The 53,420-nt window shown below is 73.7% G+C and carries 58 protein-coding genes and 1 pseudogene; 30 read left to right on the forward strand and 29 right to left on the reverse strand.

The genetic code is table 11. From position 1 onward, the window contains the following. Positions 1 to 438: 438 nt before the first annotated feature. From ADL34_RS24255 to ADL34_RS24285, 7 genes are all read left to right on the forward strand, one after another. The gene (locus ADL34_RS24255; RefSeq protein ID WP_062671758.1) at positions 439 to 1,422 is read left to right on the forward strand and encodes an SCO0930 family lipoprotein; all 984 of its coding nucleotides are present in this window, start codon (positions 439 to 441) and stop codon (positions 1,420 to 1,422) included. Between the two features lie 299 nt (positions 1,423 to 1,721). Next, positions 1,722 to 2,534: an SAM-dependent methyltransferase gene (locus ADL34_RS24260; protein ID WP_062671756.1), complete on the forward strand. Its 813-nt coding sequence runs from the start codon at positions 1,722 to 1,724 to the stop codon at positions 2,532 to 2,534. Continuing rightward, on the forward strand, positions 2,492 to 4,666 hold the full coding sequence (locus ADL34_RS24265) for a putative bifunctional diguanylate cyclase/phosphodiesterase (protein ID WP_062671754.1): 2,175 nt from the start codon (positions 2,492 to 2,494) through the stop codon (positions 4,664 to 4,666). The genes ADL34_RS24260 and ADL34_RS24265 overlap by 43 nt, the downstream gene beginning before the upstream one ends. Positions 4,667 to 4,792: 126 nt before the next feature. Further along, positions 4,793 to 5,695, forward strand: coding sequence for a LysR family transcriptional regulator (locus ADL34_RS24270; RefSeq protein WP_062671751.1), 903 nt, complete (start codon positions 4,793 to 4,795; stop codon positions 5,693 to 5,695). A 148-nt stretch (positions 5,696 to 5,843) separates the two neighbouring features. Further along, the gene (locus ADL34_RS24275) at positions 5,844 to 6,851 is read left to right on the forward strand and encodes an alcohol dehydrogenase catalytic domain-containing protein (RefSeq protein WP_062671749.1); all 1,008 of its coding nucleotides are present in this window, start codon (positions 5,844 to 5,846) and stop codon (positions 6,849 to 6,851) included. A 42-nt stretch (positions 6,852 to 6,893) separates the two neighbouring features. Then, a complete protein-coding gene (locus ADL34_RS24280) occupies positions 6,894 to 7,772 on the forward strand; it encodes an SDR family oxidoreductase (RefSeq protein WP_062671747.1) in 879 nt (292 codons plus the stop codon). 116 nt (positions 7,773 to 7,888) lie between these two features. Further along, positions 7,889 to 8,668, forward strand: a complete 780-nt coding sequence (locus ADL34_RS24285) for an SDR family NAD(P)-dependent oxidoreductase (protein ID WP_062671764.1) — start codon at positions 7,889 to 7,891, stop codon at positions 8,666 to 8,668. 22 nt (positions 8,669 to 8,690) lie between these two features. Here the strand turns inward: ADL34_RS24285 and ADL34_RS24290 are convergent, their stop codons facing one another. Continuing rightward, positions 8,691 to 9,575, reverse strand: a complete 885-nt coding sequence (locus tag ADL34_RS24290; protein WP_062671745.1) for a LysR family transcriptional regulator — start codon at positions 9,573 to 9,575, stop codon at positions 8,691 to 8,693. 83 nt (positions 9,576 to 9,658) lie between these two features. Between ADL34_RS24290 and ADL34_RS24295 the strand changes: the two genes are divergently transcribed. From ADL34_RS24295 to ADL34_RS24305, 3 genes are read left to right on the forward strand one after another with little or no spacing between them, the layout of a single operon-like run. Continuing rightward, entirely contained in the window at positions 9,659 to 10,366 is a 708-nt protein-coding gene (locus ADL34_RS24295; protein WP_062671743.1) for a succinate dehydrogenase, read from the forward strand. A gap of 2 nt (positions 10,367 to 10,368) precedes the next feature. Beyond that, the gene (locus ADL34_RS24300) at positions 10,369 to 12,324 is read left to right on the forward strand and encodes a fumarate reductase/succinate dehydrogenase flavoprotein subunit (RefSeq protein ID WP_062671741.1); all 1,956 of its coding nucleotides are present in this window, start codon (positions 10,369 to 10,371) and stop codon (positions 12,322 to 12,324) included. Further along, a complete protein-coding gene (locus tag ADL34_RS24305) occupies positions 12,321 to 13,067 on the forward strand; it encodes a succinate dehydrogenase/fumarate reductase iron-sulfur subunit (protein ID WP_062671739.1) in 747 nt (248 codons plus the stop codon). Before ADL34_RS24300 ends, ADL34_RS24305 begins: the two co-directional genes overlap by 4 nt. A 101-nt stretch (positions 13,068 to 13,168) precedes the next feature. Here the strand turns inward: ADL34_RS24305 and ADL34_RS24310 are convergent, their stop codons facing one another. The 8 genes from ADL34_RS24310 to ADL34_RS24345 are packed head-to-tail and all read right to left on the reverse strand — an operon-like array spanning position 13,169 to position 16,783. Further along, a complete protein-coding gene (locus tag ADL34_RS24310; RefSeq protein ID WP_062671737.1) occupies positions 13,169 to 13,462 on the reverse strand; it encodes a gas vesicle protein K in 294 nt (97 codons plus the stop codon). Further along, complete coding sequence (locus tag ADL34_RS24315; RefSeq protein WP_199835628.1) at positions 13,459 to 13,710, reverse strand: gas vesicle protein; 252 nt, start codon at positions 13,708 to 13,710, stop codon at positions 13,459 to 13,461. Before ADL34_RS24315 ends, ADL34_RS24310 begins: the two co-directional genes overlap by 4 nt. Beyond that, positions 13,707 to 14,537 carry a GvpL/GvpF family gas vesicle protein gene (locus tag ADL34_RS24320; protein ID WP_062671735.1) on the reverse strand — a complete coding sequence of 277 codons (831 nt, stop codon included), beginning with the start codon at positions 14,535 to 14,537 and terminating at the stop codon, positions 13,707 to 13,709. Before ADL34_RS24320 ends, ADL34_RS24315 begins: the two co-directional genes overlap by 4 nt. Further along, positions 14,534 to 14,932: a gas vesicle protein gene (locus ADL34_RS24325; RefSeq protein WP_062671733.1), complete on the reverse strand. Its 399-nt coding sequence runs from the start codon at positions 14,930 to 14,932 to the stop codon at positions 14,534 to 14,536. Before ADL34_RS24325 ends, ADL34_RS24320 begins: the two co-directional genes overlap by 4 nt. Continuing rightward, a complete protein-coding gene (locus ADL34_RS24330; protein WP_062671731.1) occupies positions 14,929 to 15,192 on the reverse strand; it encodes a gas vesicle protein GvpG in 264 nt (87 codons plus the stop codon). Before ADL34_RS24330 ends, ADL34_RS24325 begins: the two co-directional genes overlap by 4 nt. A gap of 4 nt (positions 15,193 to 15,196) precedes the next feature. Continuing rightward, on the reverse strand, positions 15,197 to 15,958 hold the full coding sequence (locus ADL34_RS24335) for a GvpL/GvpF family gas vesicle protein (RefSeq protein WP_062671729.1): 762 nt from the start codon (positions 15,956 to 15,958) through the stop codon (positions 15,197 to 15,199). Beyond that, a complete protein-coding gene (locus ADL34_RS24340) occupies positions 15,955 to 16,422 on the reverse strand; it encodes a gas vesicle structural protein GvpA (protein ID WP_062671727.1) in 468 nt (155 codons plus the stop codon). The genes ADL34_RS24335 and ADL34_RS24340 overlap by 4 nt, the downstream gene beginning before the upstream one ends. A 37-nt stretch (positions 16,423 to 16,459) precedes the next feature. Beyond that, complete coding sequence (locus ADL34_RS24345; protein ID WP_062671725.1) at positions 16,460 to 16,783, reverse strand: gas vesicle protein; 324 nt, start codon at positions 16,781 to 16,783, stop codon at positions 16,460 to 16,462. Positions 16,784 to 17,000: 217 nt separating this feature from the next. Here ADL34_RS24345 and ADL34_RS24350 point away from each other — a divergent pair, with 217 nt between their 5' ends. Together ADL34_RS24350 and ADL34_RS24355 are read left to right on the forward strand one after the other, a co-directional pair. Then, on the forward strand, positions 17,001 to 17,771 hold the full coding sequence (locus tag ADL34_RS24350) for a GNAT family N-acetyltransferase (RefSeq protein ID WP_062671723.1): 771 nt from the start codon (positions 17,001 to 17,003) through the stop codon (positions 17,769 to 17,771). After that, entirely contained in the window at positions 17,768 to 18,679 is a 912-nt protein-coding gene (locus ADL34_RS24355) for a lysophospholipid acyltransferase family protein (RefSeq protein WP_063892360.1), read from the forward strand. Before ADL34_RS24350 ends, ADL34_RS24355 begins: the two co-directional genes overlap by 4 nt. Here the strand turns inward: ADL34_RS24355 and ADL34_RS24360 are convergent. Continuing rightward, entirely contained in the window at positions 18,669 to 21,002 is a 2,334-nt protein-coding gene (locus tag ADL34_RS24360) for an ATP-binding cassette domain-containing protein (protein ID WP_062671721.1), read from the reverse strand. The two genes, ADL34_RS24355 and ADL34_RS24360, sit on opposite strands and share 11 nt — an antisense overlap. 145 nt (positions 21,003 to 21,147) lie before the next feature. Continuing rightward, positions 21,148 to 22,146, reverse strand: a complete 999-nt coding sequence (locus ADL34_RS24365) for an LLM class flavin-dependent oxidoreductase (RefSeq protein ID WP_062671719.1) — start codon at positions 22,144 to 22,146, stop codon at positions 21,148 to 21,150. A gap of 78 nt (positions 22,147 to 22,224) precedes the next feature. Between ADL34_RS24365 and ADL34_RS24370 the strand changes: the two genes are divergently transcribed. After that, positions 22,225 to 22,716, forward strand: a complete 492-nt coding sequence (locus ADL34_RS24370) for a hypothetical protein (RefSeq protein WP_062671717.1) — start codon at positions 22,225 to 22,227, stop codon at positions 22,714 to 22,716. Positions 22,717 to 22,727: 11 nt separating this feature from the next. Here ADL34_RS24370 and ADL34_RS24375 read toward each other — a convergent pair whose 3' ends face one another. The 5 genes from ADL34_RS24375 to egtA all read right to left on the reverse strand — a co-directional run bounded on the left by ADL34_RS24375 (position 22,728) and on the right by egtA (position 27,407). Continuing rightward, a complete protein-coding gene (locus ADL34_RS24375; RefSeq protein ID WP_062671715.1) occupies positions 22,728 to 22,943 on the reverse strand; it encodes a dodecin in 216 nt (71 codons plus the stop codon). A gap of 66 nt (positions 22,944 to 23,009) precedes the next feature. Beyond that, a complete protein-coding gene (gene egtD, locus ADL34_RS24380) occupies positions 23,010 to 23,972 on the reverse strand; it encodes an L-histidine N(alpha)-methyltransferase (protein WP_062671713.1) in 963 nt (320 codons plus the stop codon). Beyond that, positions 23,969 to 24,760 carry an ergothioneine biosynthesis protein EgtC gene (gene egtC / locus ADL34_RS24385; RefSeq protein ID WP_062671710.1) on the reverse strand — a complete coding sequence of 264 codons (792 nt, stop codon included), beginning with the start codon at positions 24,758 to 24,760 and terminating at the stop codon, positions 23,969 to 23,971. The genes egtD and egtC overlap by 4 nt, the downstream gene beginning before the upstream one ends. Further along, positions 24,760 to 26,079 carry an ergothioneine biosynthesis protein EgtB gene (egtB, locus tag ADL34_RS24390; RefSeq protein ID WP_062671708.1) on the reverse strand — a complete coding sequence of 440 codons (1,320 nt, stop codon included), beginning with the start codon at positions 26,077 to 26,079 and terminating at the stop codon, positions 24,760 to 24,762. Before egtB ends, egtC begins: the two co-directional genes overlap by 1 nt. Next, the gene (gene egtA, locus ADL34_RS24395) at positions 26,076 to 27,407 is read right to left on the reverse strand and encodes an ergothioneine biosynthesis glutamate--cysteine ligase EgtA (protein WP_062671706.1); all 1,332 of its coding nucleotides are present in this window, start codon (positions 27,405 to 27,407) and stop codon (positions 26,076 to 26,078) included. The genes egtB and egtA overlap by 4 nt, the downstream gene beginning before the upstream one ends. Positions 27,408 to 27,720: 313 nt before the next feature. Between egtA and ADL34_RS24400 the strand changes: the two genes are divergently transcribed. After that, positions 27,721 to 28,545, forward strand: a complete 825-nt coding sequence (locus ADL34_RS24400) for a TIGR02452 family protein (protein ID WP_062671704.1) — start codon at positions 27,721 to 27,723, stop codon at positions 28,543 to 28,545. Here ADL34_RS24400 and ADL34_RS24405 read toward each other — a convergent pair. The 4 genes from ADL34_RS24405 to ADL34_RS24420 all read right to left on the reverse strand — a co-directional run bounded on the left by ADL34_RS24405 (position 28,530) and on the right by ADL34_RS24420 (position 32,110). Then, positions 28,530 to 28,976: a type II toxin-antitoxin system PemK/MazF family toxin gene (locus ADL34_RS24405; RefSeq protein WP_062671702.1), complete on the reverse strand. Its 447-nt coding sequence runs from the start codon at positions 28,974 to 28,976 to the stop codon at positions 28,530 to 28,532. The genes ADL34_RS24400 and ADL34_RS24405 overlap by 16 nt on opposite strands. Positions 28,977 to 29,032: 56 nt before the next feature. Beyond that, positions 29,033 to 30,457, reverse strand: coding sequence for an amidase (locus ADL34_RS24410; RefSeq protein WP_062671700.1), 1,425 nt, complete (start codon positions 30,455 to 30,457; stop codon positions 29,033 to 29,035). A 128-nt stretch (positions 30,458 to 30,585) separates the two neighbouring features. Next, a complete protein-coding gene (locus tag ADL34_RS24415; protein ID WP_402549589.1) occupies positions 30,586 to 31,443 on the reverse strand; it encodes an RNA polymerase sigma-70 factor in 858 nt (285 codons plus the stop codon). A gap of 193 nt (positions 31,444 to 31,636) precedes the next feature. After that, a complete protein-coding gene (locus ADL34_RS24420) occupies positions 31,637 to 32,110 on the reverse strand; it encodes a carboxymuconolactone decarboxylase family protein (protein ID WP_062671760.1) in 474 nt (157 codons plus the stop codon). 298 nt (positions 32,111 to 32,408) lie between these two features. Here ADL34_RS24420 and ADL34_RS35795 point away from each other — a divergent pair, with 298 nt between their 5' ends. Genes ADL34_RS35795 through ADL34_RS24440 form a run of 5 tightly spaced genes read left to right on the forward strand, consistent with a single transcriptional unit; the run spans position 32,409 to position 36,285 of the window. Further along, entirely contained in the window at positions 32,409 to 32,594 is a 186-nt protein-coding gene (locus tag ADL34_RS35795; protein WP_086872279.1) for a hypothetical protein, read from the forward strand. Positions 32,595 to 32,625: 31 nt separating this feature from the next. Then, positions 32,626 to 33,333, forward strand: coding sequence for a hypothetical protein (locus tag ADL34_RS24425; protein WP_062671696.1), 708 nt, complete (start codon positions 32,626 to 32,628; stop codon positions 33,331 to 33,333). Then, positions 33,330 to 34,295 carry a DUF6895 family protein gene (locus ADL34_RS24430; protein WP_062671694.1) on the forward strand — a complete coding sequence of 322 codons (966 nt, stop codon included), beginning with the start codon at positions 33,330 to 33,332 and terminating at the stop codon, positions 34,293 to 34,295. The genes ADL34_RS24425 and ADL34_RS24430 overlap by 4 nt, the downstream gene beginning before the upstream one ends. Further along, positions 34,292 to 35,212, forward strand: a complete 921-nt coding sequence (locus tag ADL34_RS24435) for a DUF6895 family protein (protein WP_062671692.1) — start codon at positions 34,292 to 34,294, stop codon at positions 35,210 to 35,212. The genes ADL34_RS24430 and ADL34_RS24435 overlap by 4 nt, the downstream gene beginning before the upstream one ends. Next, positions 35,209 to 36,285 (forward strand): serine hydrolase domain-containing protein, encoded by a 1,077-nt coding sequence (locus ADL34_RS24440; protein ID WP_062671690.1) that lies wholly within the window; start codon positions 35,209 to 35,211, stop codon positions 36,283 to 36,285. The genes ADL34_RS24435 and ADL34_RS24440 overlap by 4 nt, the downstream gene beginning before the upstream one ends. A 70-nt stretch (positions 36,286 to 36,355) precedes the next feature. On the opposite strand, the gene ADL34_RS24445 is transcribed toward ADL34_RS24440, so the two are convergent. Next, the gene (locus ADL34_RS24445; protein ID WP_062671688.1) at positions 36,356 to 37,729 is read right to left on the reverse strand and encodes an alpha-lytic protease prodomain-containing protein; all 1,374 of its coding nucleotides are present in this window, start codon (positions 37,727 to 37,729) and stop codon (positions 36,356 to 36,358) included. A 222-nt stretch (positions 37,730 to 37,951) separates the two neighbouring features. On the opposite strand from ADL34_RS24445, the gene ADL34_RS24450 reads away from it, so the two are divergent. The 3 genes from ADL34_RS24450 to ADL34_RS24460 all read left to right on the forward strand — a co-directional run bounded on the left by ADL34_RS24450 (position 37,952) and on the right by ADL34_RS24460 (position 41,354). Beyond that, positions 37,952 to 38,401: a Fur family transcriptional regulator gene (locus ADL34_RS24450; RefSeq protein WP_062671686.1), complete on the forward strand. Its 450-nt coding sequence runs from the start codon at positions 37,952 to 37,954 to the stop codon at positions 38,399 to 38,401. Positions 38,402 to 38,425: 24 nt separating this feature from the next. Then, positions 38,426 to 40,642 carry a catalase/peroxidase HPI gene (katG, locus tag ADL34_RS24455; protein ID WP_062671684.1) on the forward strand — a complete coding sequence of 739 codons (2,217 nt, stop codon included), beginning with the start codon at positions 38,426 to 38,428 and terminating at the stop codon, positions 40,640 to 40,642. Positions 40,643 to 40,829: 187 nt separating this feature from the next. Next, on the forward strand, positions 40,830 to 41,354 hold the full coding sequence (locus tag ADL34_RS24460) for a hypothetical protein (RefSeq protein WP_062671682.1): 525 nt from the start codon (positions 40,830 to 40,832) through the stop codon (positions 41,352 to 41,354). A gap of 13 nt (positions 41,355 to 41,367) precedes the next feature. Here the strand turns inward: ADL34_RS24460 and ADL34_RS24465 are convergent, their stop codons facing one another. Continuing rightward, positions 41,368 to 41,931, reverse strand: coding sequence for a hemerythrin domain-containing protein (locus tag ADL34_RS24465; protein ID WP_062671680.1), 564 nt, complete (start codon positions 41,929 to 41,931; stop codon positions 41,368 to 41,370). A gap of 100 nt (positions 41,932 to 42,031) precedes the next feature. Here ADL34_RS24465 and ADL34_RS24470 point away from each other — a divergent pair, with 100 nt between their 5' ends. Continuing rightward, entirely contained in the window at positions 42,032 to 42,811 is a 780-nt protein-coding gene (locus ADL34_RS24470; RefSeq protein WP_062671678.1) for an SDR family NAD(P)-dependent oxidoreductase, read from the forward strand. A 22-nt stretch (positions 42,812 to 42,833) separates the two neighbouring features. Here the strand turns inward: ADL34_RS24470 and ADL34_RS24475 are convergent, their stop codons facing one another. Both ADL34_RS24475 and ADL34_RS24480 read right to left on the reverse strand, forming a co-directional pair. Further along, a complete protein-coding gene (locus tag ADL34_RS24475; RefSeq protein ID WP_062671676.1) occupies positions 42,834 to 43,415 on the reverse strand; it encodes a GNAT family N-acetyltransferase in 582 nt (193 codons plus the stop codon). Positions 43,416 to 43,462: 47 nt separating this feature from the next. Beyond that, entirely contained in the window at positions 43,463 to 44,116 is a 654-nt protein-coding gene (locus ADL34_RS24480; RefSeq protein WP_062671674.1) for a phosphoribosyltransferase, read from the reverse strand. A gap of 191 nt (positions 44,117 to 44,307) precedes the next feature. On the opposite strand from ADL34_RS24480, the gene ADL34_RS24485 reads away from it, so the two are divergent. The 5 genes from ADL34_RS24485 (at position 44,308) to ADL34_RS24505 (ending at position 48,144) form a co-directional block, all read left to right on the forward strand. Next, the gene (locus ADL34_RS24485; RefSeq protein WP_062671673.1) at positions 44,308 to 44,709 is read left to right on the forward strand and encodes an SseB family protein; all 402 of its coding nucleotides are present in this window, start codon (positions 44,308 to 44,310) and stop codon (positions 44,707 to 44,709) included. 131 nt (positions 44,710 to 44,840) lie between these two features. Then, on the forward strand, positions 44,841 to 45,731 hold the full coding sequence (locus ADL34_RS24490; RefSeq protein ID WP_062671668.1) for an SDR family oxidoreductase: 891 nt from the start codon (positions 44,841 to 44,843) through the stop codon (positions 45,729 to 45,731). Positions 45,732 to 45,925: 194 nt separating this feature from the next. Further along, a complete protein-coding gene (locus ADL34_RS24495; protein WP_062671666.1) occupies positions 45,926 to 46,189 on the forward strand; it encodes a hypothetical protein in 264 nt (87 codons plus the stop codon). Positions 46,190 to 46,266: 77 nt separating this feature from the next. Further along, positions 46,267 to 46,716 (forward strand): TIGR03668 family PPOX class F420-dependent oxidoreductase, encoded by a 450-nt coding sequence (locus ADL34_RS24500; protein WP_062671664.1) that lies wholly within the window; start codon positions 46,267 to 46,269, stop codon positions 46,714 to 46,716. Between the two features lie 99 nt (positions 46,717 to 46,815). Then, the gene (locus tag ADL34_RS24505) at positions 46,816 to 48,144 is read left to right on the forward strand and encodes an enolase C-terminal domain-like protein (protein WP_062671662.1); all 1,329 of its coding nucleotides are present in this window, start codon (positions 46,816 to 46,818) and stop codon (positions 48,142 to 48,144) included. Positions 48,145 to 48,159: 15 nt separating this feature from the next. Here ADL34_RS24505 and ADL34_RS24510 read toward each other — a convergent pair whose 3' ends face one another. Both ADL34_RS24510 and ADL34_RS24515 read right to left on the reverse strand, forming a co-directional pair. Continuing rightward, entirely contained in the window at positions 48,160 to 48,552 is a 393-nt protein-coding gene (locus ADL34_RS24510) for a luciferase family protein (RefSeq protein ID WP_062671660.1), read from the reverse strand. Between the two features lie 137 nt (positions 48,553 to 48,689). Then, the gene (locus ADL34_RS24515; protein WP_234375101.1) at positions 48,690 to 49,274 is read right to left on the reverse strand and encodes an AMIN-like domain-containing (lipo)protein; all 585 of its coding nucleotides are present in this window, start codon (positions 49,272 to 49,274) and stop codon (positions 48,690 to 48,692) included. Between the two features lie 153 nt (positions 49,275 to 49,427). On the opposite strand from ADL34_RS24515, the gene ADL34_RS24520 reads away from it, so the two are divergent. Further along, positions 49,428 to 50,303, forward strand: a complete 876-nt coding sequence (locus ADL34_RS24520; RefSeq protein ID WP_062671656.1) for a fructosamine kinase family protein — start codon at positions 49,428 to 49,430, stop codon at positions 50,301 to 50,303. Positions 50,304 to 50,372: 69 nt separating this feature from the next. Here ADL34_RS24520 and ADL34_RS24525 read toward each other — a convergent pair whose 3' ends face one another. Beyond that, on the reverse strand, positions 50,373 to 51,206 hold the full coding sequence (locus tag ADL34_RS24525) for a helix-turn-helix domain-containing protein (protein ID WP_062671654.1): 834 nt from the start codon (positions 51,204 to 51,206) through the stop codon (positions 50,373 to 50,375). Between the two features lie 101 nt (positions 51,207 to 51,307). Here ADL34_RS24525 and ADL34_RS24530 point away from each other — a divergent pair, with 101 nt between their 5' ends. After that, positions 51,308 to 52,015 (forward strand): SDR family NAD(P)-dependent oxidoreductase, encoded by a 708-nt coding sequence (locus ADL34_RS24530; protein WP_062671651.1) that lies wholly within the window; start codon positions 51,308 to 51,310, stop codon positions 52,013 to 52,015. 21 nt (positions 52,016 to 52,036) lie between these two features. Here the strand turns inward: ADL34_RS24530 and ADL34_RS24535 are convergent, their stop codons facing one another. Both ADL34_RS24535 and ADL34_RS24540 read right to left on the reverse strand, forming a co-directional pair. Next, positions 52,037 to 53,230, reverse strand: coding sequence for a CaiB/BaiF CoA transferase family protein (locus tag ADL34_RS24535; protein ID WP_062671649.1), 1,194 nt, complete (start codon positions 53,228 to 53,230; stop codon positions 52,037 to 52,039). 60 nt (positions 53,231 to 53,290) lie between these two features. Further along, positions 53,291 to 53,420 (reverse strand): annotated as a pseudogene (locus ADL34_RS24540) (MarR family transcriptional regulator); the annotation flags it as partial.

The following is a 53,420-nucleotide window of genomic DNA, read 5'->3' on the forward strand; positions in this document are numbered from 1 at the left end:
AGGCACTGCGGCGGGGTGGGCCAGGTGAGGCTCCCGGCGACCGCCACGGCCTGGACCCCGCCGGGTCCCGTGTCGGCGTACGCGCAGGCGTCGGCCACCGCCGCCCCGGCCGGTGCCGTCACCAGCAGCCAGGTCATGACCGCCACGGCCAACAGCCGCGAGGCGGGGGGGGATTGTGTGGGTTCGGGTCCGTGCACGACGAAGATCTTGATTCCATACCGATCGCCACACGCCGAGGAACCGGTGGATTGCCCCGAACGGGGGACGGGCGGCGGCACGGGCGTGACCAGGTGGACGGGTGGGACGGGAGGGGTCTCACAAGTTCCCGGAAGAATTTCGGCCGCCCGTTGAACACGCACGGGGTTCCCCTGCGTACTCCTCGTCGTGCGGCGGCGCAGCAGGGCGCTGCGACACCCTTGTGATTCTGGGGAGTTGACGATGAAGACCTCGTGGCGGAGCGCCTCGCTCGCGGTGAGCGCCGTGGCGCTGCTGGCGCTGACGACGGCATGCGGGCAGGAGACGACCCCGCCGGCGAGCAGCCAGAACGTGGGAGCCACGGCCGCCACGGGCGGCGGCTACGGCTCCGCGGGCACCGGTCTCGGCGGTGCCGACGCCGGCGCGCCGGGCCAGGAGGGCATCGGCGCGCAGACCTCCGCCGCCGGTGAGCTGTCCGTATCCACCAACGCGGAGCTCGGCAAGGTGCTGACCGACAGCGGCGGTCTGACGCTCTACCGCTTCGACAAGGACACCGCCGAGCCGGCCAAGTCCAACTGCGACGGCGAGTGCGCCAAGAAGTGGCCGCCGGTCCCCGCCGACGACGCCGAGGCCGGCGCCGGCATCGACAAGGCCCTGCTCGGCTCGGTCACCCGGTCCGACGGCACCAAGCAGCTCACCGTCGGCGGCTGGCCGGCGTACCGCTTCGCCAAGGACATCAACGCCGGTGACGTCAACGGCCAGGGCGTCGGCGGCACCTGGTACGCGCTCGCCCCCGACGGCAAGAAGGCGCAGGACGGCACCGGCGCGCAGACCAGCGACCTGCCCGGCCTGTCCACCCGCAAGGACCCCAAGCTCGGCGAGATCGTCATCGACGGCAACGGGCACACGGTCTACCGCTTCATGAAGGACTCGCCCTGGCCGATGAAGACGGCCTGCACCGGTGAGTGCCTGAAGAAGTGGCCGGTCATCAAGCCCGTGGACGCCAAGGACACCAAGGGCATCGACCTGAAGGGGTCCGGCCCCCGCGGTCAGGGCTACGTGGTCTTCGACCGGCCCGACGGGATCAGGCAGCAGACGATCGACTGCGTGCCGATCTACACCTTCGCCGGGGACAAGAAGCCCGGCGACACCAACGGTCAGGGCGTCGGCGGCACCTGGTACGCCATCCGTCCCGACGGCAAGCCGGTCGGCGCGTCGGAGAAGTGAGGATCAGACCTCCCCAGGGTTGATCCACGCGCACGGCCCGGTCCGCCCCCTGAACCCACCGCTCAGGGGGCGGACCCCTGTGCCGTCACGGGCCGGGCCGGTTCGACCGGATTCCCCTGCTTCACGGCTCTGTGGAATGCTTCGGTGGTTTTCACGGGAAGTGCGGGGCGTGCCGACGCGGCACGTGCCAGCGGCAGTGACCGGGAACGGATGGTCAATTTCCGTTTCCGCTCGCTCCATTGGCGGGCGATCAGTAGCCTCAGCTCGAACACCGGATCGCCTACGCGTTGGAGAGTCAGATGGAGCGTCCCGCCTGGGCCCCACGGAACATCGACATCTCGGTCCCCAGCGTCTCGCGCATCTACGACTACTACCTGGGCGGTTCGTACAACTTCGAGGTCGACCGGGAAGCGGCCCGCAAGGCCATGGAGTTCATGCCGGGTCTGCCCAAGATCATGCAGGCCAACCGGGCGTTCATGCGGCGTGCGGTGCGCTTCGCCGTCGGCGAGGGCGTCACCCAGTTCCTCGACATCGGCTCCGGCATCCCGACGTTCGGCAACGTCCACGAGGTGGCCCGCGCGGCCGACCCCGGAGCGCGCGTGGTGTACGTCGACCACGACCCGGTCGCCGTCGCCCACAGCGAGGCCGTCCTCGCCGGTGACGAGGGCACGGGCGTCGTCGCCGCGGACCTGCGCAAGCCCCAGGAGATCCTGGCCAGTTCCGAGGTCGAGCGCCTCATCGACCTGAACCGGCCGGTCGCCCTGCTCCTCGTTGCCATACTGCACTTCGTGGAGGACGAGGACGACCCGTACGGAGCGGTGGCCGAACTGCGCGACGCGCTCCCGCCCGGCAGCATGCTGGTGCTCACGCACGCCTCGTACGAGGGCATCCCGCTGTCCGAGGAGAGGGCCAAGGGCACGGTCGACGTGTACGAGGGCATCCGCAACCCGCTGATCATGCGTTCGCGCGACGGGATCGCGCGGTTCTTCGAGGGGTACGACATGGTGGAACCCGGACTGGTGCCGATGCCGCTCTGGCGTCCGGACACCGCACCGGAGGACGACGACCGATGGGCCTTCTCCGGGTTCGCCGGCGTGGGGCGTACGGCGTGAGCGGGGGGCTCGACGAGCCGGAGGACAGACTGCGCCGGTTCGCGACGATCTGGAGCCGGGCCGTCTTCCCGGTGACCGCGACGTCGTCGACCCGGCCGGAGTTCGAGGCACAACTGCTGCCGCTCGCCCGGCGGTTGAGCGACGCCCTCAAGGCGCGGGCCTTCGACGCCGACGAGGGCAAGGCGGTCGGCGCGGCTCTGGTCGGCGTCCACTGCACCGACCCGGAGGCGCTCAGCCGCTCGCTGGACTGCGTCGAGGCCTACCTCGTGCTCTACTGCGGCGGCGACGGCGACCAGGAGGACCTGCGGGCCCGCTCGGCCCGGCTCCAGCACGCCATGGCCGCCGGGTACGCCCAGGCGCTGCGCGCGCGCACCCTCGCCGAGCAGGAGGCGATCTCAGCGGCCGCGCTCAAGGCCCAGGGTGTGGTCGCCCAGGCCCTGCACGCCACCGAGGCGCGGTTCCGCGCGGTCTTCGAGGGCGCGGCCATAGGGATCGGCATCGCCGACCTGGACGGCAACATCCTCCAGGTGAACGGCGCCCTGCTGCGGATGTTCGGCATCTCCGGGCAGACCATGCAGACCCGCAACGTCCTGGACTGGACCCATCCCGAGGACGCCCCGCAGACCTGGAAGCTCTACGAGGAGCTGGTCCGCGGCGAGCGCGAGCACTACCACCTGGAGAAGGCGTTCTACCGTCCCGACGGGACCGTCCTGTGGACCAACCTCACGGTGTCGCTGCTGCGGGACGCCGACGGAACCCCGCAGTACCAGCTGGCCCTGATGGAGGACACCACCGAGCGCCGCCTGCTCAATCTGCGGCTGCGCTACGAGGCCACCCACGACGCCCTGACCGGGCTGCCCAACCGCACCTTCTTCTTCGAGCGTCTGGAGAAGGCCCTGGCCGCCGGCGAGGGGCAGCGCTTCGGCCTGTGCTACCTCGACCTGGACGGCTTCAAGACCGTCAACGACAGCCTCGGCCACGCGGCCGGCGACAGGCTGCTCGTCGAGGTCGCCGACCGGCTCCAGTCCTGTGCCACCCGGCCCGGCGAGATGGTCGCGCGGCTCGGCGGCGACGAGTTCGTCGCCCTGACCACCGGCCCCGACACCGAGCGCCAGGTCGACGAGCTCGCCTCCCGGATCATGAACGCGCTGCTCGCGCCGATCAGCGTCGACGGCCGGGAGCTGACCGTGCGCGGCAGCATCGGCGTCGTGGAGGGGCCGGCCGGGGAGCGCAGCGCGGCGGAGGTGCTGCGCAGCGCCGACATCACCATGTACCGGGCCAAGTCGGCGGGCGGCAACCGCTTCGAGCTGGCCGACCCGGAGGCCGACGCCCGCGCCATCACCCGGCACGGGCTGACCACGGCACTGCCGACCGCCCTGGACCGGGGCGAGTTCTTCATCGAGTACCAGCCGCTGGTCCACCTCGGCGACGGCAGCGTGCGCGGCGCGGAGGCCCTGGTGCGCTGGCTGCACCCGCAGCACGGCATCCTCGGCCCGGACCGGTTCATCCCGCTCGCCGAGCACACGGGCCTCATCGTGCCGCTCGGCCGGTGGGTGCTGGAGCAGTCGGTGCGCCAGGCGCGCGCCTGGCGGGAGCGGTACCACGACGGCGGCCCGCTCCGTATCAACGTCAACCTGTCGCCCTGCCAGCTCACCCACCCCGGTCTGGTCCAGGACACCGTCGACATCCTGGAACGCGCGGGCGTGCAACCCGACGCGCTCTGCCTGGAGGTCACCGAGTCGGCGCTCATCGGCGCCGACGACGCCCTGCTCAAGCCGCTGCGCCGGCTGGCCGAGATGGGCGTCGACATCGCCCTGGACGACTTCGGCACCGGCTACTCCAACCTCGCCAACCTGCGCCGGCTGCCGGTGAGCGTCCTCAAGCTGGACCGGTCGTTCACCCAGAGCATGCAGCGGTTCCCCGCCGACCCCGTCGACCTCAAGATCGTCGAGGGGATCGTCTCCCTGGCGCACAGCCTGGACCTCGCGGTGACCGTGGAGGGCGTCGAGACCGGCGCCCAGGCCGAGCAGCTGCGGATACTGGGCTGCGACACCGCGCAGGGCTGGTACTACGCCCGCCCCGGCCCGCCGGACCGGCTGCACGAACTGGCACTGGTCGACGCGACGGGGTGAGCCGCGCCGGGTGCGCCGGGCAGGACGGCAGGGTGCCCGGCGGCCCGGCCCCGCGTGGTCGGATAGCGTGACGAGCGAGACGGCGGCGCCGCGTCCGGGCAGCCGCCGGGAAGGCGGGGTCCGGTCATGCGTGACAGGCCGATCGATCTGGACCTGCGCAAGGTGCGCTACTTCGTGGCGGTCGCCGAGCGCCGGCACTTCGGCCAGGCGGCCGTCGCCCTGCACGTCACCCAGCCCGCCCTGTCCCGCCAGGTACGCCAGCTGGAACACGAGTTGCGCGTCGAGCTGTTCACGCGCAGCACCCGCGAGGTCGCCCTGACCCCGGCCGGCGAGCAGTTCCTGCGCGACGCCAAGGCCCTCCTCGCCGCGTCCGAGTCCGCGCAGGAACGGGCCCGCCGTATCGGCGCCGGCAACGACGCGCTGGTCGTCGGGTTCATGCTCGGCACGGACGTCGGGCCGGCGCTCAACGCGTTCTCCGCGCGCTTCCCCCACGTCTCCGTCGAACTGGTGCGTCTGCGCTGGTGGAGCCAGGCGCGGGCCCTGCTGGACGGGAGCGTCGACGTGGGGTTCGTCCGGCCACCGCTGGAGACCGACGGCGTGGACCTCCTGCCGCTCTACACCGAGCGCCTGAGCGCCGTCCTGCCCGCCGGCCACCCACGGGCGCGGGACGGCGAGGTCGCCGTCGCGGACCTCGCCGGCGAGCCCGTCCTGGAGTACGCCGAGGCGAGCGAGGCGTGGTCCGCCGTGTGGAACGCCGACCCCCGGCCCGACGGCACCCGCCCCGACCACGGTCCGGCCTTCCACGACATGGAGGAACTGCTGGGCTACGTCCGGGGCGGGCGCGGGATCGCCTTCGTACCGGGGGCCGCGGCGGCCGCGTTCCCCCGGTCCGACATCGCCTACGTGCCCGTCACCGGCGTACCGCCCGGGCAGGTCTCCCTGGCCTGGCCCGCCCGGCGTCCCTCGCCGGTCGTGACCGGCTTCGTCGAGACGGCCCGCGCCGCCGTCGCGGGCCGGGCCGGCGCGTAGAGCTGCGGCGCCTGGACCTGCGGCGATGCCGGCTGGGCATCAATGGCGCCGGGACCGGCATTGGACGGGCCGGTGACGAGCTCCAAGACTCGGAAGGGCCAGGACGAACCACCGGCGTCCTTCCCCCCGACCTTCCTTGGAGCCCGCGATGCGTGCTGCCGTAGCCACCGGCGCCAACCTCCCGCTCACCCTCGACGACCACGACGTCCCGCACCCCGCCGCCGGCGAGGTCCTCGTCAAGGTCACCGCCTGCGGTGTCTGTTTCTCCGACCTGAGCCTGCTGCGCGGCCACTACCCCTTCGCCCGGTTCCCCGTGATCCCCGGGCACGAGATCACCGGCGTCGTCACCGCCGTCGGGGAGGGCGTCACCTTCCCCGAGGTCGGCACGGCCGTCGGCGGCCAGTTCCTGTACGACTCCTGCGGCCACTGCGACTACTGCGTGCGCGGCGACCAGATCCTGTGCCCGCGCAAGCGGATCACCGGGGTGGTGACCGACGGCGGTTATGCCGAGTACGTGCTGCTCAAGGCCGGGTTCGCGACCCCGCTGCCGGACGGCCTCGACCCGGTCGCCGCGGCCCCGCTGATGTGCGCGGGCCTGACCGCCTTCAACGGGCTGCGGCAGGCAGGCGCGACGGCGGGCTCCCGTGTCGCGGTCGTCGGGCTGGGCGGCGTGGGTGCCCTCGCCGTGCGCTACGCCGTCGCGATGGGCGCGCGGGTGGCCGTGATCGGCCGCTCCCGGCGCGGCGAGGACCAGGCGAAGGCGCTGGGCGCCGACCTGTTCGTCGCCACCGGCGAGTCCGACCCGGCCGAGGCGCTGAAGGCGTGGGGCGGCGCCGACGTCGTCCTGAACGCCGCCCCCTCCACCGAGGCGGCCGCCGCCACCCTCGGCGGTATCGCGCCCGACGGCACCCTGCTGCTGCTCGGCTACGGTCCCGAGCCGCTGACCCTGCCCACCCAGCCCATGATCCTCAACCGGCTGCACGTGGTCGCCTCGCCGTCCGGCTCCCCGCACGACCTGCGCGACACCCTCGCCTTCTCGGCGGCCCACGACATCCTCCCCGAGGTCACGCCGATCACCCTCGACCAGGCGCCGGGCGTCCTCGACGCGATGGCCGACGGCTCGGCCCACGGCCGCAGCGTGATCACCTTCGGCTGACCGGCCACCTCTCGTCCCACCCCGCCCCGCAAGGAGACCGCCATGCCCTCCACCGTCCTCGTCACGGGTGCCTCCAGTGGCTTCGGCGCCCTGACCGCCCGCGCCCTCGCCGACGCCGGGCACACCGTCCACGCCGGCATCCGCCAGACCACCGGCCGCAACGCCCCGGCCGTCGCCGACGCCCGCGCCTACGCCGAACGGCACGGCGTCGACCTGCGCCCCCTCGAACTCGACGTGTCCAGCCAGGACTCCGTGGACGCGGCCGTCGCCGAGGCCGGCCGGATCGACGTCGTCGTCCACAACGCCGGGCACATGGTGCTCGGCCCGACGGAGTCCTTCACCCCGGAGCAGATCGCCGAGATCTACGACACGAACGTCGTGTCCACCCAGCGCCTCAACCGGGCCGTGCTCCCGCAGATGCGGGAACGGAGGGACGGCCTCCTGGTGTGGGTCGGCTCGACCAGCACCTACGGCGGCACCCCGCCGTATCTCGGCCCCTACTTCGGCGCCAAGGCCGCCATGGACCACCTGGCCAAGAGCTACGCGGTCGAACTGAGCCGCTTCGGCATCGACACGGCCCTCGTCGTCCCCGGCTCGTTCACCTCCGGCACCAACCACTTCGCCCACGCGATGCACCCCGAGGACACGGCCACCGCCGAGGCGTACGACGCCCTGTACGGCGGGCTCATGGACGACGTGGGCAAGGCGCTCGCGGCCCTGGCCCCGGCCGACGCCGACGTCCGGGAGGTCGCCCGCGCCATCGTCCGTGTCGTCGGCGCCCCGAAGGGCGAACGGCCGTTCCGGACGACGATCGACCCGGCCGACGACGGCTCCGAGCGGGTCAGCGACGTCGCCGACGCCGTCCGCGCCGAGTTCTACCGGCGTATCGGCATGCCGGACCTCCTGACCGTCCGCGGCTGACGCGGCGTACGGCGGCACGTCGGGCGGGTGCGTGACCGCGGTCCGGGCGGCGGGCCGGCCCCGGAGGCGGCAGCATGACCGTGGGGGCCCCGGGTCCGATCGGAGTGTGGAACAGCATGAACACGGAACTGCAGGGCAGGACCGCCGTCGTCACCGGAGCGAGCAAGGGCATCGGACTGGCGGTCGTGGAGGCGCTCGCCCAGGCCGGCGCCCGGGTCGTGGCCGGCTCGCGCACCGCCTCCGAACGGCTGGAGAGCCTCGTGGAGGAAGGCTCGGTGACCTGGGTGCCGGTCGACCTCGCCGAGCCCCGGGCGGCCGAGGAACTCGTCGCCGCGGCGGGCGGGCGCATCGACGTCCTGGTCAACAACGTCGGCACGGCGCCCGCCCGCACCGGCGGCTTCCTGTCGGTCACCGACGAGGACTGGCGGCGCACGATCGACCTCAACCTGCTCGCCGCCGTACGGGTCACCCGGGCCGCGCTGCCCGTGATGCTGGACGCCGGCGACGGCTCGGTGATCACGGTCGGCTCCGTCAACGCCACCCTCCCGGACCCGCTGGTCATCGACTACAGCGCGGGCAAGGCCGCCCTGGTGGCGTTCTCCAAGGCGCTGTCGAAGGAGGTCGGCCCGAGGGGCATCCGGGTCAACACCGTCAGCCCGGGCCCGGTCGAGACGGAGCTGTGGCTGGGCGGCGGGGGAGTGGCGCGGACGGTCTCCTCGTCCGCTGGCATCACCGCGGAGGAGGTGGTCGCCCAGGCGTCCAAGGCCACCGTCACCGGCCGCTTCTCCCGGCCCGCCGAGATCGCCGACCTCGTGCTCTTCCTCGCCGGCGACCACGCCCGCAACATCACCGGCAGCGATCTGATCATCGACGGAGGCTTCATCCCCACCTGGTGAGCGCCGGACGGGCCCGGGGCGCTCACCGCTCCAGCAGCATCCGCTGCAGCTCCCGCGCGGCCCGCGGCGGTGCCACGTCGCTGCGGTGGGCCAGCGCGATCGTCCGGTGCAGCCCGGGCCGGGCCAGCGGGGTGACCCGCAGCCCTCCGCCCGACCGCGCCGCCACCATGCGCGGGACGACGGCCAGGCCGAGCCCCGCCCTGACGAAGCCCAGCACCGCGTCCATCTCGCCGCCCTCGACCGCGAAGTCCGGTTCGAAGCCCTCGGCGCGGCAGGCCGCCACCGTCAGCTCCCGCAGGTCGTAGCCGTGCCGGAACATCACGAGGCGCTCGCCCTCCAGGTCGGCGATGCGCACCGCGCGCCGCCCGCCGCCCGGCCGCGGGGCCTCCGGTGAGGAGACGACGACCAGGTCCTCGCGCAGCAGTTCCACCGTCGTCAGCGCGGGGGACGGCGTCGGCAGGGGCAGGACGACGAGGGCGAGGTCGAGGGCGCCGCGTGCCAGCTCACGCACCAGGTCGTGCGAACCGCCCTCCTCGATGAGCAGCTGGATGCCCGGGTAGCGGTCGTGGAAGGCGCGCAGCACGTCCGGGAGCAGACCCGTGCACAGGCTCGGGGTGGCGCCGAGCCGGACCCGGCCCCGGCGCAGCTGCACCAGTTCCTGCACCTCGTGCCGGGCCGTGTCGGCGTCGGCCAGGATGCGCCGGGCCAGCGGCAGCAGGGCCTCCCCGGCGTCCGTCAGCGTGATGTTGCCCCGGGCCCGCAGGAACAGGTCCGCGCCCAGCTCCCGCTCCAGGGCCTTGATCTGTTGCGACAGCGAGGGCTGCGCCACGTGCACCAGATCGGCGGCGCGGGTGAAGTGCCGGGTCTCGGCGACCGCCACGAAGTACTGGAGCTGCTGGAACTGCATACGTCCATCATAGGGTGCAGCTATCGAAACGAGGCGCACCATGTCTTGGACCGATCGGGCCGTTCGGCCCTAGCGTCCTTCTCATGGCTCTGGCAACGCGGACGGACCGACGGCCGTCCTTCGCGCGCACGGTGTGGGACTCGACCGTCGGCAAGAAGACCGTGATGGCGGTCAGCGGACTGATCATGCTGCTGTACCTGGTCGTCCACATGATCGGCAACCTGAAGATCTTCTTCGGCGCCGGCGACTTCAACCACTACGCGCACTGGCTGCGCACCGTCGGCGAACCGTTCATGCACTACGAGTGGACGCTCTGGATCATCCGCGTGGTCCTGGTCGTCGCCGTCGTCGCCCACGCGGTCTCGGCGTACCAGCTCAGCCGCCGCGACATCAAGGCCCGCCCCAGCAAGTACGTCCACAAGAAGCCGCGCGCCTCCTACGCCACGCGTACCATGCGCTGGGGCGGCGTCATCCTCGGCCTCTTCATCGTCTGGCACCTCCTGGACCTGACGACCGGCACCGTGCACGCGGGCGGATTCCAGGAGGGACGCCCGTACCAGAACGTCGTGGACACCTTCTCCACCTGGTACGGCAACGTCATCTACATCGTGGCGATGCTCGCCGTCGGCCTGCACATCCGGCACGGCTTCTGGAGCGCCGCCCAGACCCTCGGCGCCGGCAGCCGCACCCGCGACCGCGCCCTGAAGGCCACGGCCAACGTCCTCGCGCTGCTGCTCACGGCCGGCTTCATCGCCGTACCCGTGGGCGTCATGACCGGAGTGGTGAGCTGAACATGACCTACCCCGACTACACGGCCTACACGACCGGCGAGCCCGTCGCCGACGCCAAGGCCCCCTCCGGCCCCGTCGCCGAGCGCTGGGACACCCGCCGCTTCGAGGCCAAGCTGGTCAACCCCGCCAACCGGCGCAAGCACACCGTCATCGTCGTCGGCACCGGCCTCGCGGGCGGCTCCGCCGGGGCGACGCTCGCCGAACAGGGCTACCACGTCGTCCAGTTCTGCTACCAGGACTCCCCGCGCCGCGCCCACTCCATCGCCGCGCAGGGCGGCATCAACGCCGCGAAGAACTACCGCAACGACGGCGACTCGATCCACCGCCTCTTCTACGACACCGTCAAGGGCGGCGACTTCCGCGCCCGCGAGTCCAACGTGCACCGCCTCGCGCAGATCTCCGTCGAGATCATCGACCAGTGCGTCGCGCAGGGTGTGCCGTTCGCCCGCGAGTACGGCGGCCTGCTCGACACCCGCTCCTTCGGCGGCGTCCAGGTCTCCCGCACCTTCTACGCCCGCGGCCAGACGGGCCAGCAGCTCCTGCTGGGCGCCTACCAGGCGCTGAGCCGGCAGATCGCCGCGGGCAACGTCGAGATGCACCCCCGTACCGAGATGCTCGACCTGATCGTCGTCGACGGACGGGCACGCGGGATCGTCGCCCGGGATCTGATCACCGGGAGGATCTCCACCTACTTCGCGGACGCCGTCGTCCTCGCCTCCGGCGGCTACGGCAACGTCTTCTACCTGTCGACGAACGCCATGAACTCCAACGCGACCGCCGTCTGGCGGGCGCACCGGCGCGGCGCGTACTTCGCCAACCCCTGCTTCACCCAGATCCACCCCACCTGCATCCCGCGCACCGGCGACCACCAGTCCAAGCTGACCCTGATGAGCGAGTCGCTGCGCAACGACGGACGCATCTGGGTGCCCAAGGCCAAGGGCGACACCCGCCCGCCGCACCAGATCCCCGAGGACGAGCGCGACTACTACCTGGAGCGCATCTACCCGTCCTTCGGCAACCTGGTCCCGCGGGACATCGCCTCCCGCGCCGCGAAGAACGTCTGCGACGAGGGCAGGGGAGTGGGCCCCGGCGGCCAGGGCGTCTACCTCGACTTCGCCGACGCGATCCGGCGCATGGGCCGCGAGGCCGTCGAGGCCAAGTACGGCAACCTCTTCGACATGTACCAGCGGATCACCGACGAGGACCCGTACCAGGTGCCCATGCGGATCTACCCCGCCGTGCACTACACGATGGGCGGCCTGTGGGTCGACTACGACCTCCAGACCACGATTCCCGGCCTGTTCGCGATCGGCGAGGCCAACTTCTCCGACCACGGGGCCAACCGCCTCGGCGCCTCCGCCCTGATGCAGGGCCTCGCCGACGGCTACTTCGTCCTGCCCGCCACCATCAACGACTACCTCGCCCGCAACCCCCACCACGAGCCCGTCACCGACGACCACCCCGCCGTCCAGGAGGTGCTGGCCGAGACCGAGGACCGGCTGAACCTGCTGCTCGCGGTGGACGGCGACCGCACCCCGGACTCCTTCCACCGCGAACTCGGCGAACTGATGTGGGAGTTCTGCGGCATGGCCCGCACCGACGCCGGACTGCGCAAGGCCTTGGAGCGCATCCCCCAGATCCGCGACGAGTTCTGGCGCCGCATCAAGGTCCCCGGCACCGGCGAGGAGTTCAACCAGTCGCTGGAGAAGGCCAACCGCGTCGTCGACTACCTGGAGCTCGCCGAGCTCATGTGCCTCGACGCGCTGCACCGCACCGAGTCCTGCGGCGGCCACTTCCGCGAGGAGTCCCAGACCCCGGACGGCGAAGCCGCCCGCAAGGACGACGAGTTCGCCTACGCGGCCGCGTGGGAGTTCACCGGCACCGGCGAGGCTCCGACCCTGCACAAGGAAGACCTGGTCTTCGAGTACGTCCACCCCACCCAGCGGAGCTACGCATGAAGCTCACCCTGCGCGTCTGGCGGCAGAAGAACGCCGAAGCCGAAGGCGCCATGTCCACGTACGAGGTGGACGGCATCTCCACCGACATGTCCTTCCTGGAGATGCTCGACACCCTCAACGAGGAGCTCATCCTCAAGGGCGAGGACCCCGTCGCCTTCGACCACGACTGCCGCGAGGGCATCTGCGGCGCCTGTTCGCTCGTCATCAACGGCGACGCCCACGGGCCCGAGCGGACCACGACCTGCCAGCTGCACATGCGGTCCTTCGAGGACGGCGACACGATCGACATCGAGCCGTGGCGGGCCTCGGCCTTCCCGGTGATCAAGGACCTCGTCGTCGACCGTTCGGCGTTCGACCGGATCATCCAGGCCGGCGGCTACATCACCGCGCCGACCGGCGCGGCCCCCGAGGCGCACGCCACCCCCGTGCCCAAGCCCGACGCCGACCTCGCCTTCGAGCACGCCGAGTGCATCGGCTGCGGGGCGTGCGTGGCGGCCTGCCCCAACGGCGCGGCGATGCTGTTCACCTCCGCCAAGGTCAACCACCTGAACGTGCTGCCGCAGGGCGCCCCCGAGCGCGAGACCCGCGTGCTCGACATGGTGGCCCAGATGGACGAGGAGGGCTTCGGTGGCTGCACCCTCACCGGCGAGTGCGCCACCGCCTGCCCCAAGGGCATCCCGCTGATGTCCATCACCAGCATGAACAAGGAGTGGCTGCGGGCCACCCGGAAGGCCAAGCGGTAACACCCCCGGGGCACGGCCCCGTCACGAGACGTTCGCCGGCAGGTGCGGACGGGCGGGACCGGGAGAGGTGCTCCTCCCGGTCCCGTCTGGTGTTCCCGGGGTCACCGGCCGGGATCGGCGAGGAGCGGGCCCAGCGGGCCGAGGTCCAGGTTCAGGTCGGCGCGCCGCAGCCCGTGCTGCGCGCACAGCTCGTCCATGCGTTCGTCCAGCAGCATCAACGCGGTGCCGAGCCTGTCCTCCTGCTCGGCGCTGAGCGTGCCCTCGTCGAAGCGGCGCACCGCCTGCCGTTCCATCAGCTGCCGCAGCAGCTCCACCACGGTCAGGACCAGCGCCGCCAGATCGTTCGTGACCCGCTCCGGATCGAGGTCCACGGCATGGGCGCGGGGCGCGGTCACAGCGGCCCGCTGTCCGGCCAGGGCGCGGGCACCCGCTCGCTCACCGACGCCAGCAGGGCGTGCAGCGAGATCCGCACCAACGGCACGTCGGCGATGGCCAGCACCAGGTCGCCGCTGACCACGACCCCGGTCGCCAGCACCCGGTCCAGCAGGTCGACCAGGGGCACCCCGACGGGCGCGTACGGGTCCGGGCCGTCCCACGGCACCGGGGTCCGCGCGTCGCCCGTCGCCACCACCGGCGCCGTCATGCGACCACCTCCACCGTGCCGGTGCCCGCGGTCGTGTCCAGCCGGGCGAAGGAGTACGGGATCCAGGGCCCCGACACGATGACCTCCAGGCCGGTGGCCCCGGCCTCGCGGGCCAGTCTTCCGACGGCCCGCACGAACTCCTCGCGCCGCGCGTCGTCGACCAGATAGGCGGCGTTGAGCAGTTGCGGGACGCTCGTGCCGGTCAGCCGCTCGCTCTGCGGCCGGTGCCGGGTCGCGGCGACGGCGTGAGCCCGCAGCTCCCGGTCGACGGCGTGGGCCCGGGCCAGGGACTGCTCGCGCGTCTCCCGTTCGGTGCGCCGGCGGGCGCTGGCCCGGCGCAGGTACGACCGCCCGTCGGCCGCGCCCTCCCCGTCGGCGGCACCCCCGGCCGTCGGGCCGTGCACCTTCACCGCCCACTCCGTACGGTCGCGCAGCCGCTCCAGCAGCGCCCGCAGGGACGCCTCCCGGGCGGTCACGGCCCGCACCGCGTTGCCGTCGTCGAGGTACAGCGTCGCCATCGGGAGCGGGACGACGGGGCCCGCGCCCGCCGCCTCCACGCCCCGGTGGTGGGCGCGGGCGCAGCGCTCCAGCGCGTCCGGCCGGTTCAGCCGTTCAGCCAGCGCCTCCTCGCCGTACTCCGTCGCCGGCACGTCCTGCACGACCAGGTGGAACTCACCCGCGGCCAGGGTGCGCAGGGGGCCGCCGCCGTCGTGGCCCGGCGTCCGCGCGAGCACGTCCGGGGGCACCGGGGAGTCCGTCACGGCGAAGACGCAGAGGAGGGTGCGGGGTTCCGCCGCCGTCGCCCGGCCGGCCGGGAGCGTGCTCATCGGGCCACCTCCGCGGAGTCGGTGTCGGTATCGGGGTCGGAGTCGGTATCGCGGTCGGAGTCGGTATCGGGGTCGGTGCCGGGGCCCCCCAGGGCCTCCAGGCGGGCGCGCAGCCGGGCGTTCTCCTCGGTGAGCGCGTCCCGCGCGACGCGTGAGGACAGCGCCGGGTCCGTCTCCCACCAGTCGATGCCCGCCTTCTTCGCGGTCTCCACCGAGGCGATGAACAGGCGCAGCCGGATGGTCAGCAGCTCGATGTCGAGCAGGTCGATCTTGATGTCGCCGGCGATGACGATGCCCTTGTCCAGCACACGCTCCAGCAGATCCGCCAGGCTTCCGCCGGCGGGCCCGGCCGGCTGCGGATCCAGGCCGGACGGCCACGTGGAGAGGTCGGTCACCGGGCGCCTCCGTGCGGCGGGAGCCCGCCGTGGCGGACGGGATCGCCGAGGCGCGCGAGCAGCCGTTCCTCCTCCGCCTCGAAGGCCGCCTCGTCGATGAGGCCCTCGTCCAGGTCCCGGTTCAGCGCCGCCAGCCGGGCCTGCACCCAGCGCGGGTCGCACGCCTGGCGCTCGGCCTCCCGGCGCAGCTGCTCGGCGACCCACAGCGTGCCGCGCACCGGAGCCACGGGCAGCAGCAGGATCTCGGTCAGGAGTCCCATCGGGTCACCGCCCGGCCGGAGCGGACGGCGGGTCCACGAAGCTGTAGCAGGGCAGTGGCCCGGTGAGGCTGAGCGTCAGCCGGTCGCCCACGGCGCCGGCCCGCTCGGTCACGGCGTCGCGGAACCGCTGTTCGTCGGCGGAGCGAACCAGGAACGACGTGCTCAGCACCCGCTCGTCGTCGACCGGGCCCTGCGCGGTGCGCACCGCGAGCGGGACCAGCCGGGCCAGCACCTCCCGTGCCGCGCCGCGGGCCTCACGCGCGACCCCCTTCGCCAGGGCCTCGCCGAGGCGTACGTTTGCCTCGTAGCCGGGACGCTGCCGGGTCCGCCGGGCGAGCGCCCGCAGAGAGCCGTCCCGGCGTACGAGGTCCGCGAAGTGCCCGGGCACGACGACGCCCTTCACGTTCATCTCGACGCAGCCGCGCACGGCGTCCAACTGGTCCGCGAGATGCGCCCGGTGCGTGCGCAGCCGGTCGAGCAGTTCCTCCGGGCCGGAACTGAGCGCGGCGAACCGCATCGGCAGCACCGGGCCCTGCGCGGCGAGCTCGGTCAGCACCGCCTGGTGGGCGGTCAGGTCCCGGCGCCGGGCCATGAGGGAAGCCGGCGCGTCCGAGACGGCCGCGCACAGCCCGGACCCGGTCAGCAGCCGCACCGGCGCCCCGGCCACCCCTGGGGTGCGCGGGGGGCGGGCTCCCTCGGGTGCGATGCCGTAGACGTACAGCGTGCCGGCGGCGGTGGTGGGGGCGGCGGTGGCCGTCACGGTCACTCCTCCTCGGCCGCGCGGCGCCTCGGCCGCGGGCGGTCGTCGTCACTGCGGCGCTTGCGGGCGGGCCGGCGGGCGGGTTCGGCGGCCTCCTCCGCCGCCTCCTCCTCGGGTGTCTCGTCGTCCGGGCTGAGGACGTCGCGCACCTTGTCGGTCAGGGAGCGGGCGGTGCGCTTGGCGCCGGCCTTGCCGATCGTCTTGGCGACCGGCCCGCCGAACAGTTCCGGCACGGTCTTGGAACGCGGGTCGCGCTCCAGGTCGAGGCGGTTGCACGCCTCGGCGAAACGCAGATAGGTGTCGACGCTGGCGACCACGATGCGGGCGTCGATCTTGAGGATCTCGATGCCGACCAGTGAGACGCGCACGAAGACGTCGATCACCATGCCGCGGTCGAGGATCAGCTCCAGTACGTCGTAGACGTTGCCGGCGCGAGGTGCGCAGACGATCTCGTCGCTGTTGACGGTCATGCGGGAGGTCCTTCCCGTCGGGCGGTCGCGCGCGCGGTCATTGGTCCTGGGCGCCGCGCCGGTACCGTGCGATCCGCCGGTACTGCTGCAGTTCGCCCCCCTGGTCCAGCTCCACCTGGTAGGTCGCGAGCAGACTGGTGGTGTCGGGGATGCGCGCCAGTTCGAGCACGTCGACGTCGACGACCCAGCCGCCGTCCTCGCCGCGGCACACCGCGGACACCCCTTCGAGGGGATGCCCGATCAGCTCCGTCAGCGCCTCGGCGGCACTGCGGGCGGCCCCTCCGGCCCCGCGCACGGTGCGCCGGCGGGTGGCGGACGAGGCGGAGCCCTTGCGGCGCTCGCCGGTTCCCGATTCGGTCATGGACCCCACTCTCGCCAACGCGGGCCCGACCCGCGCCCGCAGCTAGGCCGTCCGGGCCCACCCGCCCGGCGCGAGCCGTTCAGCCACCCCACACCCCCGCTCCCCGCGCCCGACACGCACACGTCAGCCGCGATCGGGAGAACAGGGTCGGCGCACCGCGCGACACCGCACAGGCGTCCCCACCCCGCCGCACCGGCCCCGTGACCAGGAGAGAGCCATGACCGGCGCTTCCACGCTCGCCCGTCCCCCGCAGCCCACGGCACCCACCCGCTACACCGTCCGGCTCGCCCGCGACGAGGAGGACGTCCGCGCCGCCCAGCGGCTCCGGCACGACGTCTTCGCCGGAGAACTGGGGGCCGCGTTGTCCACCCCGGTGCCCGGGCACGACATCGACGCCTTCGACGCGTACTGCGACCATCTGCTCGTCCACGAGGAGTCGTCCGGTCAGGTCGTCGGCACCTACCGGCTGCTGCCGCCCGAGCGGGCCGCCGTCGCCGGACGGCTGTACTCCGAAACCGAGTTCGACCTCACCGCGATCGACGCGATCCGCCCGGACCTGGTCGAGGTCGGCCGGTCCTGCGTCCACCCCGGCCACCGCGACGGCGCCGTGATCGGCCTGATCTGGGCGGGCATCGCCCGCTACATGGTGGACCGCGGCCACGAGTGGCTGGCGGGCTGCTGCTCGATCCCGCTCGCCGACGGCGGCACGCTCGCCGCCGCCACCTGGGACCGGGTCCGCACCCGGAACCTCGCCCCCGAGGAGCACCGCGTACGGCCGCTGCGTCCCTGGCGGCCTGCCGGCCCGGCGCCCGTCCGCCGCGTCGAACTCCCCGCCCTGCTGCGCGGATACCTGCGCCTGGGCGCCCAGGTGTGCGGCGAGCCCGCCCACGACCCCGAGTTCGGGGTGGCCGACCTGTACGTGCTGCTGTCGATGCGCCGGATCGACCCGCGCTATCTGCGGCACTTCCTCTCCCTCGTCCCGGCGTGACGGCCCCGGCGGGAGGAGAGGCGGCCGCCGCGCACGCGGCCGAGGCCGGGACCTTCTGGCGGCCCGGCGCCCCCTGCACCCCGCGGACCTGCGTCGAGCGCGCCGCACGGACACGGGCCCTTCCGTGGGCCGTCCTGCGCCTGACCGCCCTGCTGGTCCTGCTGGCCGCCGGAGTGACCGTGCGTCTGGTCACCGCGTCCCTCGGCATCCGCCTGCCGCCGGGCCCGGTCCGCCGCTGGTGCCGCTGGGTGGTCCGGGCCGCGGGCGTGCGGGTCCGGATCGGCGGCGAGGCCGTACCGGCCGCCGGTGTGCTGATCGTCGCCCGGCACGTCTCCTGGCTGGACGTCCCCCTGCTGGCCGCCGTCCGCCCGGCACGGATGCTCGCCAAATCGGAGATCCGCTCCTGGCCGGTCGCCGGCCGACTGGCCGCTCGCGGCGGCGCCCTGTTCATCGACCGGGACCGGATCCGCGCGCTGCCCGGCACGGTCGCCCGTGTCGCCGGACACCTGCGCTCCGGCCATGCGGTCGCCGTCTTCCCCGAGGGCAGCACCTGGTGCGGCCGGGCCGGGGGCCCCTTCCGCCCGGCCGCCTTCCAGGCCGCCCTGGACGCGGACGTCCCCGTCGTGCCCGTGCGCCTGCGCTACCGGGTCCCCGGCGGCCCGCCGGCCACGATCCCGGCCTTCGTCGGCGACGACACGCTGGCCCGCTCGGTCTGGCGGGTGGTCCGGGCACGGGGCCTGAGCGCGGAGGCGGAGGTACGGGCGCCCCTCGTGCCGGGCCCGAGGACCGACCGCCGCACGCTGGCCAGGGCGGCCGAGACGGAGACGGGGGCACCGGGGGACGCCGTCCTCGCCGGCACGGCGGTCCCGGCAGGAGACGGCGTCCCCCGCGGGGGAGTCACAGCATGACGCGCGCCAGATACGGTGCCGTGGCGCTGTCCGCCGTCGCCGCCACCTCGGCCGGGGTGCCGGCGGCCACGACGCGGCCGCCCGCGTCGCCGCCGCCCGGGCCCAGGTCGATCACCCAGTCGGCGCCCGCGACGACCGACATGTCGTGCTCGACCACGACCACGGTGTTCCCGGCGTCGACCAGGCCGTGCAGCTGACGCATCAGCACCTCCACGTCGGCCGGGTGCAGTCCGGTCGTCGGCTCGTCCAGGAGGTACAGCGTGTGCCCGCGCCTGCCGCGCTGCAGCTCGCTCGCCAGCTTGATGCGCTGGGCCTCGCCGCCGGACAGCTCGGTCGCGGGCTGGCCGAGCCGGAGATAGCCGAGACCGACGTCGAGGAGCGTGGCGAGACTGCGGGCCACGGCCGGGGTGTCCGCGAAGAAGTCCGCGGCGGCCTCGACCGTCAGGTCCAGCACCTCGGCGACAGTGCGCCCCCGGTACCGGACCTGAAGGGTCTCCGCGTTGTAGCGGGCGCCGCCGCACTCCGGGCACGGGGCGTAGGTGCTCGGCAGGAACAGCAGCTCCACGCTGACGAACCCCTCGCCCTGGCAGGTCTCGCAGCGTCCGCCCGCCACGTTGAAGGAGAACCGCCCGGCGCCGTACCCCCGCGCACGGGCCTCGTCGGTCGCCGCGAACACCCTGCGCACCACGTCGAACAGCCCGGTGTAGGTGGCGAGGTTGGAGCGCGGGGTACGGCCGATGGGCCGCTGGTCGACCGAGACGAGCCGGCCCACACCCGGCAGCTTCTCGGTGATCTCCCCGATCAGCGTGGACTTGCCCGACCCCGACACCCCGGTGACGGCCGTGAACACGCCGAGCGGGAACGTGGCGGTCACCCCGCGCAGGTTGTGCCGGGTGACCGGGCCGACCGTCAGCCGGTCCCGTGCCGTGCGCACCGGGCGCGGGGCGGCCGGGGCGTCCTCGAACAGGAAGCGGGCCGTCGCCGAGTCGGCGACCGACGCCAGCTCCGCCACCGGCCCGCTGTGCAGCACCCGCCCGCCGTGCTCCCCGGCCCGCGGCCCGACGTCCACCAGCCAGTCGGCGCCGCGCATCACGTCGAGGTGGTGCTCCACCACGAACACCGAGTTCCCGGCCTCCTTCAGCCGGGCCAGCACCCGCAGCAACGCCTCCGTGTCCGCCGGGTGCAGACCCGCCGACGGCTCGTCCAGGACGTACACCACACCGAACAGCCCGGACCGCAACTGCGTGGCGAGCCGCAGCCGTTGCAGCTCGCCCGCCGACAGTGTGGGCGTGGCCCGGTCCAGGCTCAGATAGCCGAGGCCCAGCTCGACCACGGGCGCGATCCGTGCCCTCAGGTCCCCGGTCAGCACCCGCGCGGTCTCCGACGCGCCGCCGTCCAGCGTCTCCGCCAGCTCCACGAGCGGCAGCGCGGCCAGCTCGGCGATCGTCCGGCCCGCGAAGGTCACCGCCAGCGCCTCCGGCCGTAGCCTGCTGCCCCCGCACACCGGGCAGGGCGCGGCGGTCAGGAACCGCTCCGCCCGGGCCCGCAGCGTCGCGCTGCGCGAGTCGGCGAACGTCTTCATGACGTACCGGCGGGCACTCATGTACGTGCCCTGGTACGGGCGTTGGATACGGTCGGCGTCGCGCACCGGGTGGACCGTGACGACGGGCTGCTCGTCGGTGAACAGGATCCACCGCCGCTGCTCGGCCGGCAGCTCCCGCCACGGCCGGTCGACGTCGTAGCCCAGCGCGTCGAGGATGTCGCGCAGGTTCTTGCCCTGCCAGGCGCCCGGCCACGCTGCGATCGCGCCGTCCCGGATGGACAGCGACGGGTCGGGGACCAGCGACTCCTCGGTCGTGCGGTGCACCCGGCCCAGCCCGTGGCACTCCGGGCACGCCCCGGCGGCGGTGTTCGGCGAGAAGGAGTCCGAGTCGAGGCGCTCCGCCCCCGGCGGGTAGTCGCCGGCCCGGGAGAACAGCATCCGCAGCGAGTTGGACAGATTGGTGACCGTGCCCACCGAGGACCGCGACGTCGGCGCGGAGCGGCGCTGCTGGAGCGAGACGGCGGGCGGCAGCCCGGTGATCTCCCCGACCTTCGGCGCGCCGACCTGATGGATCAGCCGGCGGGCGTACGGCGCGACCGACTCGAAGTAGCGGCGCTGCGCCTCGGCGTAGATCGTGCCGAAGGCCAGCGACGACTTCCCGGAGCCGGACACTCCGGTGAAGACGGCCAGCACGTCGCGCGGGACGTCGACGTCCACCCCCCGGAGGTTGTGCTCGCGGGCCCCGCGGACGCGGACGAAGGGGTCGTGCGGGGAGTGCATGGCGCGGTGCTCCGGGAGGACGGCGAGGACAGGGCTCCTCAGCCTAGGTCGTGTCGCAAAGTCCCGTCGTTCGCCCGTAGGGCGTGCCGGGCGCCGGGCTTTGCGGACACGACCTGGGCAACCAGCTCCCGGGCCGCCCGCCGCGTCAGGCGTGGACGATCCGGGCCAGCCGCCGGTAGGAGTCCACGAGGGCGTCCCGGTCGTGGGTGCTGGTCGTCACCAGCACCTCCTGGGCGCCCGTCTCCTTCAGCAGTGTCTCCAGCTCGTGCGCCACCTGCTCCTCGGTGCCCACGACATGCCCGGTCAGCCCCCGCTCGTAGAACTCGCGCTCCCGGCCGGTGAGGGACAGCGTCTCCACCCGCTCGGCGGGCGGCAGCGGCGGGAAGGTGCCGTGCGTACGGGAGTACGCCATCGACCACGCCTCGGGCACCAGCAGCCGGCGCGCCTCGTCGGGCGTGGCGGCCACCGCGACGGTGCCGGAGATCACGACGTACGGCTCGGCCGCCCACTCCGAGGGCCGGAACCGCTCCCGGTACCGGTCGACGCCGCGCCGCATCCGCTCCCGGTCCCGCAGGTCCCCGATCACCATGGGCAGCCCGGCGCGGGCCGCGATGTCCGCGCCCTCGCCCATGGCCAGCACGAACGGCGGCACCGTCAGACCCTCCGGGGGCCGGGCGTGCACCCCCGTGGGCGAGGTGCCGCGGAACCAGCCCAGCAGCTCCTGAAGCTGGCCCGCGAAGTCCTCCGCGTCCTCCTTGTCCCGGCCGAGCGCCCGGCGCACCCCGCCGGTGAACCCGACCGAGCGGCCCAGCCCCATGTCGATGCGGCCCGGGAACAGCGACTCCAGCACGCCGAACTGCTCGGCCACCACCAGCGGCCGGTGGTTGGGCAGCATGACCCCGCCCGTGCCGACCCGGATCGTGCGGGTCGCACCGGCCACGGCGGCGGCCAGCACGGTCGGCGCCGAGCCGGCGACACCGGGCACCCCGTGGTGCTCCGACACCCAGAAGCGGTGGTAGCCGAGCTCCTCGGCCACCCGCGCCAGCCGCACGGTGTCCCGCAGCGCCTCCGGCGCGGTGTGCCCCTCGCGGGTGCGGGAGCGGTCGAGGACGGAGAAGCGGGTGGCGGCGATCACGGAGCTCATACAGGGTTCAACACCGGACGGCACGGGAGATTCCTGCCCGCCGGGTCCGGCGCCACGGCGGGCCGTACCCTGGCGGACGTGACCGACAGCAGCCGACGTCCGCTCGCCGTGTTCGACCTGGACAACACCCTCGCCGACACCGGGCATCGCCAGCACTTCCTGGAGCGCAGGCCACGCGACTGGGACGGCTTCTTCGCGGCCGCGCCCCAGGACCCGCCGCTGGAGGAGGGGATCGCGCTGGCCCGGGAGCACGCGCGGGAGTGCGACATCGTCTACCTGACCGGCCGGCCCGCGCGCTGCCGGCGGGACACGCTCGCCTGGCTCGCCGCGCACGGCCTGCCCGACGGGGACCTGCGCATGCGGCGCGACGACGACCGCAGGCCCGCCCGGCGCACCAAGCTGGAGACGCTGCGCCGCCTCGCCCGCACCCGCGAGATCCGGGTCGTGGTCGACGACGACGAGCTGGTGTGCGAGGACGCCGAACGGGCCGGCTTCCCGGTCGTCCGCGCGCGCTGGACCGCCCCCTCCGCGGCGCTGGAGGAGGCGCAGGAGCGCGACGGACGGACCTGAGGCGAGGACCCCTACTCGGAGTCCTCCAGCCGGAACCCGACCTTCATGGTCACCTGCCAGTGCGCGATGTCACCGCCGTCGAGCTGGCCGCGTACATCGGTCACCTCGAACCAGTCCAGGTTCCGCAGGGTCTGCGAGGCCCGCGCGATGCCGTTGCGGATGGCCTGGTCCACGCCGTCGGGCGAGGTGCCGACGATGTCCGTGACCCGGTAGGTGTGGTTCGACATGTAGGTGCTCCTCTCACACGCGTCACTCCACCGTGCCCCACCGCGGGGCATCGCGCGAGCCGTCCGTCAGCGCGCCGTGCTCAGCGAGAGCGCGAACCGGCCCTCGGCGTCCGTCCACCAGTGCGTCAGCTCCAGGCCGGCCGCCGTGAGTTCCACGCGCACCCCGTCCCGGCGGAACTTCGCCGACACCTCGGTGCGCATCTCCTCGCCCGCCGCGAAGTCCACGGCGAGGCCCAGCGCGGGCACCTTCACGGTCTGCGCGGTCCGGGAGCGCAGCCGCATCTCGATCCACTCCTCCCGGGGGTCCCACACCGCCACATGGTCGAAGGCGCCCGGGTCGAAGTCGGCGCCCAGCTCCCGGTCGATCACGGCGAGGACGTTCTTGTTGAAGGCGGCCGTCACCCCGGCCGCGTCGTCGTAGGCGGCGACCAGGACCCGTTCGTCCTTGACCAGGTCCGTGCCGAGCAGCAGCGCGTCACCGGGGGAGAGCAGCGCCCGCACCGAGGCGAGGAACGCCGCGCGCTCCGGCGGCAGCAGATTGCCGATGGTGCCGCCGAGGAACGCCACCAGCCGCGGTCCCGGCGTGTCCGGCAGGTCCAGGCCGGCGGTGAAGTCGGCGATCAGGGCGTGCACCTCGAGCCCCGGCCGCTCCTCGACGAGCGCCTGCCCGGCCTGGGTGAGGGCGCTCTCGCTGACGTCGACGGGGACGTACGTGTGCAGCCCGGTGAGGGCGTCGATCAGGTAGCGGGTCTTCTCCGAGGAGCCGGAGCCCAGCTCGACGAGGGTGCGGGCGCCGGTGGCGGTGGCGATCTCGCCGGCCCGGCCGGTGAGGATCTCCCGCTCCGCGCGCGTCGGGTAGTACTCGGGCAACTCGGTGATCTTCTCGAAGAGTTCGCTGCCCTGGGCGTCGTAGAACCACTTCGGCGGAAGTGTCTTGGGGGTGCCGGTCAGGCCCGCGAGGACGTCGGCGCGCAGCGCGGCCGAGGTGGCGTCCTCGGGGAGGGTGCGGGTGATGCGGAACGGACTCACGTGCTGGGCTCCTTGCGTGGTGCGTAGGCCAGGGCGCCGCTCGGTTCCTTGAGCGGGGTGAGCAGGACGTCGGTGCGGCTCGCGGCGAGCAGGGTGCGGTCGGGGACCTCCTGCCAGTGCGGGTCGTCGTCGTAGGGCTCGGAGGCCACGACGGTGCCGCCGCCGGTCCGGCGCAGATACCAGAGCGTGTCGCCCCAGGTGGTCGCGGTGATCGTCGCGCCGTCGGTGAGGAGCAGGTTGAGCCGGGAGCCGGGGGCCGCCTCGGCGACCTCCAGGACCGGGTCGGCCAGCGCCTGCCCCTGTTCGTCGCCGTCGCGCAGCCGTGCGAGCACCAGCGCCCACACGAACGCGGAGTCGTTGCGGGCCTCCATGGACAGCAGGTCCACGGCGGGCAGAGCCGGCGTCAGTGGTGCGAGCGAGCCCGGCCAGCCCTTCACGGCCCCGTTGTGGCTGAACAGCCAGGCCCCGGCGGCGAACGGTGCCGCCGCGGCCTCCTGGTCGGCGCCCGGCACGGTCGCGTCCCGTACGGCGGCGAGCAGCGCGGTGCTGCGCACGACCCGGGCGAGGTCCGCGAACGACGGGTCCGCCCACATCGGCCCCGCGCGCCGGTACCGGGCCGGCACCGGGTCCTCCTCGGCGTACCAGCCGACGCCGAAACCGTCGGCGTTGACGGTGCCGTACCGCTGGTGCCGCGGCGCCCACGCCTGCCGGTACAGGCCGTGCGCGGGGTCCACGAGGAGCCGGCCGAGCGGCTCCTGCGGGCCCACATAAGCGAGGTGACGGCACATCAGGCGCCCTCGGCGGAGCGCGCGGTGCGGAACCCGGAGAAGATCTGCCGGCGGATCGGGTAGTCCCAGTTGCGGAACGTGCCCCGGCAGGCCACCGCGTCCACCGCGAAGGACCCGCCGCGCAGCACCTTGTGCTCCGGCCCGAAGAACACCTCCGAGTACTCCTTGTACGGGAACGCCTGGAAGCCCGGGTACGGCAGGAAGTCGCTCGCCGTCCACTCCCACACGTCGCCGATCAACTGCCGTACGCCCAGCGGCGACTCGCCCTCCGGGTAGCTGCCCGCCGGGGCCGGCCGCAGATGGCGCTGGCCCAGGTTGGCGTGCCGGGGGGCCGGGTCGGCGTCGCCCCACGGGTAGCGCGTCGAGCGGCCGGACACCGGGTCGTGCCGGGCGGCCTTCTCCCACTCGGCCTCGGTGGGCAGCCGCCGTCCGGCCCAGCGGGCGTAGGCGTCGGCCTCGTACCAGCACACGTGCAGCACCGGCTCCTCGGGCGGTACGGCCTCGGTGACGCCGAAGCGCCGCCGCAGCCACTGCCGGCCCTCCCGGTGCCAGAACAGCGGCGCGTGGATGCCGTGCCGCCGGATGTGCGCCCAGCCGTCCTTCGTCCACCAGCGCTCGTCGTCGTAGCCGCCGTCCTCGATGAACGCCTGGTAGGCGCCGTTCGTCACGGGCGCCGTGTCGATGTGGAAGGCCGCCACCTCGCGCCGGTGCGCGGGACGTTCGTTGTCCAGCGCCCACGGCTCGGTGGACGTGCCCATGGTGAACGGACCGCCGGGGACCAGGACCTCGGACGGCCCGGTGAACGGGGGTGCCGGCTCCGGGTCGGGGGCGGTCAGGGCCTGCGGACCCCTGCGGAGCTGATGCGTGATCAGCATCGTCTCGTCGTGCTGCTGCTCGTGCTGCGCGATCATCCCGAACGCGAAGCCGGCCTCGGTCAGCCGCGTCCCGTGGAACGCGGTGCCCTCCAGGAGGTCCAGGACCCGGCCGCGCACCTCGGACGCGTACGCCCGGGCCTCGGCCGGAGGCAGCAGCGGCAGAGAGGGGCGCTCGGAGCGCGGGTGCTCGAAGGCGTCGTAGAGGCCGTCGATCTCGGGGCGCATCGCGTCCCGCCCGGCGACCGCCCGGAGCAGCCACTGCTCCTCCTGGTTGCCGATGTGGGCGAGGTCCCACACCAGCGGGGACATCAGCGGCGAGTGCTGGGCGGTCAGGTCCGGGTCGTCGACGCAGCTGGTCAGCAGGGTCGTGCGGGCACGGGCCGTGGTCAGGGTGGTGAGGGCCCGCTCGCGGAGCGTCTCGGCGTCGAGGGCGGGGTCGTTCATGGGGTGTCCTTCCCGTGCGGGGTCCCCGCCTGTGAGCGGAGCCGGGGGTGCGGGCGGTCCGTGCCGTGGTGCCCGTCGAGGAGGTCGTCGGCGGGGCAGCGGCCCCGGGCGACGTAGCGGTCGTGGTAGGCGGCCACCGCGTCCGTGACCGCGGTGTCCGCGCCGAGGCGCGGCAGGGCCTCCTGGGCCGCCGTGAAGCAGATGACCGCGACCTCGTGGAGCTCGGGGTCGGCCAGGCCCGAGCGGGCCGCTCCGGCCCACAGCGGGTTGTGCGGCGCGGGCCACGACAGGGACCGCTCGGCGAGCGGCTTCACGGCCCGGTAGGCGGTCTCGGCCGCCTGCGGGTCGTCGAAGAGCGCGGTGGTCACGGCGAGCGGCACGATCCAGCCGTCGTCGCCGGGCTGCGCGTCGATCATCCGCAGCTCCAGATGGCCACGCGGCCTGACCGGCGGGAACAGTGTCGTCAGGTGGTAGTCGAGGTCCGCCCGGGTGGGCGGCCGGGGCGCGCCCGACCGGGTCCACTCACGGAATGACAGCCCTTCGGGCACCTCCCAAGGGCCGTTCTCGCTGCGGACGCACATCACGGGGGCGTCCAGCACGTGCCGCGCCCAGCCCGCCCTGGGGTCGCCGTTCAGCGGGGGCGCGCCCGCACGGCCGGGACCGATGTCCATCCAGAACCGCTGCCGGGTGGAGACCCAGCCGGTCGGCTCCCGCCCGGCCAGCGGGGAGTTGGCGAAAGCGGCGACGAGGACCGCGCCCAGCTGGTGGGCGAGCCACCAGCGCCGGCCGTGGCCCAGCGGTCCGGGTTCCTCGTACCCGGCGTCCAGGCAGACCTGCACGGAGGCCGAGGTGCACATCATGGCGCGGCCCGCCGGACCCCTGCGGTCCAGCACCGTCTCCATGGCGTCGTAGCGCGGCTCGCGCAGGAACCGGCGCGGCGGATGCCAGGGGTCGGTGCCGAGCCCGGCGAGGGCGAGTCCCTGGCCGGCCAGGACCGCGCGGACGGCGGCGAGGTCGGCGGAGACGATGCCGACGCACTCGGTGAGCGAGCCGGCGGGGGGCGAGCTCAGCTCCAGCTGCCCGCCGGGCTCCACGGTGAGAGCCGACCTCAGGGGCAGGGAGCGCACTGCGGCGTAGGCCGCTTCGAGTCGTTCGGGTGTCACGGGGAGCCGCGGGTCGCGCAGCTCCTGCACTATCCATTCCACTTCCACCCCGAGCGTGCGGGGCGGGCCGGTCTTGAAGCAGATGCCCCGGACCAGGGCCTCCACTTCGGCTTCGGTGACCACGGTGCGGGAACGCTCCGTACAGTCACTGACCGAGTCGGACATATCGGAATCCTCCTGAGAGTCCACGATGCCATCGGCCCACGGATCTCGCGGGCCGGAGCGGCACACTCGTCCCACCCAAGACGTTCGCGGCGACTCGCACAAGAGTGCTTACTCGGCATGTTCGGGGTCGGTAATCTCCGTTTCCCGGGCGTGTGCTGGGCCTTTCCCAGCGCGTTCCCGCGGCCGTCGGCGCGCCGAAATTCCTGTTGCGGCGCAGCACCAGGATCGCCCAGGATGCTCAGGTGAGCACGACGGGGGAGAACACGAGCGGCCCGCGCGGTCGCGGGTTCATGGCGCGCACGGGGGTGGCGCCATGAGCGCGCGCCTGCGCGGCATCGCGAAGGAGACCGAGGAGATCGTCGCCGCGGGCTCCTACCGCGCGCCGGACGGCCGCGAGGTGTCCCTCGCCGCCGCCGTCCGCGCGGCGCGCGAGGGCACGCGGATGTACGGCCCCGAGCCCGTACCCGTGCCGGACGCGGCCGCGGTGACGACGTCGTTCGAGGTCACGGGGGAGAGCAGCCTGGAGGCGGCCCGCCGTCTCGGCGCCGGCACCGCCGTGCTGAACTTCGCCTCCGCCCGCAATCCCGGCGGCGGCTTCCTGAACGGCGCGCAGGCCCAGGAGGAGGCCCTGTGCCGCGCCTCGGCCCTCCATTCCTGCCTGCGGGCGGCGCCCGGGTTCTACGAACACCACCGCGCCCATCGCGACCCGTTCTACACGGACCGCGTCATCCACTCGCCGGGCGTACCCGTCTTCCGTGACGACCGGGGGCGGCTGCTCGCCGAGCCGTACACGGCCGGCTTCCTGACCGCCGCCGCGCCGAACGCGGGCGTCGTACGGCGTACGGCTCCCGGGCGCGCCGGCGACCTGCCCCGCGCGCTCGCCATCCGCGCCGAGCGGGTGCTGGAGGTCGCCGCCGCGCACGGCTACCGGCGGCTGGTGCTCGGCGCCTGGGGCTGCGGCGTCTTCCAGAACGACCCGGCGCGGGTCGCCGAGGCGTTCCGGGGCCTGCTCGGACCGGGCGGACGGTTCGGCTCCGCGTTCGAGCACGTGGTCTTCGGCGTCCTCGACCGCACCCCGGACAGCGCGACCCGCGCGGCGTTCGCCGCCGCGTTCCCCGTGGGTCAGGTCCAGCCGTAGCGCTCGTGGAGCCGGCGCCGGACCAGGTCGAAGCGGCCCCGGTCCAGGGCGCACGCCTCCCGGCGCATCCCCTCCTCGTGCAGGCGCAGCACGCGGTCGACGCCCACCCACGAGTCCCGGCCGGTGCGGTCCCAGGGGCCGCTGCCGATCGCCACCCACTCCCGGTCGCCGTCGTGCCGCTTGCTCGACAGCTGCACCGCGAGGAACGTCCCGGCGGCCTCCCGCGCCACCACGAGCACCGGGCGGTCCTTGCCCCGGCCGTCGTTCTCCTCGAAGGGCACCCAGGTCCAGACGATCTCCCCGGGGTCCGGGTCGCCGTCGTGCGCGGGCGAGTACTCGGTGCGCACCTTCCCCACCGCGCGCGGGTCGGCCTCGGTGGTGGCGGAACGGCCGTGCCGGCCCGGGACGTTCTCTTCGGTGTACGTGTTCACGCAGGCACCCTAGTGCTGTGACCGGAAAGGTTCACCGGCTCGCGGCGCCCGGCACCTCAGCCGGCCGCGACCGGGGCCGTCTCGCCCTGCTGCGGGGGCCACAGTTCGTGCCAGCGCAGCTCCGACTCCAGTTGCGCGGCGAGGGAGATGAGCAGCGGCTCGCTGTGCGCAGGTCCGAGCAGTTGGCCGCCGACGGGCAGGGAGCCCACGAAGCCGGCCGGGACGTTGACCCCGGGCCAGCCCAGCACGTTCCACGGCCACGCGTACGGGCAGGCGGCGATCATCGCCCGGTCGGTGGCGAAGCCGCCGAGCCCGGCCAGCGCGCCGATCCGGGGCGGCGGAGCGGCGGTCGTGGGCGCGAGGACGACGTCGTAGGTCTCGTAGAACCGGCCGATCCGGCGGTGCAGGACCGCCTCCGCGCGCCGGGCCGCCCGCAGCGGGGGTCCGCCGAGCAGCCGGCCCAGCCGGACGGCGCCGCGGGTGCGCGGGTCCAGGAGAGCGGGGGAGGGCACGTCGGCCGCCCACTCGGCGATCCCGGCCGTGGCGCGCGGCACGAACGTCAGCCCGATCCGGCCGTACGGCGGGTCCGCCTCGACCACGTCGTGGCCCAACGCCGCGAGCCGCGCGGCGAGTTCGACGACCTTGGCCCGCACCTCGGGCTGGAGCCGGGCGGGTACCGCCGTGAACGGCGGCTTGAGGGAGAGCGCGATGCGCAGCCGGCCCGGGTCGCGGCGCACGGCGCCCGACGCGTCGACGGCGGGCGGGCGGTGCGGGTCGCGCGGGTGGTTGCCGGCGGCCGCGTCCAGCAGCAGCGCCGCGTCGGCGACCGTGCGGGCGAGGGTGCCGTTGACGGTGATGCCCTTGAAGGACTCGCCGCGAGGCCATGTGGAGATGCGCCCCCGCTGCGGCTTGATGCCGATCAGGTGCGTCCAGGAGGCCGGGATGCGGACCGAGCCCGCGCCGTCCGAGCCCAGGGCCGCCGGCACCAGACCGGCCGCCACCGCCGCGGCCGAACCGCCGGAGGAGCCGCCCGGGGTGTGGTCCGGGTGCCAGGGGTTGCGGGTGGCGCCGAAGGCGGGCCCCTCCGTGAACGGCCACTGCCCCAGCTCACAGGTGTTGGTCTTGCCGACGATCACCGCCCCGGCCGCGCGCAGCCGCCGTACGGCCTCCCCGTCCTCGGCGGCGGGCGGGAACTCCCCGCGGCAGCCGAACGCGGTGGGCTCGCCCGCCACGTCCATGTCGTCCTTCACCGCGACCGGCACACCGAGCAGCGGCAGCCGCTCACCGGAGGCCAGCCGTTCGTCCGCCGCCCGCGCCTCCGCGAGGGCGGCCTCGGCCCGGACCACGCGGAACGCGTTCAGGGACCCCTGCGTGGCCTCGATGCGTGCCAGCGCCTCGGCGACGAGAGCCCGCGAGGTCACCTCCCCGTCGGCCAGCGCGCGGGCGGACTCCATGAGACCTGCGGCACGGTCGGGCGTCATTCGGGGCACCTCCGGGACGACGATGTCTACCGAACGGTAACCTCCTGCGGGCCGGGGCGAAACGTTTTCGCCCGGTGTGGCTCCCAGGACCTGGAAGCCGCATCGCCACCGCCCGCGTGGACGGCCCGTCAGCCGGCGACCGCGGCGACGTACGGGGCCAGCTTGGCCGGGTTCAGGACCCACATCAGCCGTTCGATGCCGCGGTCCGAGACGTCCGCGCACAGCAGCGCCACCGGCTGGTCGTCGCGCCGCACGAGCACCGCGGGCCTGCCGTTGGCCTCCACCCAGCGCACCTGCGCGTCCGGCCAGAACCGCGGGGCGAAGGCCACGAGGTACCGGGCCACCCGCTCCCGTCCGGCGACCGGGACACGGGACGCCCCGCGCATCCCGCCGCCGTCCGCGTAACTGACGACGTCCTCGGCGAGCAGGTCCTCCAGCGCCGACAGCGTGCCGGTGCGCGCCGCCTCCAGGCACGTCTCCAGCAGCCGCCGGTGCGCACCCTCGCTCACCGGCTCCCGGCGTGCCGCCTTCAGATGCTTCCGGGCGCGGCTCACCAGCTGACGGGTGTTCGGCTCGCTGGTCTCCAGGATCTCCGCGATCCGTCCGTACGGGTAGTCGAAGGCCTCACGCAGCACATGGGCGGCGCGCTCCTGCGGGTTGAGCCGCTCCAGCAGCAGCAGGACCGCCAGGTCGACGGCCTCCGCCCGCTCCGCGCCGAGTTGCGGGTCCGCGCGGGTGTCGACGGGCTCCGGGAGCCACGGGCCCACATACGTCTCCCGCCGCCTGCGGGCGGACTGCGTGGAGTTGACGGCCAGGCGCGTGGTGACGGTCGTCAGGAACGCGGCCGGCTCCCGGACGGCCGAGCGGTCGGCGCGCTGCCATCGCAGCCAGGTCTCCTGGAGGACGTCCTCGGCGTCCGCCACGCTGCCGAGCATGCGGTAGGCGATGCCGAAGAGCTGGGGACGCGCCGCGACGAAGTCCTTCATCGCGTGCTCGAGCGAGTCCCCGTCCGCCGTGGCGCGGTCGAGGGGTTCGCGGTCGTCCCCGTCGCCCATCGTGCCTCCCGTGCCGGCCCACCCGCCATGCTAGTGCTGTGACCGGACCCGGCGAACCTTCCCGGTCACAGCACTGGATGTCCGTCCGTCGGGGCGCCCCGGCGGACGGACGCGGGGGCGCCGGTCAGCCGAACATGCCCGGACGGTAGTCCCCGGCGGGCTGCCGGTTGATGACGTTGACGCGGTTGTAGGCGTTGATGAGGGCGATCAGCGAGATCAGCGCGACGAGCTGCTCCTCGTCGAAGTGCTTGGCCGCCCGCTCCCAGGCCTCGTCGGTGACACCGCCGGACGCGTCGGCGATCCGGGTGCCCTGCTCCGCCAGTTCGAGGGCGGCGCGCTCGGCGTCCGTGAAGACGGTGGCCTCCCGCCAGGCCGCGACCAGATGGAGGCGCTGAGCGCTCTCGCCGGCGTGCGCTGCGTCCTTCGTGTGCATGTCGGTGCAGAAGCCGCAGCCGTTGATCTGGCTGGCGCGGATCTTCACCAGTTCCTGGACGGTGCCGGGCAGCGACGAGTCCGAGATCGCCTTGCCGGCGGAGTTGACGTGCTTCAGCACCTTGCCGGCCAGCGGGCTGCCGAAGAAGTCGAGACGCGGTTCCACGGTGAACTCCCAGAGGTAGGAGGGATACACCTCAAGGACCGGTCCGGGCGCGCGGATGTGACATGCGGGCGGTGTGGCCTGCGTCACCAGGGCTGCGGGGCGAGTCACTTCATCGTTCGGCGCGCACAACACCCGCTGACGGCGAAGGACTTGAGTGAGCGGCAGGCGCTCGCCGCCCTCTTGATCGCAAAAGTTGAACATGTGACGTATGTGCACTTGTGAGAAAAGATGCGCCCTCTGAGGCGATGTGGTCATCTGGGTTGTGGAGGCTATGGCTGACCCCAGAGGAGATGGTGATATGCCTTCCATGGACAAGGCGACCAAGGACACGACCGGCGTCCGCACGGACCTCGACGCGGCCCTCGACCCCGCAGAGCCCGACGGAGTCTTCCGTGACAGCCGGGAGTGCGCCGCCCTGGCGCTGCTCTCCGCGGACACCCAGCTGCTGCTGTCCCCGCCGACCCCGCGCCCGAAGAAGGGCTAAAGGACCGGCGAACCCGACAGGAGCACGCTGAATGGAGCAGTCAGGCACTTCGGCCCTCTTGCAGGGCGCGGTGCAGGACCTTGCGTCCGACGTGGTCTCCGCCCTCCGGGGCGGGGACCATGTGCGCATGTCCGGCACCTCCGCCATGGACGACGTCGAGGGCAGTCTCATCCTCGCGGCCGTGCGGGTACTGGGAGCGGATCTGCTCCTCCCGCACGTCCTCTTCCCGACCCCGCCCGACCCCGAGGCGCTCGCCGCCTTCCGCCGTACGGCCGAGGCGTACCCGCCCCGCCCCGAGGCCGGCCCCACCGTCCACTGGAGCCACTGGGCGATGCGCCGCACCCTCGCGCGCCTCGGCTCCCCCCTGCCCGCACCGCCCGGCACGGACGCCGGCGAACCCGGGACCGAGTGGCTGGAGACGGCCACCTGGCAGGTCCTCACCCATCAACTCGCCGTCCTGGCCGCCCTGGCCGTGCCCGGGGAGGACAGCGCGGTGGCCCGCGTCGCCCGCGGCCGTCCCGTGGACCTCGCCCGCGGCTTCGTCCGGGCGGTACGCCGCCGGGACTGGCAGCAGGCGGCCGGAGCGGGACGCTGGCTCACCGTCGTGGACGGCGTGCCGGACACGCTCGGACTCGAAACCGGCCTGGACTTCGTGGAGCTGATGGGCGGCACCGACGCACGGGTCGCGCTCCAGGTGCAGGCCGCGCGGATCACACGGGCGGCCGGAGCGCTCGTATGACGGCGACGGACGTCGCGCGGATCCAGGAGGTGGGCGCCGCGGCGCTCGCCTGGCTCTCCGCCCACCGGGACGAATTCGCCCTCGGCGAGGGCGCGCTCGCCGCCGACGGCCAGGTCGACGCCACCTGGAAACCCCTCGGGGAACTGGCCCAGACCTGCGCGAGCGTGTGCGCGGGTACCCCGGTCGGCGACCCGCTGCACGAGGCCGCCGCCGGCCTGCTGCGGTTCGCCTGGCGGCAGACCGGGCAGGGGGAGCTGTTCCTGCACCTCCAGCGCCTGGAGCCGTTCGCGACATATCCCCTGGAGATCTACTCCGTCTTCGCCTCCGCGGGCCTGCGGCACCCCGGTTACGAGACGGCCGCCGCCGTCACCGCCCGTACCCGCGGCTGGCGTCTGACGGAACAGGACCCGACCCGCCGGCTCGGTGTGCTCAAGGCCGAGCGGCGCGGCGGCGTCCACCGGGCCGATGACGCCGAACTGGTCCTGCGGCACACCTGGCTGGGCGGCCGCCCGGAACCCTGGACGTTCGAGCGGTCCGCCGGATACGCGCTCACCCACGTCGTCTTCCACCTCACCGACTGGGGCCGCGCCCCCGACGCCCTCCCCGCGGACCTGTCCGAATACCTCGCCCACTGGCTGCCCGCCTGGCTCGACACCTGCCTCGACGCCGGGATGTGGGACCTGAGCTGCGAACTGCTCGTCGTGGCGGCCAGCCTGCCGGACCCGCCCGACCCCGGCGTCCTGCGGGACGCCTGGCCCCGGATCGCCGGCGCCCAGTGCGCCTCGGGCGCCCTCCCGCAGCAGGAGTACGGCGACGGGCGGGAGCCGGACTTCCTGCACTGCTACCACTCCACGCTCATGGCCGCCTTCGCCGCCGCGCAGTGCCTCACCCGCCTGACCGCCGAGGCCACCGCCGGCACCGGCGGACACCACCGGTACAGGGGACAAGGAGTGCCCGGATGACCGACACCCGTCTCATGCACACCGTCGGCGTCCGCGCCCTGGAGTGGCTGTGGGCCCACCGCGACGGCTTCCGCCTCGAACCCGACGCCGACCCCGAGGTCGGCTTCCTGGACCGCTTCAAACCCGTCGGCGAACTCGCCCTGATCTGCCGGGTGCTGTTCCGCGAGGGCGTGGCCGGGTCCCGGCAGGCCGACCTGGCCCGCCGGCTCCTCGACCACTCCTGGCGCGAGACCCTGGACGGCGGCCGCATGCTGGCCCGCGGCCAGCGCGTCGAACCGCTGTCGCCGATCCCGTTCGAGGTGTACCTGCCGTACAAGGAACTCGGGTACAGCGAGCCCGAGGTGGAGCGCGCGGTGCGCCTCTACCACCGGCTGGAGAGCTGGTCCGCCCTCGAGGTGGACCCCAACCGGCGGCTCGGACTGGCCGCGTTCCAGCGCCGCTTCGGCCTCGCCCCGCGCACCCCCGAGACCGATCTCGCGGGCGCCACCTGGCTGGGCCACACCCCCGAACCGTGGACCGTCAGCGGCCACATCGCCTACGACGTCACCCACACCGTGTTCCACCTGACCGAGTGGGGAGCGCACCCCGAGGGGCTCCCGCCGCACATCGCCGACTACCTCACCACCTGGCTGCCGGTCTGGATCGACGACTGGCTGGACCTGGAGCGCTGGGACCTGCTCGGTGAACTCCTCGTCGTCGACGCCTGCCTGCCTCGCCCCACCCTGGACGAGCGGGCCTGGGACGGCTTCGCCGCCGCGCAGCAGGCCGACGGCGCCATGCCGGCCGTGCGGTCGATGCCCGAGGGCGACCCGGACGAGGTGTTCGACCTGGTGTACCACCCGACGCTGGTGGCCGCGTTCGCCTCGGTGCTGGCCACCTCGCGTGCCCTGACCGCCCTCACCCACGCCCCCGCATGAGCGCCGCCGCGGCGCCCTGGCCGGGCATGGCCGAGGACACCGTTCGGCGGGCCGCCGCCCCTCGCGGGGACCACGACGGCCTGGCCGAGCGGCTGGTGCGGACCGTCGACGCCGTGGACGCCCCCGACGTCGTCTTCGCGGTGTCCCGCGACGGCCGCCGCACCCTCCACTGCGGGGGCACCGCTGTGTCCCCGGCGGTGCCCCGGCAGGACCTGCGCTACGAGATCGGCTCGGCCTCGAAGGCGTTCACCGGCCTGCTGTTCGCACGGCTCGTCGGCAGCGGCCTGCTGACCGGGGGTGAACCCGCCGCCGCCTGCCTGCGGCCCGGCCGCCCCGCCGGTCCCGACCCCGTGACCCTCGCCCACCTCGTCACGCACACCGCGGGACTGCCCGCCCTGCCGCCGGGCTTCCGCCGCAGCGCGCTGCCCGCCTGGCGCACCAACCCCTACGGCCGCTACCCGGCCGAACGAGTCGTCGACGCCTTCCTGCGCCACAGCCCCCGGCACCGGCCCGGCACCCGGTGGCACTACTCCAACTTCGGCGTCGCCGTGCTCGGGCACGCACTGGCCGCCGTCACCGGCACGCCCTGGGACGAACTGCTCGCCGGACACGTGCTGCGCCCGCTCGGCCTGACCGGCACCTCACTGCGCCCCGAGGACCCGAAGACGGATGCGACCGGGCACGCCAAGGACGGCCGCACCCCCACCCTCCCCTTCGACGCGGGCGGCTTCGACGCGGCCGGTGCGGTCCGGGCCACCCCGCACGACCTGCTCACCTTCCTGGAGGCGCACCTCGACCCGGCCGGCTCCCCGGACGCCGGCGCGCTGCGCGCGGTGCGGACCCCGGTGCTGCGGCGCGGCCGGGGTCATGTCCACGAACACACCGTGGCGTGGTTCCGGCACCCCACCGACGGCGGCCCGATGTACTTCCACAGCGGGGCCACCCTCGGCCAGCAGGCCTTCCTCGGCTTCCGGCCGGACACCGGGACGGCGCTGGTCGCGCTGTGCACCCGCCGGTACCGCGCCCGCGACCCCTTCGTGCCCACGGCGTACGCGCTGCTCGCGGAGGACTGACGGAGGACCGACGCACCGCGGCCGGTGCGGGGCCCGGCCCCGCACCGGCCGCGGTGCGTCGGTGGTTCCCCTACACCCGCTGCCACAGGGCGGGTGTGCCGTCCGGCGCCCACCGGCTCTGCGCCTGGTGGCTCTGGAGGCACTGGTAGCGCACCCCGGCGACGGTCACCGTGCTGCCGGCCTCGTAGACGCGGCCCGCCGCCCACTGGTCGTTCGCCGGCTCCTCCTGCGTGGCCTGCGTGCCCTTCTGCGCGGTCGCCGTCTTCAGGACCAGGCCGAAGTCGCTCAGGATGGGGTTGACCGGCTGGTAGTACGTGGTGCCGCCGCTGGTGCAGTTGCCCGAGCCGCCCGAGGTCACGCCCTGGGCCTGCGACCCGGACAGGTAGGAGCCACCGGAGTCCCCGGGCTCGGCGCACACCGTGGTCCGGGTGACCCCGTCGACGGTGCCCTCGGAGTAGCGGACGCTCGTGTCGTGCTGCTGGATGGTCCCGCAGTGCCAGCCCGTGGTGGAGCCGGAGCGGCAGATCGACGCCCCGACGAGCGCCTGCACGGAACCGGTGACCTGGGTCCTCTGCCCGCCCTCGCCCGCGACGTCGGCGGTGGCGGTCCAGTCGCTGTTCGCGGCCACCCAGGACATGTCCTTGCCGGGGAACGTGGAGGCCTGGAACTCGCCCTGCGCGGCCTGGTCGGCACCGGTCGTCCTGTTCCCCGGCTCGCCGCAGTGGCCCGCGGAGACGAAGCCCTGCTGCTCGCCCTTGGTGACGGAGAACCCGATGGAGCAGCGGGCGGAGTTCTCGATGTAGTACGCCTCGCCGCCCACGATGTCCGCCAGCGGCCGGGGCCGCTCGGCCGACACGACGACGGCGACACCGGCGTCCTGGGCGCCGGCCGCCTTGATGAACGAGGTGGCGGCCGTGCGCCGGGCCGCCTGCACGACGACCCGGTTCGACGGCACGTCCACGTACCAGACCGGGGCGTCCTTCGTCGCGGCCCCGGCGGCGGCCTTGTCCAGCTTCTCCTTGAGTGCCTGGAGGTCGGCGAGGGGACGCCGCACGACGGCCGCCTTGGCGCCCTGCGCCTCGATGGCCGACACGTCCGACGAGTGCGTCGTCGCCACGGTCAGCTCGGCGGCGGTCGACCCGGTCAGCCAGGCACCGGCGAAGCGCTGTCCGAGGGAGAGGCGCAGCCGGCCCGCGCGGACCCCCGCCTCCGCCTCGTTGACCAGGCGCTCGGCGGCCTGAGCGGACGTCAGCTTCAGATCGCGCTCCAGGGCCCGCAGCACCTGGGCCGGGGGCCGGTCGGCGCCGACCGTCTGGGCGGCGGTGGAAGCGGGCAGCGGCGCGGGAGGCGGCGCTGCCGCCGCGGCCGTGGTCATCGCGGTGACGGCGAGGACGCCGAGAGCGGTCAGGGCGGCGCGGCGGCCGTCCGTGGATCTGCCGAGCATGCGTGAGTACCTCCATCGAGTTCGCTTGGGTCTGCGACCAACGGAGGCCTTGACGAGAAGAGATCAGTAAATGTCAGAAAAGCTGTTTTTTAGCGCTATGGGGGGTCCTGCGGAGTGTCATGTGCATCAGTGATCCGGGCCCCCGGCGGCCCCCTGCGCGCCCTCAGACTTTCATCGTTCGTTTTCTTGAGTCGTTCGTGTTTAGCGCGATAGGTTGTCGGCATGACCGCAGCCCAGACTCCGACCCCCGCCGAGGAGCTCCGTGGCGCCGGCCTGCGGGTGACCGCCGCGCGTGTCGCCCTGCTGCAAGCCGTCCGCGCGGGGGACCACCTCGGCGTCGAGGCCATCGCCTCGGGGGTACGCGAGCGCGTCGGTCATGTCTCCCTCCAGGCCGTGTACGAAGGGCTTCACGCCCTCACGGCGGCGGGACTCATACGTCGTATCGAACCGGCCGGCAGCCCCGCCCGGTTCGAGGGCCGCGTCGGTGACAACCACCACCACGTCGTCTGCCGCTCGTGCGGTGTCGTCGCCGACGTCGACTGCGGGGTCGGCGAGGCGCCCTGTCTGACCGCCTCCGACGACCACGGCTTCGCCATCGACGAGGCCGAGGTCATCTACTGGGGCCTGTGCCCCGACTGCTCCACCACCACCGGTGCGCCCCGCGCACTGTGATTCACCTAGTCCGGAAGGTTTCCCATGGCTGAGAACTCCGATGCGATCGTCACCGACGCGAAGGCGGAGGGCACAGGCGGCTGCCCCGTCGCGCACGATCGCGCCCCCCACCCGACCCAGGGCGGCGGAAACCGCCAGTGGTGGCCAGAACGGCTCAACCTGAAGATCCTCGCCAAGGACCCGGTCGTCGCCAACCCGCTCGGCGCGGAGTTCGACTACCGCAAGGCGTTCGAGGCCCTCGACCTCGACGCCGTGAAGCGTGACATCGCCGAGGTGCTGACGAACTCGCAGGACTGGTGGCCCGCCGACTTCGGCAACTACGGCCCGCTGATGGTCCGTATGGCCTGGCACAGCGCCGGCACCTACCGCATCAGCGACGGCCGCGGCGGCGGCGGCCGCGGTCAGCAGCGCTTCGCCCCGCTGAACAGCTGGCCGGACAACGGCAACCTGGACAAGGCCCGCCGTCTGCTGTGGCCGGTCAAGAAGAAGTACGGCCAGTCCATCTCCTGGGCCGACCTCATGATCCTCACCGGTAACGTCGCCCTGGAGACCATGGGCTTCGAGACCTTCGGCTTCGGCGGCGGCCGCGCCGACGTGTGGGAGGCCGACGAGGACGTCTACTGGGGCCCCGAGACCACCTGGCTCGACGACAAGCGCTACAGCGGCGACCGCGAGCTGGAGAACCCGCTCGGCGCCGTCCAGATGGGCCTCATCTACGTCAACCCCGAGGGCCCCAACGGCAACCCGGACCCGATCGCCGCGGCCCGCGACATCCGTGAGACGTTCGGCCGCATGGCGATGAACGACGAGGAGACCGTCGCCCTCATCGCCGGTGGCCACACCTTCGGCAAGACCCACGGCGCCGGCCCGGCCGACGCCGTCGGCAACGACCCCGAGGCCGCCTCCATGGAGGAGCAGGGCCTGGGCTGGAAGTCCACGTACGGCACCGGCAAGGGCGGCGACGCGATCACGTCCGGCCTGGAGGTCACCTGGACCACCAAGCCGACCCAGTGGACGAACGACTTCTTCGACATCCTCTTCGGCTACGAGTGGGAGCTCACCGAGTCCCCGGCCGGCGCCAAGCAGTGGGTTGCCAAGGACGCCGAGGCGATCATCCCCGACGCCCACGACTCGTCGAAGAAGCGTCTGCCCACGATGCTCACCACCGACCTGGCGCTGCGCTTCGACCCGATCTACGGCCCGATCTCCAAGCGCTTCCACGAGAACCCGCAGGAGTTCGCGGACGCCTTCGCCCGCGCCTGGTACAAGCTGACCCACCGTGACCTCGGCCCGAAGTCCCTGTACCTCGGCCCGGAGGTCCCCGAGGAGACGCTGCTGTGGCAGGACCCGCTGCCGCAGGCCGAGGGCGAGCCCATCGACGCCGCCGACGTCGAGGTCCTCAAGGCCAAGATCCTCGAGTCCGGCCTGACCGTCTCACAGCTCGTCAGCACCGCCTGGGCGTCGGCCTCGACGTTCCGCGGCAGTGACAAGCGCGGCGGCGCCAACGGCGCCCGGATCCGCCTCGAGCCGCAGCGCGGCTGGGAGGTCAACGACCCCGACCAGCTCGCGCAGGTCCTGCGCGTCCTGGAGGGCGTCCAGAGCGAGTTCAACACCGGCGCCAAGAAGGTCTCCCTCGCCGACCTGATCGTCCTCGGCGGCTCCGCGGCCGTGGAGAAGGCCGCCAAGGACGGCGGGTTCGACGTCCAGGTGGCGTTCACGCCGGGCCGCGTCGACGCGACGGAGGAGCACACCGACGTCGAGTCGTTCGCCGCGCTGGAGCCGGCGGCCGACGGGTTCCGCAACTACCTCGGCAAGGGCAACCGCCTGCCGGCCGAGTACCTGCTGCTGGACCGCGCCAACCTGCTCACGCTGAGCGCCCCCGAGATGACCGTCCTGGTCGGCGGCCTGCGTGTGCTCGGTGCCAACCACCAGCAGTCGCAGCTGGGCGTCCTCACCGACACCCCCGGCGCCCTGACCAACGACTTCTTCGTCAACCTGCTCGACATGGGCATCACATGGAAGTCGACGTCCTCGGACCAGACCACGTTCGAGGGCCGGGACGCCGCCACCGGTGAGCTGAAGTGGGCCGGCAGCCGCGCCGACCTGGTCTTCGGCTCGAACTCCGAGCTGCGCGCGCTCGCCGAGGTCTACGCGAGCGACGACGCCAAGGAGAAGTTCGTGAAGGACTTCGTCGACGCCTGGGTCAAGGTCATGAACCTCGACCGGTACGACCTGGTCTGATCCCTCCCGCGAGACGTCCGGACGGCCGCGATGGCGGCCGTCCGGACGTCGTCGTGTGGGTCTCCGTACCTGTGCGTATGTGGGGGAGGCCACGCGGCGAACGTGGCGGCGGCCACGTCCCCGGGCGAGGGCGCGGGGCTACGGTGTCGGCGACCCCCGTACCCCGTCAGTCCCGGACGGTCCCGCAGTGCTCGCAGATCTCTCCCCGCTCATAGCGGCGACCACCCAGTGGCTGATCCGCTCCTACCCCGCGTGCGGCGGTGCCCTCGCCGACGCCCTCGGCGAGGTCCAGGCCCGGCAGGCCGTGACCGTCGCCGCCTGGCTGCGCTACCCCACCCCGACCGACGTCGCCCTCGTGTCGATGGCCGGCCCCGGCGGCTCGGCGGGTCTCGACTGGATCACCGGCGCCGACGCGGCCGTACCCGACGACACCGACGGCGCCTGGCGCACCTGGGTCGACGAGGTCGTGGCGAGCTGGGCGGCCTGCCTGCTCACCGACCCCGACCTGGCCCGGCGGGCCGTGGTCGCGACGGCCGAGGTCGCCCACGCGACCGCCGTGCCCGCCGAGTTCCGCCGTCTGGTGTCGCCCGATCCGTACGACCGTGAGGCGGCCGCGCTGCTGCGGCACCCCGACCTCGTGGCCCCCGTGGCCGCGCTGCACGGACCCGCCCTGCGGGACCGCCTCGACCCGGGCCGGGCCCTGGCCGCCTGAGCGGGCGCCCCGCTCAGGCCTTCTTGCCGCGGCCCGACAGCGCGTCGCGCATCCGGTCGACCAGACCCGCGCCCGGCGCCAGCAGCTTGTTGGCCGGCGGCTTGTCCGGGGCCGCCGGGTGCGGCCGCGTCGGCGCCGTCTTCTTCGCCATCCGCACCTTGTCGCCCAGCTCGTCCAGGGCCTCCGGCGTGCAGGCCGCCCGCAGCTTCGGGAAGAGGTTCTGCTCCTCGTCCGCGATGTGGGCGCGCACCTCCGTCGTCAGCCGGTTGATCAGCCGGTTGAACGCGGTGTCCTCGACGTCGCAGCCCTCGAGGTCCTTCATGATCTGCTCGGCCTCGGCGTGGTCCTCGATCTCCCGGTCGGCGATCGCGTCGCCGCCCTCCACATGCCTGCGGACCGCCGGGTAGAGGTACTGCTCCTCGGCCACCGAGTGCCGGATCAGCTCGATCGTGACCTGGTCGGCGTACAGCTTTCGGTCCTTGTCACCGGGCGGAAGAGCCTCGATCTTCCCGAAGAGCTCCTCGACCTCGCGGTGATCGGTCATCAGCTCGTCGATGACGTCTCCGCCGTGCCCCATCGTCTCCACCTCCGCTTCGCACGGGCGGCCCCGGCCGGGCCGCCGCGGACCCCGGGTGCCCGCCCCGGCCGGGCTCACACGGCCCCCGTAGGGTGCGGGCATGACCTCGCAGACCTACCTCTCCGAACTGTTCTCCCTGGACGACCGGGTCGCCGTCGTGACCGGGGGCAGCTCCGGCATCGGCCGCGCCATCACCGAGGCCCTGGCCCGCGCCGGCGCCCGGGTCGTGGTCGTCGCCCGCCGGGAGGCGGAGCTGGCCGCCACGGTCGCCGCCCTGGAGGAGCACGGCTGCCGCGCGGCCTGGGTCAGCGCCGACCTGAGCACCCGCGACGGCGTGCGGACGGCGGCCGAGGAGGCCGCCGCGGTGTTCGGCGAGCCCGACATCCTCGTCAACTCCGCCGGCGTCAACCTGCGGCCCCCGCTGGGCGAGCTCGGCGAGGACGTCTGGGACGCCACCATGGCCGTGAACCTGGAGGCGCCGTTCCTGCTGGGGCAGCGGTTCGGACCCGGCATGGCCGAGCGGGGCTTCGGCCGGATCATCCACATCACCTCGCAGCAGGCCCACCGCGCCCTTGTCCAGAGCGGCGCCTACGGCGTCTCCAAGGGCGGCCTGGAGTCGCTGGCCCGCTCTCAGGCGGAGGCGTGGTCGCCGTACGGCGTCACCAGCAACACGCTCGTGCCGGGGTTCGTCATGACGCCCCTGAACGCCCGGCTGTCGTCCGACCCGGAGAAGGTCACCGCGCTCGCCGCGCGCACCCTCATCGGCCGCAACGGCCTGGCGGAGGACTTCGCGGGCGCCGCCGTGTTCCTCGCGAGCACCGCGTCCGCCTATGTCACCGGGCAGTCGATCTTCGTGGACGGCGGGTTCTCCGTCCACTAGCACCTGGTCTCACAGCGTCCTGTCAGCGCAGGTCGAGCCGCATCAGGACGCGGGGATGCCCGGCCAGGACGGACGTGGTGCCGGCGGCGTACTCGAACCCGGCCCGCTCGAAGTTCCGGCGCAGCCCGGCGTACGCCATGGTCACGTCGACCCGGGTGTCCCCGTCGTCCCCGGTGTCGATGGGGTACGCCTCCAGCACCGGCGCGCCCCGGTCGCGGGCGAACGCGACGGCCCCGGCGATCAGGGAGTGGGTGACGCCCCGCTTGCGGTGGCCGGGCCGCACCCGCAGGCACCACAGCGACCACACCGGCAGATCGTCGACGTGCGGGATCGTGCGGCTGCGGGCGTACGACGTGGCCGCGCGCGGCGCCACCGCCGCCCAGCCGACCGGCTCGTCGCCGTCGTACGCGATCACCCCGGGCGGCGGGTCCGCGCGGCACAGCTCGGCGACGTACGCGCCGCGGTCCGGGCCGCGCAACTGCTTCTCGATCTTCGAGGAAAGGCGGTGGCTCAGACACCAGCAGACGCTCGCCGTGGGCGACTTGGGGCCGATGAGGGTGCGGACGTCCTCGAAGACCTCGGCGGGGCGCACGTCGAACTCCATGACGCGCACGATGCCATGATCCACCGCCGGGGCGCAGGCCGTTTTGCTCAGGCGGGCGTCCGGAAGGCGTGCAGCGTCCCGGTGACCTCCTCGTCGGAGACGGCACCGAAGTCCTCGTACCACTCACCGACCGCGTGCAGCCCGGGCGGCTGGACGAGACAGAGGAGGTCGTCGCACTCGGCCCGCAGCGCGCGGACCGTGCGCGGACTGCCGACGGGAACCGCCAGCACCAGGCGCGCGGGAGCGTGCCGGTGCACGAACCGCAGGGCGGCCGTGGCCGTCAGCCCGGTGGTCAGCCCGTCGTCCACGAGGACGACCGTGCGGCCCTCCACGGACGGCAGCGGGCGACGGCCGCGGTAGCGGTACTCGCGCCGGTGCAGCGCGTTGCGCTCGGTCACGACGATGTCGCCCAGCCGGTCCTCGGACAGATGCATCATCGCCAGGCTGTTGCGGTCGTACAACGGCGGATCGTCGGCGACGAGCGCGCCGATCGTGGTCTCCGGCCGGACCGGCGTGCTGATCTCGCCGGCGACCAGGACGTCCAGGGGCGCCTGCAGCGCGCGGGCCACCTCGGCGGCCACGGGCACACCGCCGGGCGGCAGGGCCAGGACGAGGAGGTCGAAGGGGTCACCGGAACCGGTCCGCCCGGCCAGGCGCAGGGCCAGTTCCCGTCCGGCGTGGGTGCGGTCGCGGAAGGACATGGCACTCCTCCTCGGCGTCGGCGCGGGCGCCGGGTGCCCGGCCCGCCCCCGCCGAAACGCCGGACGGGCCCGGCCGCCCGGCGCCCGCCCACATACGGTGCCGGACCGGGGGTACCCGGTGCGTCCGGCCGCGTACGTCACGGGCCGCCCGTGACCGGTCCGCGGCGACTCCCAGGGCGAGGGGACGCACCATGACCGACCCCGACTTCGACAACACGGCATCGGCCACGCAGGACGCCCTGCGCACGGTCGTGGAGAAGGGCGCCGACCAGACGGCGCTGAGCACATTGGCGGACAGCGAGGTACTGGTGCCGGCCGCGGCGGACGGCGAGGGCCCTGGCCCGGCGGCCCTGACGCTCCCGGTGTTCGAACAGCAGGACGGCACCTCGCTGGTGCCGGTCTTCACGTCGTCGGCCCGGCTGGAGGAGGCCATGCCGCAGACGACCCGGCACCACACGGTCCGGCTCGGCGCGCTGGCCCACGGCTGGCCCTCCGACGAGCTCTCCCTGGTGATCGACGCCGGGTCGCCCGAGCAGCTGGCGCTGACCGCGCAGGGCGTACGGGCACTGCTCGACCGCGACCAGGACGTCTGACCCCGGTCGCGTGCCGCGTGCCGCGGGCCGCGCCTGCGTTCGGGGGATGCCGGGCTTGATCGCTTTTGGGGTCCGGCCGGGCGGGAACCCGGACCCGGATCGTGCCCGTTCGACCGGTCCAGGAGGCCGTCGTGACCGACCCGCAGCACCGGCAGCAAGACCCGGCCACCCAGCACCCGCAGCCCGACTTCCCCGCGCAGGACCAGCGGCATCCGGGCTGGACCGGCCCCATGGACCCGCCGCCGGACCACGGCGAGGACACCTACCGCGGTTCCGGTCGGCTGGAGGGCCGTGCGACCGTCGTCACCGGCGGCGACTCCGGCATCGGGCGGGCCGTCGCGCTGGCCTTCGCCCGCGAGGGCGCCGACGTGCTGTTCACCTACCTGAAGGAGGAGGCCGAGGAGGCCCGCGAGACGGCGCGGCTGGTCGAGGAGGCCGGTCGCAAGGCGGTCGCCGTGCCCTGCGACATCCGGGACGAGGACAACTGCCGGGCGCTGATCGAGCGGGCCGTCGGGGAGTTCGGGCGGATCGACGTGCTGGTGAACAACGCCGCCTACCAGATGTCCCAGCCGGACGGCATCGAGGCGATCAGCACCGAGCAGTTCGACCGCGTGATGCGCACCAACCTCTACGGGATGTTCTGGCTGACGAAGTTCGCCGTGCCGCACATCCCGAAGGGCGGCAGTGTCATCAACACGACGTCGATCCAGGCGTACAAGCCGAGCCCGCATCTGCTCGACTACGCCATGACGAAGGGCGCGATCGTCACCTTCACCCAGGGGCTGGCCCAGATGCTGGTGGAGCGCGGCATCCGCGTGAACGCCGTCGCCCCGGGCCCGGTGTGGACGCCGCTGATCCCGGCGACGCTGCCCGACACCACCGAGTTCGGCAAGCAGAGCCCCATGGGCCGTCCGGCCCAGCCGGCCGAGCTGGCCCCCGCCTACGTGTACCTCGCCTCCCAGGAGGCCGGCTTCATCACGGCGGAGGTCCTCAACGCGACGGGCGGCACCCCGCTGCCGTAGCCGGTCTCCCGTACACGTGCCGTAGCCGGTCCCGCGTACACGGGATTCTCACCCGCCGCCGGGTGTGGGTCCCGTGTACGCGGGTAAGGCGGCGGCATGACTGGCAGCAGACCCGCCACAGGACGCTGGGCCGTCCGACTGACCGTCCGGTACGCCGGGCTGCGCGGCGGCCGTCGAGAGCGCATGGTGGTGTCATGAGCACGCGTCCCCTCGTGGTGGTGCAGCCGCCGGAACCGGACGGCGGGCGTCCGGTGGCGATCCGTGGCGAGGCCGCGGGCACCGCGTACAGCCTGTTCGACGTGATGGACCTGGTCCACCGCGCGGGCCTGCCCGCCGAGGACCGGGCCGTCGACGATCCCGAGCTGATCGAGTGGCGCGGCGGCGGGCCCTACGACTGGACCGCGCGCGGCTCGGACACCCCGTCGGACGACACCGCGGACACGTCGCCCGACCCGTGACGCCGCGGCCCGCGCCCCCCGGCCGAAGGAGCCGTCATGCCGGACGCGGCCCGCGCCCCCTCGCCGAAGGAGCCGTCATGCCGGACATGGAGCAGGACGAGGCGCGGGAGCGGTTCGCCGCGGCGCGGGTCGCGCGGCTGGCGACGATCGCCCCGTCGGGGCGCCCGCACCTGGTGCCGGTCGTCTTCGCGCTGCGCGGTGACGACGTGGTGACCGCCGTCGACGACAAGCCGAAGCGCACGCCCCGCCCGGCGCGGCTGCACGACATCGCCGTCCATCCGGCCGTCTGCCTCCTCGCGGACCGCTACGACGACGACTGGGAGCGGCTGTGGTGGGTGCGGGCCGACGGCGGCGCCCGCGTCCTCGAACCCGGGGCGCCCGACGAGCAGACCCGCGCGGGACGCGAGGAGGCGGTGGAACTGCTGCGGGGCAAGTACCCGCAGTACGCGGACCGGCCGCCGCAGGGACCGGTCATCGTCGTCTCCGTCCTGCACTGGACCGGATGGACGTACGGCTCGGAGAGCTGACGCCCAGGGGCGCCCATTGACCTCACGCTGTCCACGGACGTAACCTACGTCTTCATATGTAGACAGCTTCAGACAGCTCCCGCAGATCGGCGTCCCGTCATGACCCAGCCCGTCGTCACCTGCCTGTCCGTGTATCCGGTCGCCGGACACGACGCGATGCTCCTCAACCTGTCCGGCGCGCACGCCCCGTACTTCACCCGCAACATCGTCGTCCTGGAGGACTCCGAGGGCCGCACCGGACTCGGGGAGGTGCCCGGCGGCGAGGCGATCACCCGGACCCTGCGCGACGCCGCGCCCCTGGTCGTCGGCGCCCGCGTGGGGGACTACAAGAGGGTCCTGCGCGCGATCGGAGCGGCGTTCGCCGACCGGGACGCCGGCGGGCGCGGTGCGCAGACCTTCGACCTGCGCACCACCGTGCACGCGGTCACGGCCGTCGAGTCCGCCCTGCTGGACCTGCTCGGGCAGCATCTGGAGGTCCCGGTCGCCGCCCTGCTCGGCGACGGCAAGCAGCGCGACACGGTCCGCGTGCTCGGCTACCTGTTCTTCGTGGGCGACGCGGACCGCACCGGCCTGGACTACGTGCGCGACCCGAGCTCACCGGTCGACTGGTACCGGGTCCGGTACGAGGAGGCGCTGACCCCCGAGGCGATCGTCCGGCAGGCCGAGGCGGCCCACGCCCTGTACGGCTTCCAGGACTTCAAGCTCAAGGGCGGCGTGCTGCCCGGCCCGCGGGAGGTGGAGGCCGTCCGCGCGCTCAAGGGCCGCTTCCCGGACGCGCGGATCACCCTGGACCCCAACGGCGCCTGGTCGCTGCGCGAGGCCGTCGAGCTGTGCCGTCCGCTCGTCGGCACCCTGGCCTACGCCGAGGACCCGTGCGGGGCGGAGGACGGCTACTCGGGCCGGGAGGTCCTCGCGGAGTTCCGCCGGGCCACCGGACTGCCCACGGCCACCAACATGGTCGCCACCGACTGGCGGCAGCTGACCCACGCGCTCGCCCTGCAGGCGGTGTCGATCCCGCTGGCCGACCCGCACTTCTGGACGATGCAGGGGTCGGTGCGCGTCGCCCAGCTGTGCCACGCCGCGGGGCTGACCTGGGGGTGCCATTCCAACAACCACTTCGACATCTCGCTGGCGATGATGGCGCACTGCGGTGCCGCGGCACCGGGGGAGTACAACGCCCTGGACACCCACTGGATCTGGCAGGAGGGCCGCGAACGGCTCACCGTCGAACCGCCCAGGATCACCGGCGGCGAGGTCGCCGTGCCGGACACCCCCGGACTGGGCGTCCGGCTGGACCGCGACCGGCTGCTCGCCGCCCACGAACTCCACCGTGAGAAGGCCCTGTCGGGCCGCGACGACGCCGCCGGTATGCGGCACCTCGTCGAAGGCTGGACCTTCGATCCCAAGCGGCCCTGCCTGGTGCGCTGACCGGCTCCGCCTCCGTCAGCCCGCCTCGGCGCGCGGAAGCACCGTCACCCGTCGGAAGTTGCACGCGGCCCAGTGCGCCGGCCCGTCGGCCGGCGGGCCGCCCTGATGGGCCTTCAGAGCGACACTGACGAGGCTCATCAGCAGATCGACGTCCGCCTCGCAGCCCAGATGGAGCGTCACCCAGCGCGACCCCGGCACCAGCCGCACCGCCGTGGACTCCCACAGATTCCGCCCGAAGCGCTGGATCGCGGGAAGGGTGAGATGCAGATCCACGTCCCGGTCGGAGTGGAAGTGCACGATCTCGCTGTGGGCGGAGCGCAGGGCCCGCCCCGCGCCACAGCCGGCCGGACCCGCGCTGAGGTCGGGCCAGACTTCCAGGCGTTCCATGGCGCGTTGGGCCAGTGTCATGGCCCCATAGTCGCGCGATCATGGCCCGGCAACCAGAGGTTGGACGAACCGTAACCGGCGCGTGAGGTCGCACACACCGCCCGCTACCGGGGCGGCGGGCGGTGTGCGCAGCGCACGGGACACCGGAGGCGGAACGGCTACCGCGCGCCGGTCCAGTTGTGCGCGACGTCGACGACGATCCGGCCGTCCGCCACCCACACCCGGAACGGCAGCCGGGCCCGCACGCCGAGTCCGATCTGCGTGTCCCCCTCGAAGCTCCCGACGAACCGGGCGTCGCGGAACGTCCGGTACCCCGTGAGGTTCACCCCCGGCAGCCGCTGACCGGCCCGGGCCGGATACGTGGGCCGGCCGCTGTCGGCGTCGTAGGCGGGCGCGTTGACCCGCACCTCGATCACGGCCCCGCCGCCGACGGTGACGGGACGCCCCGAACCGTCCTGGTGGACGCGGCTCACGTACTGGACGGTGTAGCCGAGCCGCCCGGTGCCCGCACCGGGGACGTCGACGACCATGCGGTCGAAGCAGTCGTGCCGGCCGGTCCTGACGTTCGTCACCGACTTCATCGTGGCGGCCGAGCGGGTCTCGGCCTGGCTGCCCCAACCGGTGGGGCAGGCCGTTGCCTTGGTGGTGGTGGTCGTGGCGGCCCCGGCCGGGACGGCCGCCACGGCCGACGTGGCGGCCACGAGCGCGGCGGTCGCCGCCCACGCCATTCTTGTTCGTCCCATTGTGTCCCCAGAGAGGTGAAGTGCCTGATATCAGAGGAGACAACCGACTTGGTGGAAAGGTTGCACGCAGACGGAACTTCGTGGTCCGCACGGGGGACAGAGCCCGCCCGCGCCCCCCGGCCGGCACCGGGCACGCGCCGTACGCTGGGCCCCGTGCACAGCAGCTTCGACACTCCGGGCGCGGCGGCCGCTCACTTCACGGGCTTCGCCGCGACCGGTGAACGGCCCCTGACCGCGACGCTGACCGAAGTGACCCTGGACGGCGGGCGCGTGGTCGTGGTCAAGCGTGGCGACGGCGACCGGGCGGCCCGCGCCGAGGCCGCCGGACTGCGCTGGCTGGCCGACTCCGGCACCGTACGCGTCCCGCGGGTCCACGGCCACGACGCGCGCTGGCTCGTCACCGACCGGGTCGTCACCGGCCGGCCCGGCGCCGAGGCCGCCGAGCGCTTCGGTCAGGACCTCGCCGCCCTGCACGCCTCGGGCGCCCCCGCGTTCGGCGCGCCCCCGCCCGGCGGACCCGAGGACGCGTACATCGGCCGCGCCGCCCTGCGCAACACCACCGGCCCCGACTGGCCCGCCTGGTACGCCGCGCACCGCGTCCTGCCGTACGTGCGCCGGGCCGTCGACGCGGGCACGCTGCGCCCCGCCGAGGCGGCCGTGTTCGAGCAGGTCTGCGAGCGGCTGCCCGAGCTTGCCGGCCCCGCCGAGCCTGCCGCGCGGCTGCACGGCGACCTGTGGAACGGCAACGTGCTGTGGGGAGCCGACGGGCACGTCCGGCTGATCGACCCGGCCGCGCACGGCGGGCACCGCGAGACCGACCTCGCGATGCTCCGGCTCTTCGGCTGCCCCCACCTGGACCGCGTCCTGGACGGCTACCGGCAGCGGGCCCCGCTCGCCGACGGCTGGACCGGACGCGTCGGCCTGCACCAGCTCTTCCCGCTCCTCGTCCACACCGTCCTGTTCGGCCGCGGCTACGCCGAACAGGCCCTCACGACCGCGAGGGCGGCTCTCCGCGTCCAGGGCGTGTGACCGGAAAGGTTCACCGGCTCGCGGCGCCCGGCACGGCACCTCGCGCGGCGAACCTTCCCGGTCACAGCACTAGAGAACAGTCGTCAGGCCGGCCGACAGCTGAGCGAGGCGTTCGGCGTCGGGGGTGCCCGGCTCGGCCGTGTAGACCATGAGCCGCAGATCGCTGCCGGACACCGCGAGGATGTCGCAGTCCACGGTGAGCGGGCCGGCCTCGGGGTGGTCGACGACCTTGCGGCCGGTCTCGTGCCGGCCGACCGCGCCCGACTCCCACAGCCCGGCGAAGCGCGGACTGCGCTCACGCAACCGCGCGACCAGCTCCCGCAGCCGGGGGTCCTCGGGATAGCGGCTCACGGTCGCCCGCAGGTCGGCGACGATCCCCGCCTGGAACTCCCGCCGCTCACGCTCCGTGTGCCGGACCCGGCCCCGCGGCCCGAGGAACGCCCGCCACACGCCGTTGCGTTCGAAGCCGCGCAGCTCGCGCGGGTCCCCCAAGAGGGCGGCGTACGGGGGATTGGCCTCCAGCAGCGTCCAGGAGGCGTCGTGGACACCGACCGGCGTGCCGCTCAGCCGGTCCAGCAGCCGCCGCACGCTCGGCGTGAGATGCCCGGGGACCGTCTCCGGGCCGGGCGGCGCCAGCTCCGCCAGCCGGAACAGATGTGCGCGCTCGTCCGCCGACAGCCGCAGGGCGCGGGCCAGCGCCTCGACGATCTGCGCGGACGGATTGCTCGCCCGGCCCTGTTCGAGCCGCGTGACGTAGTCGGCCGAGATCCCGGCCAGCAGGGCCAGTTCCTCACGGCGCAGCCCGGCCGCCCTGCGGTGCCCGCCCGTGGGCAGCCCCGCGGCATGCGGCGGGACCCGGTCCCGCCAGCGGCGCAGCGCCCGCCCGAGTTCCGTCGCCGTCATGCCCCCAGTGAACACCGTCCGCCGGGCGGATGCCTGGTACCGGCGGTCCCAGGAAGACGGGACTGCTGGCAGCCGGCCCCGCCGCGCAGGAGGCTGGACGCATGACGACGACACTCATCACCGGAGCGAACAAGGGACTCGGCCTGGAGACGGCCCGCCGGCTCGTCGAGGCCGGCCACACCGTGTACGTCGGCGCCCGGGACGCCGACCGGGGCCGTACGGCAGCGGAACGGATCGGCGCCCGGTTCGTGCTGCTCGACGTCACCGACGACGCCTCCGTCCAGGCAGCCGCGAAGACCGTCGAAGCCGACGGCGGGCTCGACGTCCTGGTCAACAACGCCGGCATCGAACTGCGCGGCCCGGACAACAGCGTGCCCGCGGCCGGTGACACCACCGCCGACGAGATGCGCACCGTGTTCGAGACGAACGTCTTCGGCGTCGTGCGCGTGACCCACGCATTCCTGCCGTTGCTCCAGCGATCCCCGGTACCCGTCGTGGTGAACGTCAGCAGCGGTCTCGCCTCGCTGGCCGGGCTGTCCGACCCGGACTCGCCGGCGCACTTCTACCAGGCCCTCGCCTACCCGTCCTCCAAGACGGCGGTCAACATGATCACCGTGCAGTACGCCAAGGCGTTCCCGAACCTGCGGATCAACGCCGTGGAGCCCGGATTCACCGCCACCGACCTCAACGGCCGCACCGGCACCCAGAGCGTCGAGCAGGGCGCCGAGATCATCGTGCGGATGGCGCTGACCGGCCCCGACGGCCCGACCGGCGGCTACTTCGACATCAACGGGCCGCTGCCCTGGTGAGACGCGGGGGCGGGCGGCGCCTCAGACGACGCCGTCGGCGTGCAGAGCCGCGATCTCCTCGGGGGTGCGGCCGAGTTCGGCGAGGATCGCGTCCGTGTGCTCGCCGGCGGCGGGGACGGGGTCCATCCGGGCGGGGACGCCCACCAGGTCGGCCGGCGGCAGCAGGGCGCGGACGCTCGCGCCGCCCGGCACGGCCACCGCGCCCCAGCGGCCGCGGGCGGCCAGCACCGGGTGGTCCAGGAAGGCGGCGATGTCGTTGACGCCCGCGCAGGCGACGCCGATGTCCTCCAGCTCCTTGAGGATCTCCCCGGCGGTGGAGCGGGCGCAGCGCTCGGCGACGACCGCGTCGACCTCGGCGCGGTGCGCGACGCGGGCCGAACTCGTCGCGAACCGCGGGTCGTCGGTCAGCTCGGGCCGCCCCAGGAACCGGGCGCAGAGCACCGCCCACTCGCGCTCGTTCTGGATGGAGAGCAGCACCTGCCGCCCGTCGGCCGCCGTGAACGCCCCGTACGGGGCGAGCGTGGGGTGCCGGGTGCCCAGCCGCTCGGGCTGCGCACCGCCGTACTCGGTGTAGTAGGCGGGCTGCCCCATCCACTCCGCCAGCGCCTCGAACAGGGACACCTCCACCGGGTGGACGGACCCCGTGGTGGCGCGGGTGAACAGCGCGGTGAGGATGCCGCTGTAGGCGTACATGCCGGCCGCGATGTCGGCCACGGAGATCCCGACACGGGCGCCGCTCCCGGCGTCCCCGGTCAGCGACACCAGCCCGGTCTGGCACTGCACGAGCAGGTCGTACGACTTGCGGTCGGCCCACGGTCCGGTGGTGCCGTAGCCGGAGATCGTGCAGGGGATCAGGCGGGGCCGGCGCTCGGTGAGCTCCGCCGTCCCGAGGCCGAGCCGGCCGGCCGCGCCCGGTGCCAGGTTCTGCACGAAGACGTCGGCGCCGTCCAGGAGCCCGTGCAGGATCTCCCGTCCGCGCGGCGACTTCAGGTCCAGCGTGAGGGATTCCTTGGAGCGGTTCAGCCACACGAAATAGCTGGACTGCCCGTGCACCGTGGTGTCGTACCGGCGGGCGAAGTCACCCTCGCCGGGCCGCTCCACCTTGATCACCCGCGCGCCGAGGTCGGCGAGCTGCCGGGTGGCGTAGGGCGCGGCGACGGCCTGTTCGAGGCTGACGACGGTGATGCCGGTGAGGGGGAGACGCGGGGTGCTCATGACGCCATGTGTACGGCCCCGCCCAAGATCACGTCAATGACGGGCCGGCCGCGGACCAGGTCAGACGGGCAGGCGGAGCGTCTCGACGGCCCGGACGAGGGGGGCGAGTTCGGGGTTGCGGGCGGCGTCGTCGAGGGCTTCGCGGAGGGCTTTGTCGTTGGTGGGGCGGGCCTGGTCGAGGAGGCGGAGT

The organism is Streptomyces sp. NRRL WC-3605, assembly GCF_001509795.1.
In the GTDB taxonomy this organism is placed as follows: Bacteria; Actinomycetota; Actinomycetes; order Streptomycetales; family Streptomycetaceae; genus Streptomyces; species Streptomyces viridochromogenes.

Coding starts and splice junctions, on each gene's coding strand:
- ADL34_RS24445 (WP_062671688.1), bottom strand. CDS start 37,729: ATGCTCGGCAGATCCACGGACGGCCGCCGCGCCGCCCTGACCGCTCTC.
- ADL34_RS24505 (WP_062671662.1), top strand. CDS start 46,816: ATGACCCAGCCCGTCGTCACCTGCCTGTCCGTGTATCCGGTCGCCGGA.
- ADL34_RS24475 (WP_062671676.1), bottom strand. CDS start 43,415: ATGGAGTTCGACGTGCGCCCCGCCGAGGTCTTCGAGGACGTCCGCACC.
- ADL34_RS24430 (WP_062671694.1), top strand. CDS start 33,330: ATGACGGCGACGGACGTCGCGCGGATCCAGGAGGTGGGCGCCGCGGCG.
- ADL34_RS24510 (WP_062671660.1), bottom strand. CDS start 48,552: ATGACACTGGCCCAACGCGCCATGGAACGCCTGGAAGTCTGGCCCGAC.
- ADL34_RS24465 (WP_062671680.1), bottom strand. CDS start 41,931: ATGGGGCACGGCGGAGACGTCATCGACGAGCTGATGACCGATCACCGC.
- ADL34_RS24315 (WP_199835628.1), bottom strand. CDS start 13,710: ATGACGGCGCCGGTGGTGGCGACGGGCGACGCGCGGACCCCGGTGCCG.
- ADL34_RS24345 (WP_062671725.1), bottom strand. CDS start 16,783: ATGACCGAATCGGGAACCGGCGAGCGCCGCAAGGGCTCCGCCTCGTCC.
- ADL34_RS24290 (WP_062671745.1), bottom strand. CDS start 9,575: ATGCAGTTCCAGCAGCTCCAGTACTTCGTGGCGGTCGCCGAGACCCGG.
- ADL34_RS24280 (WP_062671747.1), top strand. CDS start 6,894: ATGCCCTCCACCGTCCTCGTCACGGGTGCCTCCAGTGGCTTCGGCGCC.
- ADL34_RS35795 (WP_086872279.1), top strand. CDS start 32,409: ATGCCTTCCATGGACAAGGCGACCAAGGACACGACCGGCGTCCGCACG.
- ADL34_RS24450 (WP_062671686.1), top strand. CDS start 37,952: ATGACCGCAGCCCAGACTCCGACCCCCGCCGAGGAGCTCCGTGGCGCC.
- ADL34_RS24260 (WP_062671756.1), top strand. CDS start 1,722: ATGGAGCGTCCCGCCTGGGCCCCACGGAACATCGACATCTCGGTCCCC.
- ADL34_RS24375 (WP_062671715.1), bottom strand. CDS start 22,943: ATGTCGAACCACACCTACCGGGTCACGGACATCGTCGGCACCTCGCCC.
- egtB (WP_062671708.1), bottom strand. CDS start 26,079: ATGAACGACCCCGCCCTCGACGCCGAGACGCTCCGCGAGCGGGCCCTC.
- ADL34_RS24495 (WP_062671666.1), top strand. CDS start 45,926: ATGAGCACGCGTCCCCTCGTGGTGGTGCAGCCGCCGGAACCGGACGGC.
- ADL34_RS24270 (WP_062671751.1), top strand. CDS start 4,793: ATGCGTGACAGGCCGATCGATCTGGACCTGCGCAAGGTGCGCTACTTC.
- egtC (WP_062671710.1), bottom strand. CDS start 24,760: ATGTGCCGTCACCTCGCTTATGTGGGCCCGCAGGAGCCGCTCGGCCGG.
- ADL34_RS24275 (WP_062671749.1), top strand. CDS start 5,844: ATGCGTGCTGCCGTAGCCACCGGCGCCAACCTCCCGCTCACCCTCGAC.
- ADL34_RS24435 (WP_062671692.1), top strand. CDS start 34,292: ATGACCGACACCCGTCTCATGCACACCGTCGGCGTCCGCGCCCTGGAG.
- ADL34_RS24305 (WP_062671739.1), top strand. CDS start 12,321: ATGAAGCTCACCCTGCGCGTCTGGCGGCAGAAGAACGCCGAAGCCGAA.
- ADL34_RS24440 (WP_062671690.1), top strand. CDS start 35,209: ATGAGCGCCGCCGCGGCGCCCTGGCCGGGCATGGCCGAGGACACCGTT.
- ADL34_RS24285 (WP_062671764.1), top strand. CDS start 7,889: ATGAACACGGAACTGCAGGGCAGGACCGCCGTCGTCACCGGAGCGAGC.
- ADL34_RS24525 (WP_062671654.1), bottom strand. CDS start 51,206: ATGACGGCGACGGAACTCGGGCGGGCGCTGCGCCGCTGGCGGGACCGG.
- ADL34_RS24320 (WP_062671735.1), bottom strand. CDS start 14,537: ATGAGCACGCTCCCGGCCGGCCGGGCGACGGCGGCGGAACCCCGCACC.
- ADL34_RS24480 (WP_062671674.1), bottom strand. CDS start 44,116: ATGTCCTTCCGCGACCGCACCCACGCCGGACGGGAACTGGCCCTGCGC.
- ADL34_RS24255 (WP_062671758.1), top strand. CDS start 439: ATGAAGACCTCGTGGCGGAGCGCCTCGCTCGCGGTGAGCGCCGTGGCG.
- ADL34_RS24300 (WP_062671741.1), top strand. CDS start 10,369: ATGACCTACCCCGACTACACGGCCTACACGACCGGCGAGCCCGTCGCC.
- ADL34_RS24365 (WP_062671719.1), bottom strand. CDS start 22,146: ATGAGCTCCGTGATCGCCGCCACCCGCTTCTCCGTCCTCGACCGCTCC.
- ADL34_RS24485 (WP_062671673.1), top strand. CDS start 44,308: ATGACCGACCCCGACTTCGACAACACGGCATCGGCCACGCAGGACGCC.
- ADL34_RS24350 (WP_062671723.1), top strand. CDS start 17,001: ATGACCGGCGCTTCCACGCTCGCCCGTCCCCCGCAGCCCACGGCACCC.
- ADL34_RS24535 (WP_062671649.1), bottom strand. CDS start 53,230: ATGAGCACCCCGCGTCTCCCCCTCACCGGCATCACCGTCGTCAGCCTC.
- egtA (WP_062671706.1), bottom strand. CDS start 27,407: ATGTCCGACTCGGTCAGTGACTGTACGGAGCGTTCCCGCACCGTGGTC.
- ADL34_RS24515 (WP_234375101.1), bottom strand. CDS start 49,274: ATGGGACGAACAAGAATGGCGTGGGCGGCGACCGCCGCGCTCGTGGCC.
- ADL34_RS24400 (WP_062671704.1), top strand. CDS start 27,721: ATGAGCGCGCGCCTGCGCGGCATCGCGAAGGAGACCGAGGAGATCGTC.
- ADL34_RS24415 (WP_402549589.1), bottom strand. CDS start 31,443: ATGAAGGACTTCGTCGCGGCGCGTCCCCAGCTCTTCGGCATCGCCTAC.
- ADL34_RS24265 (WP_062671754.1), top strand. CDS start 2,492: ATGGGCCTTCTCCGGGTTCGCCGGCGTGGGGCGTACGGCGTGAGCGGG.
- ADL34_RS24340 (WP_062671727.1), bottom strand. CDS start 16,422: ATGACCGTCAACAGCGACGAGATCGTCTGCGCACCTCGCGCCGGCAAC.
- ADL34_RS24425 (WP_062671696.1), top strand. CDS start 32,626: ATGGAGCAGTCAGGCACTTCGGCCCTCTTGCAGGGCGCGGTGCAGGAC.
- ADL34_RS24330 (WP_062671731.1), bottom strand. CDS start 15,192: ATGGGACTCCTGACCGAGATCCTGCTGCTGCCCGTGGCTCCGGTGCGC.
- ADL34_RS24470 (WP_062671678.1), top strand. CDS start 42,032: ATGACCTCGCAGACCTACCTCTCCGAACTGTTCTCCCTGGACGACCGG.
- ADL34_RS24500 (WP_062671664.1), top strand. CDS start 46,267: ATGCCGGACATGGAGCAGGACGAGGCGCGGGAGCGGTTCGCCGCGGCG.
- ADL34_RS24360 (WP_062671721.1), bottom strand. CDS start 21,002: ATGCACTCCCCGCACGACCCCTTCGTCCGCGTCCGCGGGGCCCGCGAG.
- ADL34_RS24530 (WP_062671651.1), top strand. CDS start 51,308: ATGACGACGACACTCATCACCGGAGCGAACAAGGGACTCGGCCTGGAG.
- ADL34_RS24410 (WP_062671700.1), bottom strand. CDS start 30,457: ATGACGCCCGACCGTGCCGCAGGTCTCATGGAGTCCGCCCGCGCGCTG.
- ADL34_RS24295 (WP_062671743.1), top strand. CDS start 9,659: ATGGCTCTGGCAACGCGGACGGACCGACGGCCGTCCTTCGCGCGCACG.
- katG (WP_062671684.1), top strand. CDS start 38,426: ATGGCTGAGAACTCCGATGCGATCGTCACCGACGCGAAGGCGGAGGGC.